The following is a 45,393-nucleotide window of genomic DNA, read 5'->3' as shown; positions in this document are numbered from 1 at the left end:
AGCAGATTCGGGCTGCCACCAATGGCGACTATGTACTTGGTGGTTCGCGATTTGCAGCCGAAATTGAAGCTATGATTGGGCGACGAGCTCGGCGGGGATGCCCGGGCAGACCGAAAAAGCATTCGATTTTTTAGATGGAAAACGTGGTCTGTCCCCGTTTCTCCCTAAAGCCTATCCCAGAGGTAAACTCTGGAAGCGCGGCTCTTTGGTTTGGAAAGCCTGGCATGGGGACTCAGTATCAATTACCTATGAGCATTGATGAGTTGGTGAAGGAAGGTTTCATCAGACCGATAAAATAACCTGAGGGTAGCAACAATGGATCTTGAGCAGTTAGCCGATTATTTTTTCAAATATGCGCGTGAGCAGGGAAATCCATATGAGAAATTTCCTTTAGGAACTGAAGTGGATGAGTTTGGTGCTCCCTATATTGAGATTTCTGAAGCTGGGAAGCTGTCCATTGTTGCGAAAGATCGCGGTGAAGAATGTCTAAGAAAAGAAACGACGTCACCGGAAGTGTTGGCCAAATGGGTGTATGAGATTTTCAATAGGGAATAATAAAGCGACTTAAAGGTAAGAAATGGGGGCGGATTTGAATGGCACTTACCTAACATGTTTAGCGTGCCCATTTTTCCTGACATCCACCCTTGCTGACCGACGTGATTTGGTCAGCAAGGGGTAGGCTTGAGGTCTTCGTTTTATGGCTCGCGGCTCGATACGACCGGGTTGGTTTCCAACGCGCCTTTGAGCGATCAGCGTCAATAAATTTGACAGGCCATCCTCTTCGTCAGAGCCGCCATATTGTCGCAGCGCCAGCCATAGCTGAAGGCTGTTTTTGAAGCTCAGTTCGCGAGGTAAGCAGTCAGCTAATAGAGCCGATTGAGAAAAACGGGGACAGACCCTGAGAAATCCCCGCTTTTTCCTACGAGAAATCAAGAAGTTGGGAATTGTAGAGACCTGCATGGGGCGGCAGCTTGTATTGCACCACACAAAAACAAGATCCGAACCCATGCAGGCCATCCGATTCTTACACAGCGCGCTCGCTCAAGCACTTCCCACTGTCCATTCTCGTCGTCTGAAAACATTGATGTGTTGTGTCAGCGCATTACTCCAAGGACGTCGGCTCACTCTGACGGGGCTTGGTCGATTCATGTCAGGCAAGGCTTACCCCAAACACGCCATCAAACGAGTAGATCGGTTGCTGGGTAATCGGCATCTGCAAACCGAGCGCTCGCTGTTTTACTGGGTCATGTTGCGAGCCTTGCTGGGGTCGCTGAGACATCCGTTGATCCTGGTCGATTGGTCGCCGATCGATGCGGCTGGAGAGTTCTTTTTGTTGCGCGCTGCCATTCCTTTGGCAGGACGTTCGTTCCCCATTTACGAGAGTGTTCATGAACGCGAGGGTTGTCCGAAATATCAAAAACGGTTGTTGCAAACCTTGGCCGAAATGCTCCCCAAAGACTGCGTTCCGATCCTTGTCGCTGATGCGGGTTTTCGCCGGCCATGGATCAAAGCCGTCGAGGCGAAAGGTTGGTATTACGTGGGGCGAGTGCGTAACCGGGACCTTTACCGCAACGACGCACACACTTGGCTGCCGGTTAAAAACCTCTACGCTCTGGCGTCGTCCTCACCGAAATCACTGGGTCAGATCGAGATGACCCAAAGGGATCCCTCAGGGACAGACCCCGTTTCTCCTGCCTCCGGAACGCATTCCTGTGACGAGCGTGCCTTCTGCGTAAAGACGCTCAGCTATTTGAATTCCCTATGTAAAACGGGCGACCCATAGGTCGCCCGTTTTACATTTACTCCGCAGCCTGCGCCCGCAATCGCCTGCCAATCACATCCATCAAATCACAACCATCCCGCAACGGTATGGCCAGCAGTTTTGAAAAGTCGGACAGCACCACCGTATCGCAACCAATCTCGGCGCGAAAGGCGATGTTTTCCAGCACCTGGGTGACGGTGCGAATGCGGTAGTCGGCCATGGCGTGCAGGACGTCGAGTGGGGCTTGGGTGTCGATGAGCAGGGAGGCCGGGATCAGGTCGATTCCGGTGAGGGGCATGTATCGATTCATTTGAAGATCTCTGTTTGATGGGCTAATGCCGTCACTCAGTCGTCGCCAAACGAGAGGGTGGCAGCTGTACGCAGGTTGGCGAACCGGTACAGAGAAACCGGCAGATCCGAAGATCTCCCGCGCACAGCCGCCATAAATAGCGGCTTTGCGGGTGCGTTGGCGCCTGCAATTAAGCTGATAGCCTTCGCATTCTCTATAATCAGGTCGCCAAACCTGAATCGCCATTTGGGCGACGGGCGGACTATAAGCTTCATCGTTCCAGCGGTGCAAGACGACTGTTTCCGAGGTTGTTGTAGGGCGTTTGCCTGGCGGCAGTTGGGCAACCGGACGCGGCCTACAGAACACTACGCAACTTTGTGGGAGCGAGCCTGCTCGCGATAGCGGTGTATCAATCAACATCAATGTTGAATGTTAGTCAGTCATCGCGAGCAGGCTCCCACAGTGGATTGGTGGTGTTCATACTCGGCCCATGCGGGTCTACCCCCCATGGCAGCAACTGGCCGGCGCCTTGTCCTCATACCGATCGTGATGTCTCACCCAATCCATGATTTCCTCTTCATTACGCCCCTTAGGCGTGAGGTCCAGATAGTTGTAGGCGCCGACCAGCAAATCCAGGCCACGGGCATACGTTGAATAGGTATGGAAAATCTCCCCCGCTTCATTGCGATAAAACACGCTGAGCCCTGGGAGTTCTTCCTCAACACCGTCAGTTTTTTCGTAGTTGTAAGTAGCTTTTCCAGCGGCGACGTCTTCGGCCCGGGCGCAGACACCGAAGTCGTAGTTGAAGTCGCAGCCTTCAGATGAGACCCAATCGAATTTCCAGCCCATGCGCTGTTTGAACGGTTGGAATTCGGCGAACGGTGCGTGGGAAACCGCGACCACGGCGACGTCGTGGTGGGCCAGGTGGTGGTTGGCGCCGTCGATGTGGTCGGAGAGGAACGAGCAGCCTGGGCAGCCTTCGTCCCAGCCGGCGGCGAACATGAAGTGGTAGACGATCAACTGGCTGCGGCCGCCGAACAGGTCGGTCAGGCTCAGTTCGCCGTTGGGGCCCTGAAAGCGGTAGGGTTTGTCGATTTTTACCCAGGGCAGGGCGCGGCGTTCGGCGCTGAGTTTGTCTCGTTCTTTGGTGAAGGCTTTTTCGTGGGCCAGGTGTTGTTTGCGGGCCGCGACCCATTCTTCCCGGGACACGACCGGATGATTCTGTATGTTCATGCTGATTTCTCCTGCTTGCTGTGGCGAAAGTCGATCCGCGCAGAGGGGTAAACCGTCTTACACAGCCTAGTCGTTTGGCCTGCGCTCAAATCGACAGGCCGCCGGTCGGTTGGGGGAGAGACCTCGGCTGAACGGCTGCACTCCCTGTCGGTCACAACCTATGAAGGCCATTTCACTCGTGGGCACTGGAGGTTGATCAGGATGACGACTTATAACTGGGATTTGATCGAGCATTTACTGCACGAAGTGCAGAACAGTGCTGGCCGCAGTTTCACTCCACGGCCTTATGCCGAGCAGTATGCGGCGGCGAAAGCCTCCGCGGGCGAGCCGTTCGAGAATCTGGATCGCCTGAAAACGGTGGCCGGTGAGTACGAAAAAATACTGCTGTTGCGGGGGTATATCGAGCCTCGGCCGGAGGATCAGGGTGGCAATGGCGAGAATTACATTTTGACACCCCGGGGCTCGAGTTTGTTGAGCCTGATCGACAGCAGCATCCCGGGAAATGAGCATCCGCGCCAGGTGCTGGATGAGCAGGACGATGCGCTGGATGAATTGACGTTTGATGAGGTGGCGTCGAAGGCGCAGATTGCGTGAAGCTTGCAGCTTTAGAACTTATCCTCGTTGCGCCGCTTTCAGGCATTTCAAATCAGTGAAGTCCTTGCGCATGTCTTCAATCTTTTGCAGCAACCGTTGACGCTGAAACGGCGTGCTTTCGGCCATCAAGTCCACCAACAACGCTCGAGCCTGGGCTTCGGTGTTGGCGTAGGCTTCACGGTAAGCGGGGGTCCATAAACTCTCGCGATCAACCAGAAGCGTCTCGATTTGCCGTGGGAATTGCGGACTCTGACGTTGCGCGACCGCCGCGCTGAATTGCTGTTGCCAATGGACGCGGTTGGCAATCCATTCTTTGTTCTGATCCCCCAGGGCGTTCGACCAGGCCATCACCCGTTGCTGTTGGGTTGGGCTGAGTGGTCCGAGCCAGGCATTCAGGCGTTTTTCCATGCGCTTGCTTCGCTCTTTGATCTGTTGCTCTAGAGGTGGCTTCAGATATTCCTCCTGGCGTTTGCGCAGGTCCTTGGCGAAAGCGTCGTTCATTTCCGCGACTTGCTTGTCATCCAGCCCTTGCAACAGTTCGATGGCCGATGGGGTGATTTCCCGGGCGGTTTCGGCGATGGCTTGTTTGGCTTCCTGGGTACGGGCTTGCAGCTCAGAGTCGGTGATCTGGTTGGTCTCGATCATGGTCTGTAAACGATTCAGCCAGTCGAGGTAACCGGGTAGTTGCGTGGTGCAGTGCCAGCGCAGGTGTTCCTTGAGACGCTCGTTCAACCAGTCTTTTTGCTGGCGGTTCATGTCCAGGTAGTCGCTGAGCGTCCAGGGAATGATCACGTCGAGGTTGCGGTAAGCCAGGCCCACGCGGGTGCAGGCGGCGATGGTGAGGCTGAGCGTGAGGATGACGGTGATCTGTTTCAACCAATGCGACATGGCAAGCCCTTGCGAAGACCTGGTTTTTTATTGGGTTCTCTTATGTGAACGCAGGACGAGCCTGTCAGTTCAGCCGATTAATAGAAGGCGCGTACAGCCTTGAGAGTGACCAGGCCGTCGCACTCGCTATTGTGGCCGGAATAGGCGGAGCAATCGCTGCCGCTCAGGCTTGAGTCACTGTAGATCAAGTCCAGGTCGATACCCATGAACGGCCGGGACAATTTCACCGACCAGTCGGTAAAACTGCCTACATATCCACCGTCAACGGACACCGGCGTATTGAGCTGGTGAGTGGTGTATTTCAGGCTGACCCCGATGCCGAACGGCTGATTGCCACTGAGGTCGGCGAACAGGGTGCTGTTCTGTTTGTCTGGGTCGTTGCTGAAGGCAGCGCCGAAGCGGCTGCCCAGCAGGGTCAGGCCGCCGAACAACTCCTGGCTGTCGAGGGTATCCACTTTGGGATAGCTGTAATGGATCATGCCCACTTCGTAGCCGAGGGAGTGATCGAAGGGCTGTTTAAAGCCCATGTAGGAATCGACTTCAAGGTTGCTCGAAGGACTAAGCCCCATGCTGGGGGACCATTGGCCCACGTAGAAGCCGCTGTCGTGGCTCAGGTCGAGGCCACCGTGGAACGAGCCGGTCGTCGAGGGTTTGACCAGCCCTTGGGCCATGCTGCGGCTGGGGGTGGTGGCGAGTTTGAGATCGAAATCGCCCAATTCGCGCTGGAAGACTTGCGCATGGGCGACGGAACACCACAACAGGCTGGCGAGCAGGAGAAAAGGGGGCTTGAGCATGCGTCACTCCATGAGCTGCGAGGAGCAGGTGGTGAAAACCTGCTGAAACGCTTGATCCAGACACGTGCAAGCATACCGGCGAATGTTCGGCATCGAGGGCCGTTCGTCGATTGTTGAAATATTGATTTGTTTTATGGGGTGTTGCTGGAGGGTTCCAGTCCAAGCGCTTCGAAGCTCAAAGCGCTTAGGGACCAGTTAAAGCGGGGGAATTACTTTTTGCCCAGCGTGATCTGCTTGGACGGGCCGAACGTCTGGCCGCTGACGCCTTTGGCAATTTGCTGGATCTCGCCACCGGACTTGAGGAACGCAGCGATCTGATTGTTGATCGATTCGCTGGTTTCAACGGCTGGAGCTGGCTTTGCTTTGCTGTTGGATGCTTTTACACGCATGGCGGCCATTAACCTGTAGAAATTAACTTGGCCAGGCATCGTACAGGAAATACTTGACAATTGCTTGGTAAATATCCTCCCGAAATACACACGGCAGGTGCGCGAATAATCGCAAGTTATTATTTGGAATAGTCCCCTAAGCTGCTGTTTTAACTAAAAACCTCAGTGGAGAAATAGTGCTTTTCGGATGGGCTGGCCACCGTCCAGACCACCCGAACGGCCTGACGAGCGGCCAAACACGCCCGCCAAACCCAGGGAAATTAGGGCCTTGCGCGGATTTTCTCGCGCCACCGAGCCGGCCCGCCGAACGCCGCCCGCAAAACCGGGTAGAATGCCGCCCACGCAATGAGGGTATTGGACATGGCTTTAGTCGGGCGTTACAACAGTTTGCAAGTGGTTAAACACACTAACTTCGGTTTATATCTGGACGGTGGCGCGGACGGCGAAATCCTTCTGCCTAATCGTTATATTCCCAAAGATATTCCCAGCGAAGATGAAGATTGGCTCAACGTTTTTATTTATCTGGACAGCGATGACAAACTTATCGCCACCACCGAAAAGCCGAAAGTTCAGGTCGGTGAATTCGCCAGTTTGAAAGTCGTTGAAGTCAACAGCATCGGCGTGTTCCTGGATTGGGGGTTGCCGAAGGATCTGCTGCTGCCGTATTCCGAAGAAAAGCGCCAGATGACGGCCGGCGAGTATGTCGTGGTGCACGTCTACCTCGACAAACACACCCGGCGCATCACCGCGACGGCACGTCTGGACCGTTACCTGGACAAGACCCCGGCCAACTACACCCCGGGCCAGGAAGTTGATTTGCTGGTAGCCGAAGCGACCGATATGGGCTTCAAGGCAATCATCAACAACAAGCACTGGGGCTTGATCCACAAGAACGAAATCTTCAAGTTCATGCGCGCCGGTAAAGAAGAGAAGGGCTTTATCAAAGAAGTCCGTGCCGACGGCAAGATTAGCTTGAGCCTGCAGCCGGTGGGCGAAGCCGCCGCCACCAGTCTGAACTCGAAGATTCTCGCCAAGTTGCGCGACAACAATGGCACCCTGCCAGTCAGCGACAAGAGCGACCCGACGCTGATCAGCAGTATGTTCGGCGTCAGCAAGGGCAACTTCAAAAAGGCCATCGGTGCGTTGTACAAGAACGGCCAGATCGTCATTCACGCTGATCGTATCGAACTCAGCTGACCTGCACCGGCCCCGGTAGGCGCTACCGCAGGTTGTGATCAAAAAAGGATCCAGCCTACGGTAGCCTTCTGCGCAGCAGTCACCCATCTCTTTGTATACATAACGTCCTGCACCGTTTGCAGGCGCGGACGCCCTGTTCATGGGCGTTATCACCCTCTCTACGACTTGAAGGCTGCGCTCTGAACAGGGCTGAAAGCCAGGTTTGTCACACCTTTTGATCGTATGGCACGCATTCTGCGTAGCAACTCGTATACAAACCATGCCGGCTCCCGTACGCAGTGTGCTCGCCACACCCATCTCGGGGGCCGCGCCTGTACTTTCGAGGAGCCCCGCGATGACCGAACAATTGCCCAATGGCTACAGCCCGCGCCTGTATAACCAGGACCTGGGGCCGCTGCCGCAGACATGGAATTGGTACAACATCTTTGCCTTCTGGATGAGCGACGTGCACAGCGTCGGCGGCTATGTGTTCGCCGCCAGCCTGTTTGCGCTGGGGTTGGCCAGTTGGCAGGTGTTGATTGCCTTGCTCGGCGGGATTTGCATCGTGCAGTTGATCGCCAACCTGGTGGCCAAGCCGAGTCAGCAAGCCGCGGTGCCTTACCCGGTGATCTGCCGACTGGCGTTTGGGGTGTTCGGGGCGAATATTCCTGCGGTCATCCGCGGTTTGATTGCGGTGGCTTGGTACGGGATTCAGACGTACCTGGCGTCCAGTGCACTCATCATCGTCGTGCTACGGTTTTTTCCTTCGATGGCGACCTACGCCGAACCGCACTTTGCCGGTTTGTCCTACCTCGGCTGGTTCGGTTTCCTCAGCCTGTGGTTCGTCCAGGCGCTGGTGTTCTGGACTGGCATGGAATCGATTCGCCGCTTCATCGACTGGGCCGGCCCCGTGGTGTACGGCGTGATGTTCCTGCTCGCCGGCTGGATCGTCTGGCAAGCCGGCTGGAGCAACATCAGTTTCACCCTGGCGGAAAAGTCCTTGTCTGGCTGGGAAGCCTTTGGCCAGGTAATCGTGGCAACGGCATTGGTGGTGTCGTATTTTTCCGGTCCGACCCTGAATTTCGGCGATTTCAGCCGCTACTGCCGCAGCATGAATGACGTGCGTCGCGGCAATTTCTGGGGGCTGCCGGTAAACTTTCTGGCGTTCTCGCTGGTGACCGTGGTGATCGTTTCCGGCACCTTGCCAGTGTTCGGTGAAATGCTTCACGACCCGATCGCCACCGTGGCGCGCATCGACAACAGCGTGGCGGTGCTGCTCGGCGCCTTTGCCTTCGTCACCGCGACCATCGGCATCAACATCGTCGCCAACTTTGTGTCCCCGGCGTTCGACTTCGCCAACGTCGCCCCGAGCAAAATCAGTTGGCGTGCGGGTGGCATGATTGCCGCCGTGGCATCGATCTTCATCACCCCGTGGAACCTGTTCAACAACCCAGAGGTGATTCACTACACCCTCGACGTGCTGGCGGCGTTCATCGGCCCGCTGTTCGGGATTCTGCTGGTGGATTACTACCTGATCAAAAAGCAGCAGATCGACGTCGATGCGCTGTTCAATGACGGCCCGAGCGGGCGTTATTACTACAGCGGCGGGATCAACTGGACGGCGGTCAAGGCGTTGATTCCTGCCACCCTGATGGGCGTTGCGATCACTTTCATCCCGGTGTTGCAGCCGATGGCCAACTTCGCCTGGTTCACCGGCTGCTTCCTCGGCGGCGTCCTGTACTTCGCGCTGGCCAGGCGTGAGCAGGCACAGCAATCGGCGGCGCTGGTCATCGCTGGATGACGTACGTGGCGATTTAAAGGTCTTTTGCAGACACCTTTTTCTGTCCATCTGGTTAATAATCGACAGCATAATTTTTCGCCCCGGCACCCTCTGTTCAGCAGGAAGGCCGGGGCTTTGCTTTTACTGTCGAGTCACTGCCATGGATTGTGTTGTCGAGGTGTTCCGGTGAGCGCCACCCGGCGTAGCGCCGATGGGTTTGCCCTGCAAGTGATGGTCGGGCTGTGCCTGATCTGGGGTGTGCAGCAGGTGATGATCAAATGGGCCGCGCCCGACATCGCACCGGTCATGCAGGCGGCGGGGCGCTCAGGTATTTCCGCGTTGCTTGTAGGATTGTTGATCTGCTGGAAGGGCGGTTGGGATCAGGTCGGGACTACCTGGCGCGGCGGCTTGCTTGCCGGCGCGTTGTTTGGCCTGGAGTTCTTCTTCATTGCCGAAGGTCTGCAACTGACCACGGCGGCGCACATGTCGGTGTTTCTCTACACCGCGCCGATCTTTACCGCGTTGGGCGTGCATTGGCTGCTGCCGAGTGAGCGTTTAAGACCGGTGCAGTGGCTGGGGATTTTTCTGGCGTTCATTGGCATTGCCATTGCGTTTGCCGGTGGGGTGTCCTGGGACAACCTTGACCACCGCATGTTGATGGGTGATGCCCTGGGTGTGCTGGCCGGCGCGTCGTGGGGCGCGACCACTGTAGTGGTGCGCGCCTCGCGTCTGTCGGAAGCGCCGGTGACCCTGACGCTGTTTTATCAACTGATCGTCGGCTTCGTCGGCCTGCTGCTGATCGCGATCCTCAGTGGTCAGGTCACCCATGTCAGCCTGACCACGGTGGCGGTGGCCAGCGTGCTGTTTCAGGGATTGGTGGTGTCGTTCTTCAGTTATCTGACGTGGTTCTGGCTACTGCGCCGTTACCTGGCGGCGAACCTCGCGGTGTTTTCGTTCATGACGCCGCTGTTCGGCGTCACGTTCGGCGTGGTGCTGCTGGGTGAAGAGCTGAGCCTGAACTTTGTGATCGGCGCGGTACTGGTTTTGCTCGGGATCACTTTTGTGAGCGCAGAGCAGTGGGTGCGCCGTCGTTTGCGCAAAGCACTTGGGCAACCCTGATCGGGCGCAGCAACAAGCCTGCGGCAATGATAAAACCGCCGCCGGCGATCACCAGCGCGGGTTGCAAGCCACCGCTGAAATGGCTGCTCAACGCGGCTAGCAACGGCCCGCTGAGCTGACCCACGGCGAAGCACGCGGTCAGCAGCCCGGCGTTGCGCTGGGTGGCGTGGGGCGCCAGTTCCCGGGAGCGCTGCATCACCAGTTGCATGCAGGCCAGGAATGGCCCGCCACACAGGATCACCCCCAGCGCCAGGCCGGCACCGCTGCCCAACAGGCAAGCAAACACCCCGGCGGCCTGTAGCCATAGCGTCGCCATCAGCCAATGACGAGTTGCGTTCGGGTTGTGCCGACGCAGGCTCACCAACACGACCCCGGTCGCCGCCGCCAGACCAAAGCACGGCCAGAACAGATCGGCTTGCCATTGCCCATGGAACTGCGCGCTGGCCATTTGTGAGAGGAAAGTGGCCGGGATGATGTAGCCCAAACCGTACAACCCATAGATCACCGGCAAACGTCCGACGCCTTGGTTGATCGACGTGGCGGCAAGCGGTGTCGCTGTAGAAGGGGCCGCCGGTTGCGGCAGGATCGGCAGAATCCCCAGTAGCATCACCAGCCCGACAGCGGCATACACCAACCATAAGGTCGCAGACGTCTGCCCCAGCAGGTTCGAGCCCAAGGCCAACAACCCTGTCAGAAAAATCCCCAACCCCGGACCGGCAAACACCAAGGCGCCGAGTCGCGGACGACCGGCCGCCGCTGCCAGCGGTTGGCTCAACGCGGTAATCATCACCAGCACCCAGGCACTGGCCACGCCCGTGCCGAAACGCAGCGCCAGATGCGCCCAGAACCCGTTGGCCCAGAACGAGGCCAGGGTCAGCAATACACACAACCACAAACCGCCGAGCAGGCGCCTGCGAACCTGATCGGGGCGACGGGCGAACATCGCATCCACCGCGCCGACGAAGTAGCCGAGGTAGTTGGCGGCGGCAATCAGACCGGCGGCAGTCAGGTCGATCTGACCCTCACTGAGCAAGTGCGGCAGTTGTGGGGTGAGGGCGAAACGCCCGATGCCCATGGCCATCATCAGGGCGACAAAGCTGGCGGTTAAGCGAATCAGCGGGGACATGGTCTGAGTTCCGTTTCGAGGATCAATGACCGTCAGGCTAGGACTGATTGACTTTCTTTAAAAATGAATAATAGTGAGAAACTTGTTCTTATTTGGAGAATGGCGTGGAATTCAGCCAATTGCGGATCTTCCAGGCAGTGGCGGAGGAGGGTTCCATTACCCGAGCCGCCGAACGCCTGCATCGCGTGCCCTCCAACCTGTCGACCCGGCTTAAACAGCTCGAAGAGCAACTCGGTGTCGAACTGTTCGTGCGTGAGCGTCAGCGTTTGCAGTTGTCGCCTGCGGGAAAAGTCCTGCTGGACTACACGGCCAAGCTGTTCGCCTTGCACGACGAAGCCCACGCGGCGGTGCAGGGCGGGCAACCGGCCGGGGATTTCGTACTGGGCACCATGTACAGCACCGCCGCAATTCACTTGCCAGAGCTGTTGGCGCGTTATCACCGCCGCTACCCGGCGGTGAACCTGCAAGTACAGTCGGGCCCCAGCGGTGAACTGCTCGAAGGGCTGCTCACCGGGCGCCTCGATGCGGCGCTGGTGGACGGCCCGCTGGAACTGGCCGGGCTCGACGGCGTGCCGTTGTGCGACGAACGGTTGGTGTTGATCAGCGAGGCCGATCATCCACCGGTGCGCAGTGCGCTGGATGTCGAAGGGCGTTCGGTGTTCACGTTTCGCCAGGGTTGCTCCTACCGGATGCGCCTGGAAGCCTGGTTTGCCCATGACCATGCGGCGATGGGCCGGGCCATGGAGATCGAGTCTTATCCAGGAATGCTGGCCTGCGTGATTGCCGGCTCTGGCGTGGCGCTGATGTCGGAGTCGATGCTCGCCAGTCTGCCGGGGCGTGAAAGCGTGGCGGTGCACCCGTTGGCCGAGCCGTTCGCCAGCGCGACCACTTGGTTGATGTGGCGCAAAGGCATGGTCGGGGCCAACCTGAATGCATGGATCGAGCAGCAACAGGCGGTGTATCCGTCGGCAACGGTCCAGGCCCAGGCAAATGTTTGAACGAACGTCCAAGGATTTGGATCAATTCAGTAACAGATCATTGCGATCTTGAGCGAGCATTGCGTAGGACTTCGGACTATTATCAGTGCGAAGGGGCTACAGAACTTCGGCCGCTCGGCACGACCCTGAAGGGGGGCATCATGAAAGAGAAAATCCAAAACTGGCTGCATGACCTGGGTGTCGCACTCGGTTTGATTGAACCGCCTCTGCAACCGGTGCCAATTCGCACTGATGACGAACAACGTCGCCGCCAGCAGCGCCGTCGGTAAGTCTGGAAAATCACCTGTGGCGAGGGAGCTTGCTCCCGCTGGGGTGCGCAGCGGCCCCATTCATCGCCACTCAGGTGGGTCAGGTTGAGCGCGAGTGCAGCTTGCGATTGCTGCGCAATCGAGCGGGAGCAAGCTCCCTCGCCACAGAGGTTCGTTCGGCCCATCGGATGTATTTAGCAATCCGTTTCAATACCGCCCAATCTCAATCAAAAACCGGGTCAAGTCATTCGCCGTCCTGGCAGTCTTGAGTATCCGGTCTTCTTCGGCGGTAAACGCCGTCAACCCCAACTGATCCTCCAGACGGAAGATCAGCTCTTCAATATCCTCTTTGTCCAATCCCAACTGCATCAGGTTGGTGTTGTCGTCGAAGTCATCCTGGTTTTCCAGCAGGCGGCGGATGCGACGATGCACGGCGGCACGAACGGCGGCTCTTGTCATGAGGTCCTTCTTCGAGAACGTTATGAGGTCCCTGACGCTGAGTACAGCAGGCTTCAGGCGTGTCGGCGCTGCCACTCGTCAATCATCGAGCGCAGATACCCCCCGGAAAAACTCCCGAAATGCCCGCCGTGCACCGTGCGGATCGGAATCGCGCGCAAGCGTTGCAGGCTGCGGGCGTAGTCGTCGAGGTTGGAGTGGTAGGCGTTTTCGATCAGCGGCCCGTCGTAGATGATGTCGCCACTGAACAGGGTTTCAGTCGCCGCTTCATACAGGCTGATGCCACCCGGTGAGTGACCCGGCGTGTGCAGCACTTGCAGGACCCGATTACCGAGATCGAGCACGTCGCCGTCTTCGATAAAACCGGTGGCCGGCGCAGCTTTGACCCGGTATTCGGCGTAGCACAATGGGCCGTCGGGGTGAGCCTCGAACATGTCGTCACCGACGAAAGCCTTGCTCAGGGTGTTGTCGCCATCGGGCTCGGCGAGGATCTGCGCTTCGGCCGGATGCACCAGCCGTTCGGGGAACTCGTGATGGCCGGCGATGTGGTCGAAATGGCAATGGCTGGCCACCGCTACCAGCGGTCGTTCGGTGAGCCACGGCAATTGCTCGCGCAGGCTGACCAGCCCGGAACCGCTGTCCAGCAGCAAGTCCTTGTCGCGGCCCTGAATGTGCCAGAGGTTGCAGCGGTAAAAAGGCCGAATGTACGGCTCGTGAATCAGGCGGATACCGTCGCTGAGTTGTTTGACCTCGAACCACTGATCGCGGCTGACGATCTTCATGGGCAAATTCCTTCAGGCGAAAAAAAACGGGTGTGGCAACCGACGCCACACCCGCCGAAGAAAGCATCAGGTCGTTATAGAAATCTTAGGCAGCGCTCGCCACTAGGGCCGGGCGACGGGACAGAAGGCTGACCACCACGAAACTCACCAGGCCCACGCCGAGGCTGTAGTAGATCGGAGTATTGGCGTCCATACCGTCCTTGATCATGAACAGCAGCGCAGTGGCAAAGCCCAGGCCCATGCTGGCGATGGCGCCGGCGGTGGTTGCACGTTTCCAGAAGATGGCGCCGATCAGCGGGATCAGCATGCCGCCCACCAACAGGTTGTAAGCCAGGGTCAGCGCGCTGATCACGTCATGTACGACCAGAGCGATGCCGAGTACGACGATGCCGGTCAACAGGGTGAACAGGCGGTTCATGCCCAGGCTCGACTGTTTGCCTCCACGCAGTTTCGGCAGCAGGTCTTCGGTCAGTGTGGTGGCAGCGGCGAGCAGGCCGGCGCTGGCGGTGGACATCATGGCCGCCAGGGCCGCGGCGATCACCAGACCACGGATACCGTCCGGCAGGGACAGTTTGACGATGGCGGCGAAAGCGTTGTTGACGTTGTCCAGGTCCGGGATCAGCACGTGAGCGGCCATGCCGATCAGGGCGCAGGCCAGGCCGTAAAGGATGCAGTAGAAGCCTGCGAAGGTACCGGCGACCTGAGCCACTTTGGCGCTCTTGACGGTGAACACACGCTGCCAGATGTCTTGGCCGATCAGGATCCCGAAGAAGTAGATCATGAAGTAGGTGATGATGGTGTCCCAGCCAATCGTGGTGAAGCTGAAGGCAGTGGCCGGCAGTTTCAACACCAATTCATCCCAGCCGCCAACGCGGTACAGGCAGATCGGCAACAGGATGAACATCAGGCCGACGGTCTTGATCACGAACTGGACGATGTCGGTCAAGGTCAGGGACCACATGCCGCCGATCGCAGAGTAGATCACAACCACGCCACCGCCGAGCAATACCGAGACCCAGAACGGCAGGCCGAACAGCACTTGCAGCACGGTGCCGATTGCCAGGATCGAAACTACGCCGATCATCAGCGCATACGCCAGCATGATCACCGCGCTCGCGGAGCGGGCCATCGGGTTGTAGCGTTTTTCCAGCACTTGGGTAACGGTGTAGATTTTCAGTTTCAGCAGCGGTTTGGCGAGGAACAGGTTCAGCGCCACGATCCCGCAGCCGAGTGCCGCGCACAGCCAGAAACCGGAGATGCCATGGACGTAGCCCAGGCGCACGGTGCCGACGGTGGACGCGCCGCCCAGAACGGTGGCGGCCATGGTGCCCATGTACATGCTCGGGCCGAGGTTGCGACCGGCGACCAAAAAGTCTTCGTTGGTCTTGGCCTTGCGCATGCCGTAATAGCCGAGCATCAGCATCGCGGCGGCGTAGATGAGTACGACGAATAAATCCAAAGCCATGATGGCGTGTCTCCGATTGTCTTTTTTATGGTGAGGCTGAATAGCAGTGATGCGATGGAACACTTAATTGTGGCGAGGGGGCTTGCCCCCGTTGGGTCGCGAAGCGGCCCCAAAACCTGATAGCGCGGTTCTTCAGTCAGAACCGGTTGTTTGTATTGCGACTGCTGCGCAGTCGAACGGGGCGATGCGGCGTTCCGACAAGCCCCCTCGCCACAAAAGCTCCTCGACACAATTTCTGCGAGTTGAATCAGGCGGCTTGTCGCATCGCCGGTTTACCGAGCGAATCCGTGCCCTTGCTGCGTGCATCGTTGGGGCCGAACACCGCAGCCGATTCCGGGAACAGGCTCAGCAGCGTCAGGTACACCAGCGAGGCCAGGCCGAGGGTTACCGGCAGGCTGATGTCGATCCCGCCGGCCAGATCTCCGAGCGGCCCGACAAACTGCCCCGGCAGGTTCACGAAGCACAAACCGACCGCGGCACTCGGGATCCAGGCGCCCAGGCCACGCCAGTTCCAGCCGTGGGTGAACCAGTAGCGGCCACCTTTTTCGCCACGGGTGAACACTTGCAGGTCATCCGGGCAGTAGAAGCCGCGACGCACCAGCAGGCCGATGATCATGATCACCATCCATGGAGTGGTGCAGGTGATGATCAGCACGGCGAAGGTCGACACGCTCTGCACCAGGTTCGCCGCAAAGCGCCCGATGAAGATGAAGGCAATCGACATCACACCGATCAGCAGCGTCGCTTTAACCCGCGACAGGACCCGTGGAAAGACGCTGGACATGTCCAGCCCGGTGCCATACAGCGACGTGGTGCCGGTGGACATGCCGCCAATCACCGCAATCAGGCACACCGGCAGGAAGAACCAGCTCGGTGACACCGCCAGCAGGCCGCCGACGTAGTTGTTGGCCGCGATGTAGTCCGGTGCCTTGATCGCCACGATGGTGGCGGTGGCCAGGCCGAACAGGAACGGGATGAAGGTCGCGATCTGCGAGATCACCACGGCAGCCATGATCCGGCGCTTGGAGGTGTCACGCGGGATGTAGCGCGACCAGTCACCGAGGAACGCCCCAAAGGAAATCGGGTTACTCATCGCCACCAGCGCAGCGCCGATGAAAGCCGCCCAGAAACCCGGTTGACCGAGGCTGACGCTGCCGGCGTAGTTCACATCGAAAGGACCGGCGAAGGCGAAGACGCCCAGCAGAAACAGCAGGCTGGCGCTCCACACGGCGATCTTGTTGACCCACAGCAGGAAGCGGAAGCCGTAGATGCACACTGTCAGCACCAGGATCGCGAACAGACCGTAGGCCAGGCCCAGGGTCAGGTCGGTTTCCGGCAGGCCGATCAGGCGTTTCGCACCACCGATCAACGCATCACCCGAACTCCATACCGAGAGCGAGAAGAAGGCGATAGCAGTCAGAAGCGACAGGAACGAACCGACGATCCGCCCGTGCACGCCGAAGTGCGCACCGGACGACACGGCGTTGTTGGTGCCATTGAGTGGACCGAACAGGCCCATCGGCGCGAGGATCAGCGAGCCCAGCAACACGCCCAGCACAATCGCCCAGACGCCCGCCTGAAAAGACAGGCCGAACAGTACCGGGAAACTGCCGAGCACGGCGGTGGCGAAGGTGTTGGAACCGCCGAAGATCATCCGGAACAAGTCCGTCGGGCCTGCGGTGCGTTCGTTGTCCGGGATCTGCTCGACCCCGTAGGTTTCAATTTGCGTAAGGCTTTGGTCTTTGTTGTTGTTATTCATGATCTGCTCCGATCATAAAGGCGCGCTCATCGTGCGTGAGCGTCACCTGTTTGGCTAAGGGGGTGGCAGCCCTTCCGGCATTGCGGACAAATGTTCATGGCAGGCCAGCCAAAGGCCTTGTTGTTCTTGGCCAGACGCCTGTTTCTTGAAAACAATCGTCTCGCGTTCCTGGCTGAAGTGTTGCTCCCCTTGCATGCGCAGCTCGGTGGCCACGTCATGGATGAAAATCGCCACGTCACCCTGCAGGCTGACGAAGGCGTTGCTCGAGGTGCACGACAGCACCTCGAAGCCGTCCTCGGCACGCCAGCTGTCCCACAACGCCTGGTAGGCATCGCGCGACAGCAGGGGCTGCTCGAGGGTGTAGAACACGAAGCTGGCGTCGATGCTGAATGCGCCGAAGTAGGCTTCGCGATCGTTTCGGGCAAAGGCCGACACCAGTTCGGCGGCGGCATTGAGTACCTGATCACGTTCGTTCATGACCGATCCTCAGCGATGGACCACGCCTGGCAGTACGCAGAGCATTTCGTACAACAGGTTAGCGCCCAGCAGCGAGGTGTTGCCGGTGGTGTCGTACGCTGGCGAGACTTCTACCAAATCGCAGCCGACCAGGTCGAGGCCTTGGCAGCCGCGCACGATTTCAATCGCCTGAATGGTCGTCAGACCGCCGATTTCCGGGGTGCCGGTGCCAGGTGCCCAGGCCGGATCGATGCCGTCGATATCGAAACTCAGGTACACCGGACCGTCGCCGACTTTCTCGCGAACTTCAGCCATCAGCGGCGCCAGGGATTTGTGCCAGCACTCTTCGGCCTGAACCACACGGAAGCCTTGATTGCGGCTCCAGTTGAAGTCATCAGCGGTGTAGCCCTGAGCCCGCAGGCCAATTTGCACTACGCGGTCGCAATCCAGAAGGCCTTCTTCTACTGCGCGACGGAAGGTGGTGCCGTGGGCGATTTTCTCGCCGAACATGTGATCGTTCACGTCGGCGTGAGCGTCGATGTGCACCAGGCCGACTTTGCCGTGCTTTTTATGAATGGCACGCAGGATTGGCAGGGTGATGGTGTGGTCGCCGCCCAGCGTCAGGGGGATCACATCGTGTTCGAGGATATTGTCGTAGGCCTCTTCGATGATCCGCACGGCGTCCAGCAGGTTGAAGGTGTTGATCGCCACGTCACCGATGTCGGCAACCGACAGCGAGTCGAACGGCGCAGCGCCGGTGGCCATGTTGTACGGACGGATCATCACCGATTCAGCGCGGATTTCACGCGGCCCGAAGCGGGTGCCGGGGCGCAGGGACGTGCCGATGTCCAGCGGGATGCCGATAAAGGCAGCGTCCAGGCCGGCAGCGGATGGCAAATGGGGGAGTCGCAGCATGGTGGCGATGCCGCCGAAGCGCGGCATTTCATTGCCGCCCAGTGGTTGGTGAAGAATCTTGTCCACGGGTAAGGCCTCATCGTCGTTGTTTTATTTATGCAGGTAAGCCGCTCGGGGAGAGACGGGCACCGCTGTGGGCCGATTCTGCGAAATGCAGTGGCCGGGAAGAATCGCTACGGGCAAATACTTAGTTCAGATTTTTCTAAACTAATGGCGGGCGGGAAGATAGACTCCCCACCATGCACCGAACCCTTGTGGCGAGGGAGATCACTGTGGCGAGGGGGCTTGCCCCCGTTCGGCTGCGCAGCAGTCGTAAACCTGCCAACTCGGTCTGTCTGATTGCACCGGGGTGAATGGTTTTGGGGCTGCTGCGCAACCCAACGGGGGCAAGCCCCCTCGCCACAAAAGCAACATGCACTACCTTGCAATGGAGCCCCCCATGGCCAACGCTTTACCCGACCTGAAACTATTGCGCATCTTCGTCAGCGTGGTCCGCCATCAGGGGTTCGCCAACGCCCAGCACGAGCTCAATCTCTCGACGTCGGCCATCAGCACTTATATGAGCCAGCTCGAAGCGGCGCTCGGCCTGGTGCTCTGCCATCGAGGTCGCGGTGGTTTCAGCCTGACCAGCAAGGGCGAGCTGTTCCATCAGGAAACCCTGCGTCTGTTGGCCGAACTCGAAGGTTTCGAACAATACGCCGCCGCCCTCAAAGGCGAACTGCGTGGCACGTTGAACCTGGGGGTGATCGACTCCACCGTCAGCGACAAGGCCTTGCCATTCGCCGAAGCTATCGGCGCCTACAGCCAGGAACACCCGGCGGTGCATTTGCACCTGTCGGTCATGAGCCCCTACGAACTGCAACTCGGCGTGCAGGACAACCGCCTCGACCTGGCCATCGGTGCCTTTTCCACGCGCATGAGCGGTCTGGTCTACATGCCGCTCTACCGCGAGCAACACTGGTTGTATTGCAGCAGTCGTCATCCGCTGTTCAACGAGCGGCGCATCCCGGAGCAGGTCATCACCCAGCAACGCATGGTCGGTCGAGGCTATTGGAGCCAGGCCGAACTGGCGCGTCATGGTTTCAAGCACAGCGCGGCGACCGTGGAAAGTATGGAGGCCCAATTGATTCTGGTGCTGTCTGGCGCCTACATCGGTTACCTGCCGGAGCACTACGCCCAGGCCTGGGCCGACAAGGGGGATTTGCGTGTGCTGTTGCCGGCGACGTTCGGTTATCAGGCGCCATTCTCGATGATCGTGCGCCGTGGCCGCAGCCGCGAGCCGCTGATCCAGACCTTCCGTGATTTGCTCAAAGCACAGCTCAATCAGGCTTAAGAAAATGTCCAGAATCCAGTGCCCGCGCTGCTTGCGTCCGCAAACTCACTGCCTGTGCCCGCTGATCCCAAGCCTGGATAGCCGCACGCGGGTGTTGCTGTTGCAGCATCCGAGTGAAGTGAACCATGCATTGAACACCGCACGATTGGCAGCGTTGGGACTCAAGAATGCCGAGTTGATCGTGGGCGAGGTGTTCGAGGATTTGCCGGCGTTGTTGAATCAGCCGGGTTATCAGGCGCGGCTGTTGTTTCCCGGTGAAGATGCTCAGCCGATGCGGACTTATACCGCCAATGATGAACCGTTGTTGCTGGTAGTCCCGGACGGCACGTGGCGCAAGGCGCGCAAGATGCTGCACCTCAATCCATTGCTGGCGGCGTTGCCCAGAGTGACCTTGGCCGAGGGCGGGGTGTCGCGTTATCGCTTGCGCAAGGCACCTGGGCCTGGGGCGTTGTCGACGGTAGAGGCGATTGTGCAGGCGTTGCAGACCCTCGAAGCACCGAGCAGTTTCGAGCTGTTATTAAAACCGTTCGAGGCGTTGATCGAGGGGCAGATTGCGGCGATGGGGGAGGAGACCTATCAGAAGAATCACGGGCAATGATTCCCTGTGGCGAGGGGGCTTGTCGGAACGCCGCATCGCCCCGTTCGGCTGCGAAGCAGTCGTAAAACCGACTAACGTGGTTTACCTGTTACAACCGGGTTGAATGGTTTTTGGGGCCGCTTCGCGACCCAACGGGGCGATGCGGCGTTCCGACAAGCCCCCTCGCCACAGGATTGAGTCAGACCTACCTTTCGCGCATCGCCTCGGTCCGTGCCTTCAACACCGGTTTAAGCAGGTAATCCAGCACGCTTTTCTCCCCGGTAATAATGTCCACCGTCGCCACCATCCCCGGAATGATCAGCAGCGGTTTCACATCCCCGCCCAAGTGATTCTTGTCGGTCCTGACCTGAATCAGATAAAAGCTGTTGCCCTTGTCATCGGTGATGGTGTCCGCCCCGATCAACTCAAGCCTGGCACTCAACCCACCATAAATCGTGTAGTCATAAGCGCTGAACTTGACCATGGCTTTTTGGCCCGGGTGCAGGAACGCCACGTCTTGAGGGCGGACCTTGGCTTCGATCAGCAGGTTGTCCTCCACGGGCACGATTTCCACCATGTCGCTGCCCGGCTGGACCACGCCGCCGATGGTATTAACCTTCAGCACTTTGATGATGCCGTGAACCGGTGACACCACGGTGGTGCGCGTTACACGGTCGTCGATGGCAATGCTCGTGGCGGTGATTTTCGACAGGTCGGTGCGTTTTTCATTCAGCTCCTTCGCCGCGTCCGAGCGGAAGGATTGTTCGGACTCGTCGATCTTGCTTTTGATCTCGTTGATCGCCGATTCCGCCCGGGGAATTGCCAGGGTCGTGGCGTTCAACGAGCCGCGGATTTCCACCGCGCTGCGTTTGAGCCGCAGGATTTCCACCGGCGACACCGCCCCGGTGCCCACCAGCGGCGCCGACATGTTCATCTCTTGTTGCAGCAGCGCCAGGCTGGAACTGAACTGCCCCTGTTTGGAACGGAACTCCGCCAGCTCCTGGGTTTTTTGCCGAAGTTGTTCGGTCAAGGTGCGCTGTTCGCTGGCCAGTCGGCGCTGGCGTTGTTCGTACAGCGAGCGTTCGTCCTCGGCCACTTGCGGCGCCTTGGCGATGACTTCCGGGGACAGCTTGAACGGCCGGCCTTCCGCTTCGGCAGACAATCGTTCGACCTGCGCGATCAAGGCATAGCGGTCCGCTTCGCTTTCGCCCTTGTTCGACAGGAATCGCGTGTCATCCAGGCGCAGCAAGGTGTCGCCCTTGTTCACCATTTGCCCTTCGCGCACGAAAATCTCGGTGACGATGCCGCCTTCCAGGTTCTGGATCACCTGAATCTTGCTCGACGGAATCGCCTTGCCTTCGCCCATGGTGACTTCCTGTAACACGGCGAATTTGGCCCAGACCAGCGCGCTGATCAGCAGCGCCGCCGCCAGCCACACGGTGATCCGCGACCAGCGCGGTGAATCCTGCAACGAGGCGCCGGCGGTTTCCGGTATGAACTCGCTCTCGGCACTTTTGCTGAAACTGCCGAAGTAGCTTCGGGCCGCTGAATCCGGTGTTTGAGCAGACATGAGGCGATACCCGTCAGTTAAGAGAAATAAGGCCGATCACAAACTTGTGGCGAGGGAGCTCCTGTGGCGAGGGGGCTTGCCCCCGTTCGGCTGCGAAGCAGTCGTAAACCTGCCAGCTCGATCTGTCTGATACAACGGGGTGAATGGCTTTGGGGCCGCTTCGCGACCCGACGGGGGCAAGCCCCCTCGCCACAGGTATCTATTGGCATCGAGTGGGCGCTCCTAAACCGTCGCAGAGCCGACACGGCCCTTGCGCAATGCATCGATCACCGCTTCTTTCGGGCCGTCGGCGACGATCCGCCCGTTGTCCAGCACCACCAACCGATCCACCAGGCTGAGCATCGAGGTACGGTGGGTGACCAGTAGCACGGTTTTGCCCTGGACCCAGCCGTGGAGTTTCTGCCGTAGAAGGTCTTCGCTGCTGTTGTCCATGGCGCTGGTGGGTTCGTCGAGCAGCATGATTGGCGGATCGAGCAACAAGGCCCGCGCCAGCAACACCGCTTGCCGTTGCCCACCCGACAGCAATTGACCGCGCTCGCCCACTGGCCGATCAAACCCTTGCGGATGCTGACGCGCCAGTTCAGTCACGCCGGTCAACTCAGCGACTTCAAGCATCCGGGCATCGCTGATGTAGCGTGCACCGAGGGTCAGGTTGTCGCGCAGGCTGCCGGCCAGCAGGGGCAGGTCGTGAGCGACGTAGCCGATCTGTTGACGCAGGTCGGCGACGTCCAGTTGCCGCAGGTCCAGGCCATCGAGCAGCAACTGGCCTTCTTCCGGTGCGTAGAAACCCATCACCAACCGCGCCAGCGTGCTTTTGCCCGAACCGCTGCGACCGATGATGCCGATCCGTTCGCCCGGCTTCATGCTGAAGCTGACGTTGGCCAGGGCCGGCGCGCTCTGGCCGTTGTAGTGGAACGTTACGCCGCTGACGTCCAGGGCGCCTTGCAGTTGCGTGCGCTCCAGCGGCCGCTGCCTGGCGTCGCGCTCTTGCGGCAACGACATCAGCGAATCGGTGCTTTTCATGGTCAGTTGCGCTTGCTGGTAACGGGTGATCAGCCCGGCGATCTGCCCCAGTGGCGCGAGCACGCGGCTGCCGAGCATGTAGCTTGCCACCAGCGCACCGACGCTGAGGTTGCCGGCGATGATGCTGTAGACCCCGGCGACGATGGTCGCCATGCCAGAGAACTGCTGAATGAACAGCGTGCCGTTGGTGGCCAGCGCGGAGAGGTTGCGCGCATGGCTGTCGAGGCGGGTGAGGGCGCCGTGGGTGCTTTCCCATTTGTGCTGGCGCTCGCTTTCAGCGCTGCAGGCCTTGAGGGTTTCCAGGCCGCCGAGGGTTTCGATCAGCAGGGCCTGGCGCTCGGCACCGAGGCTCAAACTCTTCTGCACGGTGTCGCGCAGGCGCGCCTGAATCACCATGGCGAAGATAATCGTGATGGGGAAGGCCAGCAGTGGAATCACCACCAGCCAGCCGCCGAGCAGGCCGATCACCACCAGCATCAGCACAGCGAAGGGCATGTCGATCAGGCTGGTCAGCGTGACGGCGGTGAGAAACTCCCGCAGGCCCTGAAAGTCATGAATGCTCTGGGCGAAACCACCGATGGTTGCGGGGCGCGCTTTCATCGCCATGCCGGTGATGCGTTCGAACAGGGTCGCCGAAAGAATCACGTCGGTTTTCTTCCCGGCAGTGTCCAGCAAGTGTGCACGAACCACCCGCAGCACCAGTTCAAAACCGGTGCCGATCAGCAAGCCGATCGACAGCACCCACAAGGTTGAAGTGGCCTGGTTCGGCACCACTCGGTCGTAGGTCTGCATCACGAACAGCGGCACCATCAGGCCCAGCAGGTTGATCAGGAAACTCGCCAGAATCGCATCGCTGTACAGCCATTTCGACAGCTTCAGCGTGTCGCGAAACCACGCCTCGACCCGCGGCACCAGCGGCGCGCGCAAGTCTTCGAGTTCATGCCGTGGGCGCGCGAACAAGGCCTGGCCGCTGTAGTTGGTGGCCAGCTCGTCCGTGCTGACCCATTGTTCTCCGCCGTCGGCTTCGCTGGGCAGAATCAGCGCCTGACCATCGTCGCCCCAACGGCGCAAGACCGCGCAGCGGCCATGGTTGAGGATCAGCATCACCGGCAGGTTGAGCGCGGAAATATCCTTCAGTTCACGGCGCAGCACCCGCGCCTGCAAACTGGCCCGGGCCGCTGCGCGGGGCAGCAGGTCCAGGCTCAAGCGTTGGTGTGCCATTGGCAGCCCGGCACTCAGGCTGGCGCGACTGACCGTCGCGCCATGAAGTTTGCAAAGAATCAAAAGGCCGTCCAGAAGCGGATCATCGAAGCTCAGACGCGGATCGACACCCGTGTTGCCGGTTTCCATGCTGGTCACATTGATCGCTCCTACACGGCGTTACTTCATTTGAGTTCAGGCAAGCGTGCTTCGTTTTTCACTTCGGTGGCGGCGATCGCATCGGCGGGCAGCACCACCCGTTGCTTGCTCAGCAACTGACCCATGTTCGCCAGCACCCGGTACATCGAGAACTCCTCGGTGTAGCGCACTTCGGTGTAGCGGCGGTTGGCGTTGTAGAGCTCGTTTTCACTGTCGAGCAAGTCGAGCAGAGTCCGTTGGCCGAGACCGAACTGATCCTGATACGCCGCCCGTACACGGGTGGTGGTTTCGGCATATTCACGGGCGGTCGGGGTTTGTTTCTTGGCGTTTTGCATGGCGTTCCAGGCCAGGTGGATGTTCTCGTTGAGCTGGCGCAATGCGTTGTTGCGGATGTCCATCGCCTGGTTGATCTGATGCGCATCGGAGGCCAGCCGGGCCTTGTCGCTGCCGCCACGGAACAGGTTGTAGTTCATCACCACGCCCACTCGCCATTCGTTGTCGTGGCCTTGATCGCCCTGCACATTGTTATTGGCGCCCACCGCTGCTTCGGCGTCGAAGCGTGGGTAGAACGGCGACTTGGCGACTTCGTACTGGCTTTCGGCCGATTGGATGTCAGCCTGGGCGGATTTCAGGTACGGGTTGTTTTCCACCATGCTCTGCTGGGCTTCAGGCAGGGTGGCGGGCAGTTCGCCGCGGGTCGACGGCGGTGTTTCGAGTTCATCGGGCATGCGCCCCACAACGCTGTAGAAATTCGCTTCGGCATCGGCCAGATCGACCTCGGCGGTGTCGAGGTTGTTTTGCGCCAGTGCCCGGCGAGCGGTGGACTGGTCGGCGTCGGCGTTGCTGCCGATCCCACGCTGGGTACGCAGGCCGATCTGATCGTTGACCCGCATGTGCGCTTGCAGATTGTTCTTGGCCAGGGTCACCAGTTCGCGGCGCTTGAGCACTTCGAGGTACACCTCGATGGTGCGCAGGGCCAGGTCCTGGGCGGTGCCTTGAGCGTAATAGGCCCGCGAGTTGGACACGCCTTTGGTGCGCGCGACCTCGTTGGCGGTGTTGAAACCATCAAACAGCATTTGCCGCAGGCGCAGTTCCGACTGGGTGTAGGTGAGGATTTCGGTGTTGTGATTGCCCCGCGACCGGGTGGTGGTGTTATCGCTGTAGCCGCGCCCGTAGGCGGCGTTCAAATCCACCGATGGATAAAAGCCCCCTTTAGCGACTTTAATCTGCTCGTCGGCCGAGAGCCGGGCATCGACCCGAGACGCCAGTTCCGGGTGGGTCGCAATGGTGCTCTGGATCGCCTCGGTCAATGACATCGCCTGAGCCTGAGAAGCGCAGGCCATGGCCAGCAGAATCGCACTGCAAAGGGGGGTTAAAACGCGCATGGGTGCATCTCCCTGATTCCTGATGGTGCTTAGCGGTCGCCATTTTTTTGACGATATTTTTAGATGAAACCGTTTCATGCCTGTAACAACAGAGCTAAGAACATCCTGAAGCGTAGCTAAGAAAAATTTTTCATAAGGGCTATGCCAAAAAAAACTTATGCGGCCTGAAAAATCCAGCACATTGTTCAATGCGAAAGCCTTTGTTTTATTGGCCTTCTGGAGCATCAACAGGGTTTTGGAAAGTTCCATTCACTTTTCGACATAGGGCGAAGAAGTGCTGGAGGGGAGGAGAGCGAGACGGTTTAGAGGCGACATTTTTTTGTCGCTCGAGTGATTCAAAACCGTTACGCATGCGTTTGCAGGCCGGTCGTTTTGGAAATGGGTCCCGATGCCATTGATTGCAGAGGGTTTTATCCCGATCCCAAGACACCCCCCTCGCAAGCGACACGCCTGGCGAGAGTGTCGGGAGGCAGCGGTTTACTTCAGGTAAACGCTTTCCGGTACACGGGTCTCGGGCAACCTGCTTGAACCATGAGCACGTTTCTTCGCGCAAACAGGATGCCGACAGCAGTTGGCAGCGGAGGAATGCACATGGCAACGCTCATCGGTATCGTCAGTAAGGTCATCGGTCAGGTGTATGCAGTGGCGGGTGATGGCACTCGACGGGCACTGATCGAGGGCGATCGGCTGTTTGCCGGCGAGCAGTTGGTCACCGGGGCCGAAGGGGCGGTGGCGGTGCATTTGCAAAATGGCCAGGAGCTGACCCTGGGGCGTGACAGCAGCCTGCAAATGAATGCCCAGTTGCTGGCGCACCAGGTGCCGCATGTGGAGACAGCCGATGCGGTGACGCCGAGCCAGGCGCAACTGACCGATGTCGAGCAACTGCAAAAAGCCATTGCCGCCGGTGCCGACCCGACCCAGACCGCTGAGGCCACCGCCGCCGGACCGGGTGCAACGGGCGCGCCCGGTGGTGCGCTGGGTGGTGGCCACAGTTTTGTGCTGTTGGAGGAAGTGGGCGGGCGGGTCGATCCCACGATTGGTTTCCCCACCGCGGGCTTCAACGGTATTCCCGAATTTCCCCTGGAACGCCGGGACGCTGCACCGGACAACGGCGATAAAGGCATCGTTACGCCGTTTGCCGCGAACGTGCCGAATCACCCGGTCTTCCTCACCGGCCTGTCGGTGGCGGGCGGTGAACTGACCCTCAATGAAGCCAACCTGGCGGACGGGTCGGCCAGCAACCCGGGGGCATTGACTCAGCACAGCACGTTCACGGTGTCTGCGCCCGACGGGCTGAGCAGCCTGAGCATCGGCGGGATCAGCGTGATCAGTGGCGGGGTGCCCATCGGTTTTCCTCAGTCGATCACCACTCAACTGGGCAACACCCTGACGATCACCGGCTACAACCCGGCCACCGGCGTGGTCAGTTACAGCTACACCCTGGTCGGCAACGAAACCCATTCCGCCGGTGACGGCACCAACAATCTCAGTGAACAATTCACTGTGGTTGCGAACGACAGCAACGGCGATACCGCGACTGGTTCGCTGGACGTCAATATCACCGACGATGTGCCCAAGGCCATCGACGACAGCAATGCCCATACCGCGTCGGAAACCCTGCTGACCCTGACCGGCAGCGTGCTGCCCAATGACGTCCAGGGCGCCGACCGCATTCCGACCGGCCCCGACAGCGGGCCGATCATCGGCGGTACTTTCACCGGGACGTTCGGCACCTTGGTACTCAATGCCAACGGCACCTACACCTACACCCTGAACACCAGTGATACCGATTTCAAAGCCTTGCACGGCGGTGGCAACGGCACCGAAAATTTCGTCTACACCCTTACCGATGCCGATGGCGATACCAGCACCGCGACGCTGGTGCTGAACATCCATAACAACGACGACCTGGTGACGCTCAATGGCCTGAATGCCGAAGGCGGCGAGCTGACCGTCAATGAGAAAAACCTCAGCGACGGCAGCAACCCTGATGCATCGGCGCTGACCCAGAGCGGCACCTTCACCATTACTGCGCTGGATGGCGTGCAAACCCTCAGCGTCGGCGGAATCAATGTGGTGGTTGGCGGTGTATCGGCGGGTTTCCCGCAATCAATCGTCACGCCGCTGGGCAGTACGCTAACCATTACTGGCTACGACAGCGCGACCGGCGTGGTCAGCTACAGCTACACCCTGGTGGATAACGAAACCCATCCGAATGCCAACGGCGCCAACAGTCTCTCCGAACAGTTTGCGGTCACCGTGGTGGACGACAACGGCACCACCGCCAATGGCAGCCTCGATGTGAACATCATCGATGACCTGCCTCATGCCGAGGACGACAGCAACGCCAATACGGCATCGGAAACCCTGCTGACCCTGACCGGCAGCGTGCTGCCCAACGACGTCCAGGGCGCCGACCGCATTGCCACCGGCCCCGACAGCGGGCCGATCATCGGCGGTACTCTCACCGGGACGTTCGGCACCTTGGTGTTGAACGCCAACGGCACGTACACCTACACCCTGAACACCAGTGATGCCGACTTCAAAGCCCTGCACGGCGGTGGCAACGGCACCGAAAATTTCGTCTACACCCTTACCGATTCCGATGGCGATACCAGCACCGCGACGCTGGTGCTGAACATCCATAACAACGACGACCTGGTGACGCTCGATGGCCTGAACGTCAACGGCGGCGAACTGACCGTCTACGAAAAAAACCTCAGCGATGGCAGCAGCCCCAACACACCGGCGCTGACCCAGAGCGGCACCTTCACCGTCACCGCGCTCGACGGTTTGCAAACCCTGACGGTGGGCGGCATCGCGGTGGTCACCGGTGGCGTGGCCGCAGGCTTCCCGCAGTCGATCGTCACTCCGCTTGGCAGCACGCTGACCGTCACCGGTTACGACAGTGCGACCGGCGTGGTCAGCTACAGCTACACCCTGGTGGATAACGAAACCCACCCGAACGCCAACGGCACCAACAGCATCACCGAGAACCTCAACGTTGTCGCCATTGACGTCGACGGCAGCACGGCGTTGGGCCAGATCAACGTCAACATCGTCGATGACTTGCCCACCGCCAATCCTGATCACGCCTCAGTGGCCGAAGGCGCGACGGTCTCGGGGAACGTGCTGGGCAACGATATCGGCGGCGCCGACGGGCCGGCACTCGGTGGCGCGGTGGTCGGCGTACGCGCCGGCAGCGACACCTCGACTTCAGCCATCGGTGGCTTGAACAGTCAAATCAACGGCACCTATGGCTACCTGACCCTGGATGCCAACGGCGATGCGGTCTATCACAGCAATCCAAATGCCGTGAACGGCCCTGGTGCTACCGACGTGTTCACTTACACCGTGCGCGATGCCGACGGCGATGAAAGCACCACCACCATTACCATCGATGTGGCCAACTGCACCCTCGTAGCTGCCACTGACACCGATGTGACGGTTAGTGAAAAAGCGCTGGACCTGACCAAGGACGGGCAGGACCTGGCGGCGGGCACGGTCATCGGCAGCGAACCTGGCAACACCGGCGAAACCGCCTCCGGCACGCTGGTGGGTTCAGTCACCGGCACCAGCGACACCATCACGTACAGCCTGGTCGGCAGCGCCAACGGAACCTACGGGCAAATCCTGCTCAACCCGGACGGCAGCTACACCTACACCCTGACCTCGCCTCCCGCGACTACACCTCACGCCAACGACGGGCCGAACACCCTGAGCGAAAGCTTCACCTATCAGGCCAACGATTCTCTGGGCAACAGCGTTACCGGCACCATCGTGATCAACATCGTCGATGACGTGCCAACCGCTCATGCCGATGTCGTCTCAGTGGCGGAAGGCGGCACGGTCAGCGGCAATGTGTTGGGCAATGATGTGCTCGGTGCTGACGGCCCGGCCTTGGGTGGCGCGGTGGTCGGCGTGCGCGCCGGCGGCGATACCTCGACTTCGGCTATCGGTGGCTTGAGCACGCACATCAACGGCACCTACGGCTACCTGACCCTGGATGCCAACGGCAACGCCGTGTACCACAGCAACCCGAACTCGGTCGGTGAACCGGGCGCCACGGACGTGTTCACCTACACCGTGCGCGATGGCGACGGCGATGAAAGCACCACGACCATTACCATCGACATCTCCAACTGTTCGCTCGTGGTGGCCCCCGATAACGACGTGACCGTCTACGAAAAGGCGTTGGATCTGACCAAGGACGGCCAGGACCTCGCGGCGGGCACTGTCATCGGCAGCGAGCCTGACAACACCGGTGAAACCGCCTCCGGCACATTAGTCGGTTCAATCACTGGCGCCACGGGTGCAATCACTTACGCCCTGGTCGGCAGCGCCACCGGCACCTATGGGCAAATCCTGCTCAACCCGGACGGCTCCTACACCTACACCCTGACCTCGGCACCCACCACCACGCCGCACGCCAACGACGGACCGAACACCCTGAGCGAGAGCTTCACCTACCAGGCCACCGACTCTGTGGGCAACAGCGTCACCAGCACCATCGTGATCAACATTGTCGATGACGTGCCGACGGCCCATTGCGATTCGGTTTCGGTGGTGGAGGGCGGCACGGTCAGCGGCAATGTGCTGGACAACGATGTGCTCGGTGCTGACGGCCCGGCCTTGGGTGGGGCAGTGGTCGGCGTGCGCGCCGGCAGCGACACCTCGACCTCGGCCATCGGTGGCTTGAACACGCAAATCAACGGCGCTTACGGCTACCTGATCCTGGATGCCAGTGGCAATGCGGTGTACCACAGCAACCCGAATTCGGTCGGCGAAGCCGGCGCCACCGACACCTTCACCTACACCGTGCGCGATGCCGACGGCGATGAAAGCACTGCCACGATCACTGTTGACGTCTCCAACAACTGCCTCGTAGCCGCCACCGATACCGATGTGACCGTCTACGAAAAAGCGTTGGATCTGACCAAGGACGGCCAGGACCTGGCGGCGGGCAGCGTCACCGGCAGCGAGCCCGGCAACACCGGTGAAACCGGCTCCGGTACGCTGGCAGGCTCGGTCACTGGCGGCACTGGCGCGATCACTTACACCCTGGTCGGCAGCGCCACCGGCACCTACGGGCAGATCCTGCTCAATCCCGACGGTTCCTACACCTATACGCTGACTTCGGCGCCGAAAACGTTGCCGAACGCCAACGATGGCGCGAACACCTTGAACGAAAGCTTCACCTACCAAGCCACCGATGCCATCGGCAATAGCACCACCGGCACCCTTGTGGTCAACATCGTCGATGACGTGCCTCACGCCGTCGCCTCGGACCGTTCTGTGCCAGCCGTGCAGATCGACTCCAACCTGATGCTGGTGATTGATGTGTCCGGCAGCATGGATGACCCTTCCGGCGTGTCGGGCTTGTCGCGGCTGGATCTGGCCAAGCAAGCGATTAGCGAGCTGCTCGACAAGTACGACAACCTGGGCGACGTGAAGGTGCAGATCGTTACCTTCAGCAGCAGCGCCACCGACCAGACGTCGATCTGGGTCGATGTGGCGACGGCCAAGTCGATCATCGCTACGCTGACGGCAGGTGGCGGCACCAACTACGACGCGGCCGTGGCGACCATGGAAAGCGCGTTCGACACTGCGGGCAAACTCACCGGGGCGCAGAACGTCGGCTACTTCTTCTCCGATGGCAAACCCAACGAAGGCGACATCGGCACTGCGGACGAGACTGCGCTCAAAGCCTTCCTCGACGCCAATGGCATCAAGAACTACGCCATCGGCCTGGGCAGCGGCGTCAATAACGCCAGCCTCGATCCCGTGGCCTATGACGGCAGCCCGCACACCGACACCAACGCCGTGGTGGTGACCGACCTCAATCAACTCAACTCGGTCCTCTCTGGCACCGTGCAAGGCGCGCCGGTCACCGGTTCGCTGCTGGGCGAGGGCGGTACATTCGGCGCCGATGGCGGTTTCATCAAAACCCTCACGGTCGACGGCACCACCTATACCTACGACCCGAAAGCCAACAGCAATCAGGGTTCGCTGAACTTCAGCGGCGGCGCCAACCACGGCACCTTCAACACCGTCGACAACACCCTGAGCATCGCCACCAACAACAGCGGCACGCTGCTGGTGAACCTCGACACCGGCGAGTACACCTACACCTCGCAGAAAACCACGGCCGTGCAGATCACCGAAAACATCGGCTTCACCGCCAGCGATAACGATGGCGATCTCACCAGTTCGACCCTGACAGTCAACGTGATTCCGAATTCGCCACCGGTGGCGGTCGATGATCACATCATCACCAACGTGCTGTCGGGCAGTATCGGGGTGCCGGCCGAGCTGCTATTGGCCAACGACACCGACCCCAACGGTGATGCGCTCACGGCATCGCCGACTACCTTCAACACGGGTTGGACGGCCAAGGGGGCGGACTTCACCGGCACCAACTCGAGCTTCAGTTTCACCGGCAATAATGTCCAGGCCGTGACCATCGCCCGCAGCGCATTCGTCGCCAACGCTGCCGCCATGACCGCCATGCTGGTGGTCAGCGGGGCATTGGGGGCGGTCAGCGCCAACAATACCAACGATGAGGACCGCATCACCGTCAACCTCAAACAGGGTGAAACCCTCAACCTGGACCACAACCTGGCGGTCGGCCACGTCACCATGGAATACTCGGTCAACGGCGGTGCTTACACGGCCCTCGCCGATGGCCAGACCATCACCGCCTCGGCGGATGGCACGTACCAGATCCACATCACCAACATCGACGACGGGGGACCTGGCAACAGCGGGAAGGGGGCGGAAAACTATCAACTGACCATGACGGTCAACTACGCCGGAGCCCAGGACTCCGCGCCAGACTTCCACGGCACCTACACCGCCAGCGACAACCACGGTGGCAACGACAGCGCGGCAGTCGACATCACCTATCAGGCCGGCCATACACTGACCGGCACCTCGGGCGATGACGTGTTGATCGCAGGCACCGGCAACAACATTATCAATGCGGGTGACGGCAACGACGTGCTCACCGCAGGCTCAGGCAATAACGAGATGCACGGCGGCGCCGGTAACGATCTGCTGTTCAGCGGACCGGGCAACGATTTGCTCGACGGCGGCACCGGTAACGACACCGCGAGCTACGCCCATGCCACCGCCGGCGTCACTGTCGACCTCAGCCTGCTCACCGCGCAAAACACCTCTGGCGCAGGCACCGACACCCTGACCGGCATCGAAAACCTCACGGGCTCGAACTTCAACGACAGCCTCACGGGCGACAACAACGGCAACATCATCAACGGCGGTCTGGGTAACGATGTGCTCAACGGCGGGGGCGGCGACGACTTCCTGATCGGCGGCCTGGGCGACAACACCCTCACCGGCGGCAGCGGCGCCGACACCTTCCAGTGGCTTAAAGGCAACAGCGGCCACGATGTCATCACCGACTTCACACCGGGAACCGACAAACTCGACCTGTCGCAACTGTTGCAAGGGGAAAACGGCACCGCGGCATCGCTGGATGACTACCTGCACTTCAAAGTCACCGGCAGCGGCGCCTCACTGGTCACCAGCATCGACGTCAGCACCATGGCCGGCGCCACGCCGAGCCAGACCATTGACTTGGCGGGGGTGAATTTGGCCAGCCATTACGGCGTCACCCCCGGAGCGAATGGTGTGATTGCCGGCGGTCACGATACCGCGACCATTATCAACGGCATGTTGAATGACCATTCGTTGAAAGTGGATACGGTGTGATCTGAAACGACAAAACCCGCCATTCCCGGTGAAAGGGGATGGCGGGTTTTTTGTTGTTTGAGGACTTATCTACCGGCCCTGTGCCCGGATACACCTCATGTGGCGAGGGGGCTTGCCCCCGTTCGGCTGCGCAGCAGTCGTAAAACCTGTACATGCAGTTTGCCAGACAGACAGTGATTGCAGGTTTTGGGGGCCGCTTCGCAGCCCAACGGGGGCAAGCCCCCTCGCCACAGGGATCAGGTCATAGGGCCGGGTCAGCCTTCAGTTCCAGACTATCCAGCGCCCGATTCACCGCCAGCTCCCCGAACATGATGAGCTGCGCGACGCCCAGTATCGTATTGCGCTGCGGCCCCTCCAGAAACCCGGCGCAGTCACTGGCGATCACCTTGGCCGAGGCAAAGGATTCGCAGGCGTTGGCCAGCAGTTCTTCGATGTTGATGTCCGGGGCGACGGTGTAAATCGTGCTCGGTTTGCGCGGGGGCTTATGGGCGGACGGTTTGAGGTAGTAATCGAGGGCGCGCTCGGCGGCTTCGTTGAGTTTTTTGGAGTCCGGGGTTTCGTAGGGGGAAACGTCGTCGGTTTCAGGGGGATTGGGTGTGGCTTTGAACATTGTGATGCTCCTTGATTAGTGGAGCCGCCACGGTTCGCTGCGAAACGAAGGGAGGTGGCAGCTGTACGCAGGTTCGCAGACCGGGAATCAAGGAACCCGGCAGACCCTAAGATCTCCCGCGCACAGCCGCCATAACGCCATCCAGTAGACGAAAAAAGCGCCAACTGAAAGGGAACGGTGGCGCTATGCGCCTTGATTGATCCAGGCTGCGAAACCCGACCACTGATGAGCAGTGGCAGGGAAACGATAGAGCCCGACCTCAAAGCGCACAAGCCGGCGGATTCTGGCGCAGTCGTAGGCAGCGGCGCAAGGATGTGTAGCCTGAGTGAGTGTCTTGAGATGTTTTTTAAACATCGCTGTTTATTTCTCATTCAGGCTTAAGAGAGGCAGGGCTGATAAATAATGGCGTGCCCAGATACGCCCCTTTTCGTCCGACAAACTGTTGGTTGGCGGTTGAACGTTGCCCAAATCGGCCGGGAAAGGCCGTTTTGTTGGAGTAATATTCCATCCTATAAATTATCTGTAAGTCATATTGAAATAATCAATAGAAACTAAATCCATTTCCGATGTTTGGACTTCTACACCCCAAATATCGATACTGGGATGCGAGTAACTAACAAGTTGTGCATCGAAATTAAGTGGGAGCGTGTGTTGATGGATCGTGTTGTTATTTATGTCTAAAAATCTGATCCATAGATTACGGGTTTGTGCGAACCTGACAAAAAAACTGACGCTGGAATAGCCCCAATTGAATCGAATACGCATATGTTGTGACGTGCCAAGGCCTTTCCAATGCATCTCCAGAGTCTGCCCATAACTTTTACCCGGTATCTGAGGATAGGGACCAGTGAATAAGTCAGCCAGTGGAGCTATCCCGATAAAGCCGGTGCCCCCTAAATGGTAAATAGTCATGCTGTTTAGTGGGATGTTTAGACCTGGCGAAACGTGTCTCGTTGAGTATTGATCGAAATTTTCAGACGTGGATGGCACTACTCTGGTGAAACTCCGTGAGTTGGAATTCAACCCGGTCGCTACTGCTGTGGCGTATACCCTGTTTAGGCCAGTGACGATGGGCAGGGGGGTAGTCCAGAAGCCACTTGCGTTGCTCTGCACGATATTCTTGGCACTGTTGTTGTGATGGATCTGCACGCTATAAAAAGGTGTCACCGATCCTTCCAGTGTGACAGAGGCACTGGCGGTACTCTGTCCCTCGCCCAGCTCTCCTCGCGAATGCTTGACCGACGTCAGGGTCACTGCCAGATGGGCTTTGCGTGTAAAGATGCGCGCGGGGGATTCCAGCTGATTGCCATAAACGGCTCTGGCGGTGAGGGAAAAAACCTTCTGCTCCAGAGCCGATAACTTCGTAGTCCCACTCCCTTTGCTATCAAGTGGAATAGGCGCCCCGATGGCCTTGGCTCCATCGTAGAGTTGGATACTCTGGTTCGGATCGGCAGCGACGGTCACCGTGACCTCGGTGTCGTAAGTCGTTCCGTTATGGGCGACCGGACCTTTGGAATCCGTCAGTGCGGTGATGCTTGGTTTGGTGGCCACCACCGTCAGGTTGCGCACGTTGGAGTAAGTCGCGGTGGGGTGATACAGCGATTTGGCGTACAAGCGGTGGCCACCCTGCGCGACGGTGATCGTGTGCTCCCAGATTCCCGTGGTCGCGTGGGCGGTCGCCGTGCCCTTGGACACTGCACTCGAGCCACTGCCGTCGAAGATTTCAACCTGCTGGCCGTTGCTCGCCTTGCCCTTGAGTTTCAATGTGGTTTTGATGGTGCTGGTGCCCTCCGGCACTTCGACGTTGTTGGCGTCCAGCACATTGACCAGCGTCGGCACAATCACAGCCACCACCGTCAGGTTGCGCACGTTGGAGTAAACGGGGGTGGGGTGATACCGCGACTGGGCATACAAGCGGCGACCGCCCTCCGGCACGGTAATCGTGTGTTCCCAGATCCCCGTTGTCGCGTTGGCGGTCGCCGTGCCCTTGGACACCGCGCTCGGGCCACTGCCGTCGAAGATCTCGACGGGCTGCCCCTTGCTGGCTGTGCCCTTGAGCTTCAGGGTGATACTGGCGGTCAGCCCACCCTCCGGAACTTCCTTGTTGCCGGCATCCGTTACGTTGCTCAAGGTCGGAACAACCAGCTCCACCGACTTAATGGTGTAGGTACGGTCCGGAAACACCACCGCCGTTGCCTCGACATTGCTCTTATCCAGAGACGCCTTGAACTTGATTGTCAATGTAGAACCGTGCCCGAGCAGCTTGAGGTAGCTGTTGGCCAATGTATATGGCCAGAAGCCCTGGCTGACCCACGTGGCGTTGACCTTTGAGGTTCCGCCACTCCAGACTTGCAGGTTGTGCGCCGTGCCGTCCGCTTTTTTCCCCTCCAGCCTCATCCGCACTTGCTGACCCGCTTCGATCAGCGTCCAGAGCAATCCGTGGAGGGTCGCGTCTTTGGTGCCCAGTGCCATCAGGTCAAGCACATTGTTGGCATCGACCTCGACAATCTTCGGCGGGATCAACGCCGTCTTCGGCAACGGCAGAATGTTCAGCGACAAGGGTAATGAGGTGGAGGTTATGCCGTTGCGTTCGATGACGTAAGTGACGGTCACGGTTTTGCCCAAGCTATAGGCCAGCACCGAGCGCGGTACGACAAACTCCCGCCCGGCGCTGACCAGGCGTTGCGGGCTGGTGAAGGAACCCGCAGCCGGCGTGCCGGTCGCGCCTTGCCAGCTCACGGTCACCTTGTCGGTGGGCAGCAGCGAGCCGAGCGGCACTACCGTCACAACGTCCTGCAGGGTCGGATTGAGGTTGTTGCCTGTCTGCCCCTTGACGGTCGGGGCCAGCAGATCGAGACGGTTGGCGTGGATGTCCAGATAGGTTGTCGCCGACTGGTTACCGTTGCCCAACTGGTCGGTCACTGTGCACTTGACCGGCATCTTGGCGTTGTCGCCGATCTGCTGGAAATCAGCGGCGGTCAGGGTCAGTGTGATCGCCTTGGCAGGGTCAGTGACTTTAATCGTGGTGCTCCAGGTGCCCACGTCCAGGCGAATCTCATCATATGGCCGCGCGAAGCTGATGATGAAGGTGGCCAATACCCCCGTCGCTGCATCTGCAGGACCGACGCCGTTGGCGACGATGTTGGGTGGAAAGACGATGGTGATACCGGCCGGCGCGGGGTTACCGGGTGCCGGGTCGTGATACAGCACATCCAGCACCGGGGTCGAGTCCTCAAAATTCCCGCTGGGCCGGGTGACCCGGTAAAACAGCTGATTGATGCCGTTCACCAGCCTCCCCAGCGGCAGGTACAGGAGAATGCGCAGTTGCTCTTCTCCCGGCAGGATGACCTTGCTCACGGAAGTGGCTTTGCCGTTGACCCACACCTCCACGGTGTCGAATGCATCCAGCGTAAAAGTTTTCAGCATCGTGGGGGGATCAATCACCAGTGCCAGGCCATTAGGCGCCTGATAAATGGACAAGGGTATGCCGCCGTGGGCGAGCCCCGCCGGTTGCACGGGTGTTCTCCACCCCGGGATGAACATGGGCACCAACAAAAGTCCGTCGCTGGCCTGTGCTGAATTGACGTTGATGCTCATCTTGTTCTCCTGGCGCGTTGTGCCCGAGCCATTTCGGGAGCGAGCCCCATCACACCGCGAAAGAAGAAAACCGGCTACTGTCAGATCTGACAGGTGACGGTGGGTTTGCGACGAACGGTCATGTGCGATGGCTTTTCAGGGTTTTCGCAAGGCGCAAAAAAACGGCCTTTGAAGGGCCGTTTTCGGTTGCAACTGAGTCAGAGGCCAGTCAGTGCGTTCACCTTTCCCGCAGGGCTGCGAAGTGGCCCCAAATAGCCGCAATCACGGTTGGTCTGGCAAACCGCATACACAGGTATTACGAGAATGCGTATCCTTAAGGAGTATCTGGAGGTGTCAGATTAAACATCTCCGTTTATTGATCACGCCGGATGCATCGACAAATTGATGCGTTCCCTTTTTTCCTCAGAGGCTCCAAGACAATGTGTGTCTGATTGCTGTGGCAAAGGGCAGGTGGGCGGTTCCCAGGATTTCTTCTTCAAGGAATAACTGCAGTTCCTCACTTGCCGGATCGTCCTGAAACATCTCATGAAGTGTTTCTGCGGTTTCCAGGTAACCACGAACGGCCTCGCGCCTTATTTCGCGAAGGGCACCGTTTTCTGCATCGAGATTGAAGATGCGAAGGGTTTCTATCGCTCGGTGACGGTGCTGATGATCCAAGTCTGCCCGTGGCGTGATGGTGCCATCGCTGACAAAGATGAAATAGTCGTCAGGGTTGTCCTCGTCGGGTTTGAGCAGAACAACAGGGTCATAGAGGCTGCACCTGTCCTTGAACTTACCGCAGGTGTCTTCTCGGTTGCATGATCCGAACAGATTATTCCAATCGAACGTACCTTGAGGAAATCTGTCTCGCTGTTGAAAGTGTTCGAGGTGCTTACGCCCGGATTGAATAATGTCTGCTTCGCAGTACGCACAACGGGTACCTTGGAACATATATGGCGCGGATTCTACTGTGAATGAAAACAGGTGAACACCATGGACATAAAGCGCTGCAAAACTACATCGGCTCCGGTGGCCCGATCAACCGCCCCATCACCCCAAACAACCCCAACTCCCGAATCACCTCCAGTTCCCCTTTGGTCTCGACCATCTCCGCAATCAATGGCAAATCGATGCTGTTGGTCGCCCGGTATATCGCATCGATAAACAACCGCTTGTCACTCTGCTCATCGATGCCCCGAATGTACGCCCCATCGATTTTCAAGTACGCCAACCCCAGCTGCGTCAGGTTGCCGATCTGGCTGAAGCTGCCGCCGAAATGCTGCAGACCGATGCGGTAACCGGTGTTGAGCAGGCTGTGGCTCAGGCGTTGCAGTTCTTCGGGGGGCGGCAGTTGGCGTTCGTCGATTTCCAGGGTCAGCAGAGGCGCCAGTTCCGGCAATGATTCGAGTATGTCGCAGATCAGTTTCAGCTGGGTCTGGTCGCGCAGGGTGCTGCCGGACAGGCTCAGCGCGAGCGGCCAGCGGTTGGCGGCGAGGTATTCGAGGGTGGTTTCGAGCATCGCCAGATCGAACCGCGCCGACCAGCCGAGGCGTTCGATCCACGGCAGGAAATGCCCGGCGGCAACGGCCTCGCCTTGCGGGTCGAGCAGGCGCGCGAGGACTTTGTGGTGCAGCACCTGACTGGTGTCGGCGCATTGCACCACCGGTTGGAAATACAACTGCATCTTGCCTTCGGTCAGCGCGTCGTCGATCCAGTTGCGCCAATCATGCTGAGAGTGATTCGGCGCAGTATCGACCTGGGCTTGGTATATCCACGGCCGCTCGGGATGTTGCCGAGCCTGGGTCAGCGCCTGATCCAGTCGCAGCAGCACATCATTTGCCGGTTCGCCGGGGTGGTAGGCGACGATGCCCAGGTGCGCCACCGGCATGCAGTCGCTGGCACCGGTCAGGCGCAGGTTTTCCAGGGTGGCGCTGATTTCGGAGGCCAGTCGCGCGGCATCCTTACTGTCCAGGCCCGGCGTCAGCAAGCTGAATTCGCCACCGCGATTGCGCGCCGCGAGCCAGGTGCGACGTTCCGCAGGTTGCGTCAGGCGTTTGAGCAACTCGCCGACGGCGCTGATCAGGGCATCGGTGCGTTGGCCACCCAGGCGTTGATTGAGACCGATCAGGTCGTTGATCCGCAGCATCAGCAAATGACCGTCGCGGCTTTGCTCGGAATCCAGTAATTGGTCGGCCAGTTGTTCATCCAGCAAACGCCGGTTGGCCAGGCCCGTGAGGTTGTCCTGATAGGATTCGGAGCGCAGTTTTTCGCTGCGCGCGGCCTCTTCGGCGAACAGCGCTTTGAGTTTTTCGACCATCTGGTTCATGGCCAGCACCACGCGTTTGAGCTCCGGCGTGCGCGGCAGTTTCGGCAAACTGCGGAACTCGCGTTTGCTGATGGCTTCCGCCTGTTTGACCATGTTGTCGAGCGGCCGCAGCTGCCGGCGCAACAGCCAGCCACCAAACACGGCGCTGAGCAGTCCGCAAATCAGCAGCCAGATCAGGCTGCCGAGGGAGCTGTCCCAGAGTTTGGCCAGGGCGAACTGTGGGTTGCTCAGCACTTCGACCCGGGCTGCCTGGTCCCAGCCACGCGTGACCAGCGCATCGCCGCCTTGTGGGCGCAGGTTCACCAGGCTGACGAACCAGCCCGGAACACCCTCGATTTGCGCTGGTACGCTGCGCTCCACCAGCACTTGTTCATTCTCGATGTTGATGACCCGGATGCTGCTGAAATAGCCACTGTCGAAAATCGAGCTGACCATCAATTCGATCATCGCCGGGTCGTCGATCTGCGCGGTCAACGACAGGCCCAGCGCCGTCGCAGCATCCTGGGCGTGGGAGCGCAACTGACTGAGCATCTGTTCACGGGAGCTTTCCAGGCTGACAAAAAAACTGCCGCTGAAGGCCACCAGCAAGAACAGGCAAATGGCGAGGAACAACTGTTTGCGCAGTGACATGAAAACACTCCTTGCAGTGGCGGCTAGCCTTCGCCCACGGCGAACCCTTCGATTTGCATCTTTTTCAATACGTCTTGCCAGCGCGACAGTTTTTTTGAGTCGCTGCTGCGTTTACCGCCATTGGCCCCCGGCAAGTACAGACCTTCGGCGTTGAAGGCGTACACCGGCAGCAAGTCTTTGCGTTGGGAGGCGGGGCGGATCTCGTCGATCAGGTTGTCCAGCACCAGCGGATCGGCCGTGGGGCTGCTGTAGAAGGTCAACACCATGTGCGCCTGGTTCTGGGTCAGGGCCTTGACGTAGGTGATGCGCAGTTTTTCGCTGGGAATCCCGAGGTGACGCAGGCTGAAGTATTTCGCCAGGGCGTAGTCTTCGCAGTCGCCTGCGGCTTTGATCAAGGATTCCACGGGCGTGGCCCAGTAATCGGTCTGATGCCAGATGCGCGTGTCATCCTGAAAACTCAGTTGCTGATTGAAGAAGTGATTGACCGCGTTCAGTTGTTCACGCTCAGGCTGGTTGCGTTCGCTTTGCAGCATTTGGCTCCAGGCCTCGATCCGTCCCTGTGCCGGGCCAAGGGGGCCGTAGCGTTTTTCGGCCGTTTGCAGAACCTGCGCAAAATCCCAGTCGGCCCAGACACTGCCCAACCCGGCCAGCAGAAAACTCGCCAGCAACAGCCATCCGCCGAACCGAAGTCGGAGCGTTGACCATCCTGGACTACGCGGACCGCGGGACATGTCTGGCTGCTCGGGTGCAGATGCCTGAAGTCTAGGTGGTGTTTACGGCGAGGGAGGGCAGGTCGTCGGACGAAAGGATGTCGGTGGGTTGTTTTCCGTGGCGAGGGGGCTTGCCCCCGTTGGGTTGCGAAGCAGCCCCAAAACCTGCAACCCAACCTTCTCCGACACGCCGCATTGACGACTGCTGCGCAGCCGAACGGGGGCAAGCCCCCTCGCCACAAAAGCCCTCGAGCCACAGAGGGGATCAGGGCTTATGCAGGGTTTTCTGTTTGAGGATATAAACCGTCACCAGCACCGCACTGGTCAGCATGAACCCGCGCGCCCACGGCAGGGGCACCAGGTAGCAGGAGAACAGGATGCTCGCCCACATCAACCCGATGGTGTAGACCTTGCCCTTGAGCGGAATGCCGTTGCCGTCCAGATAGTCGCGAATCCAGGGGCCAAGCCGTGGATGTTCAACCAGCCAGTGATAGAAACGCGGCGAACTGCGGGCGAAGCAGGCTGCCGCCAACAGCAGGAACGGTGTGGTGGGCAGCACCGGCAGGAAAATCCCGATCACCCCCAGCACTACGCTCAGCCAGCCGATGGCCAGCAGCACGTAGCGCAACATCAGGGGGCGGTTGCCTATGGGTTTGTCCATAGGCAAAACCTTAGTGGTGACGTGGCTTGAGGATCGCCGGTTTTTCGTCTGGCGCGTTGCACAGCAAGTACAGCGCGGTCAGGGCTTCCGGGATTTGCACGATCATGTCGTCCATCAGGTTGGCGTCGGCCGCGATGTCGGAGAACTCAGGCTGTTCGTCGAACAGACCCGAACCGACCATGATCGGCAGCAGCATTTCACTGACTTCGTCTTCGGCGGTTTCGAACCAGGCGGCTTCGCGCAGGAACACGCCTTCCATGAAGCCGATGCACCAGCCACGCAGGTCGGAATCGTCTGGGTCATCACCCAGGTCGAGGTCGCATGGCAGCTCGAACTCTTCGTCGGACGCCAGTTGGCGGGCGATGTGAGCCTTGAGCAGCACCAGGGTGGATTCGATCGCTTCACGCTCGGTGTCGTCGGCGTAATGCGGTTCTTCGGCGAACAGCGCATCGATCCATTCGCGGTCGGGAACGCTTTCGGAACAGATCGACAGCGCGGTGAGGTAGCCGTGGGCGGCCACGTAGTCCAGCGCCTCGTCATGCAGCTCGTCGGCGTCGAGGAAGACTTGCAGGCGGGTTAGTTGCTCAGCGAAGGACATTAAAGGGCTACCTTGGGGAATATACGATGCGGGAATTCTAGGCCTTCTTGAGCGCTCAGGCCAGCCGCGCGGCATATTTGCTCCCGCGGTTGGCTTGTGTGCGTCTTATCAGCGGCGCCCTTTGCAAGGGAGGGCTCGGGTATACTCGCGCGTTTTGTGATGCCCTGCTGGCGTCACGGCTGAAATATGCAGCGTCATGCAATGCGCACTTACGATTTGTTTGTGCAGCTTTCGTGGTTCTGAACCAGCCTTGCAGGGATGTTTCGGTGATTTTTGGAGTTTTTATGCTCGAACAGGCTCAACGCGTCCTCAAGGACATCTTCGGCTACGACAGTTTCCGTGGCCGTCAGGGTGCAATCATTGAGCGCGTGGCCAGTGGCGGCGACGCCCTGGTGCTGATGCCTACCGGGGGCGGCAAGTCCTTGTGCTTCCAGGTGCCGGCGCTGCTGCGCGAAGGCCTGGCGGTGGTGGTGTCGCCGCTGATCGCGCTGATGGACGATCAGGTCGCCACCCTCGAAGAGCTGGGCGTCGCCGCGGCGTCGTTGAACTCCACCCTCAGCGCCGAGCAGCAGCGTGATCTTGCTGCACGGATCAAGCGCGGCGAGGTGAAAATGCTCTATCTCGCGCCTGAACGCCTGGTGCAGCCACGGATGCTGGCCTTCCTGCAAAGCCTCGAAATCGCCCTGTTCGCCATCGACGAAGCGCATTGCGTGTCCCAGTGGGGCCACGACTTCCGTCGCGAATACCTGCAACTGGGCCAGTTGGCGGAATTGTTCCCCAACGTCCCGCGCATTGCCCTGACCGCCACCGCCGACAAGCGTACCCGGGAAGAAATCGTCGATCGCCTGCATTTGCAGGATGCCGAGCGTTTCCTGTCGAGTTTCGACCGTCCCAACATTTTTTATCGCATTGTGCCCAAGGAACAGCCGCGCAAGCAGTTGCTGGCGTTCCTCGCCGAACGGCGCAGCGATGCCGGCATCGTTTACTGCCTGTCGCGCAAAAAGGTCGACGAAGTGGCGGTGTTCCTCAGTGAACAAGGCTTCCCGGCGCTGCCGTACCACGCCGGTCTGGCCAACGAAACCCGGGCGCATCACCAGAAGCGCTTCCTCAACGAGGAAGGCCTGATCATGGTCGCCACCGTGGCGTTCGGCATGGGCATCGACAAGCCCAACGTGCGTTTTGTGGCTCACCTCGATTTGCCCAAATCCCTCGAGGCCTACTATCAGGAAACCGGTCGCGGCGGCCGTGACGGTCTGCCAGCGGATGCCTGGATGGCGTACGGCCTGCAAGACGTGGTGATGCTCAAGCAGATGTTGCAGAACTCCGAAGGCGACGAGCGCCACAAGCGTCTGGAGCAGCACAAGCTCGACGCCATGCTCTCGCTCTGTGAAGAAACCCGCTGCCGCCGCCAGACCCTGCTGGCGTACTTCGACGAAGACATGCCCGAGCCCTGCGGCCACTGCGACAACTGTGTCGACGGTGTGCAGACCTGGGACGCCACCGAGCCGGCCCGCCAGGCGCTGTCGGCGATCTACCGCACCGGTCAGCGCTATGGCGTCGGCCATCTGGTGGACGTGTTGCTGGGCAAGGACAACGAAAAGGTCCGCAGTTTTGGCCATCAGCATTTGTCGGTATACGGCGTAGGCAAAGCGCTGGGTGAAAGTGAATGGCGCTCCTTGTTCCGACAACTTGTTGCTCGCGGTCTGGCGGACATCGACCTCGAAGGCTACGGCGGGCTGCGCCTGAGCGATACCTGCCGGCCGCTGCTCAAGGGCGAAGTGACCCTGGAACTGCGCCGCGACCTCAAGCCGCAAACCACCGCCAAAAGCAGCAAGAGCCAGGCGAGCCAACTGGTCCGCTTCGAGGAGCGCGAACAGTGGGAAGCGCTGCGTGCCTTGCGCCGCAAACTGGCCGAAGAACATGGCGTGCCGCCGTATGTCATCTTCCCCGATTCGACGCTGCTGGAAATGCTCCGCAGCCAGCCAACCTCGCTGGCGGAAATGGCCACGGTCAGCGGTGTCGGCGCGCGCAAACTGGAACGTTACGGCGAGGCTTTCCTCGAAGTGCTCGGCGGTCAGGTCGAGGCACCGAAAGTGGTGGCCGATGTGCGCCACGAGCTGATCACGCTGGCCCGGGCCGGCATGACACCGCTGCAGATCGCCGGTCAGCTGCAATGCTCGGAAAAGAATGTCTACACGATGCTCGCCGAGGCCATCGGCAAGCAGCAGCTGTCACTGGAACAGGCGCTGGACCTGCCCGAAGAGTTGATGGGCGAAGTTCAGGACGCTTTCCTCGACGGCGAAGGCGAGTTGCCGCCGGTGGCGGAGATCGCCGCGTTGTTCGCAGGGCGGGTGCCGGAAGGCGTTTTGTATTGCGTACGTGCCGCGCTGCAGTCGGAATTCGAAATTTGAATGACCTGTCGCGCAGATGTAACGATTCAGTACAGAGCAAACCTTGCCTATAGCCAAAGGTCATGCTTAGCTGACTAATAATTAGTTTTTCTCTATTTCAGTCTAACCATGAGTGTTTTATGCCGTTAACCGATCAACACCGCTTTGGCATGCAACTGGCCCAGATGTCTCGCGGCTGGCGTGCCGAACTGGACCGCCGACTGGCTGGCCTGGGCCTGTCCCAGGCGCGCTGGCTGGTGCTGCTGCACCTGGCGCGTTTCGATGATGCTCCCACCCAACGTGAACTGGCGCAAAGCGTCGGCGTCGAAGGGCCTACCCTGGCTCGGCTGCTCGATAGCCTGGAAAGTCAGGGCCTGGTGCAACGCCAATCGGTGCTGGAAGACCGTCGGGCGAAAAAAATCGTCCTCTGTGCCCCGGCCCGGCCCTTGATCGAACAAATTGAAACCATTGCCACACAACTGCGCCACGAATTGTTCGAAGGCGTTGATGAGGCGGATTTGAAGGTCTGCATGCGTGTCCACGCGCACATCCTGGGCAACCTGGAAAAATCTTGAGGCACAACCACGCGTCGGACTTTTGAGATACCCCGTTGGGCAGACTATAAAGAACTACTAGGCAATATCGTGTTCGTACCGGATGTGCGAATGCATACAGGTTGGTTCTG

The 45,393-nt window shown here is 59.6% G+C and carries 35 protein-coding genes and 2 pseudogenes; 14 read left to right on the top strand and 23 right to left on the bottom strand.

Translation table 11 applies throughout. The annotated features are described in order from the left end of the window. Window positions 1–134: 134 nt before the first annotated feature. Both AF70_RS30115 and AF70_RS23965 read left to right on the top strand, forming a co-directional pair. Entirely contained in the window at window positions 135–299 is a 165-nt protein-coding gene (locus AF70_RS30115) for a glycohydrolase toxin TNT-related protein (RefSeq protein ID WP_081791055.1), read from the top strand. A 16-nt stretch (window positions 300–315) separates the two neighbouring features. After that, the gene (locus tag AF70_RS23965) at window positions 316–555 is read left to right on the top strand and encodes a hypothetical protein (protein WP_028939943.1); all 240 of its coding nucleotides are present in this window, start codon (window positions 316–318) and stop codon (window positions 553–555) included. A 45-nt stretch (window positions 556–600) separates the two neighbouring features. Here the strand turns inward: AF70_RS23965 and AF70_RS23960 are convergent. After that, window positions 601–882: pseudogene (locus tag AF70_RS23960) on the bottom strand (IS4 family transposase); the annotation flags it as partial. 124 nt (window positions 883–1,006) lie between these two features. On the opposite strand from AF70_RS23960, the pseudogene AF70_RS23955 reads away from it, so the two are divergent. Continuing rightward, window positions 1,007–1,678 (top strand): annotated as a pseudogene (locus tag AF70_RS23955) (IS4 family transposase); the annotation flags it as partial. 121 nt (window positions 1,679–1,799) lie between these two features. On the opposite strand, the gene AF70_RS23950 reads toward AF70_RS23955, so the two are convergent. Together AF70_RS23950 and AF70_RS23945 are read right to left on the bottom strand one after the other, a co-directional pair. Further along, window positions 1,800–2,072 (bottom strand): hypothetical protein, encoded by a 273-nt coding sequence (locus AF70_RS23950; protein WP_028939944.1) that lies wholly within the window; start codon window positions 2,070–2,072, stop codon window positions 1,800–1,802. 477 nt (window positions 2,073–2,549) lie between these two features. Continuing rightward, window positions 2,550–3,284: a thioredoxin family protein gene (locus AF70_RS23945; RefSeq protein ID WP_028939946.1), complete on the bottom strand. Its 735-nt coding sequence runs from the start codon at window positions 3,282–3,284 to the stop codon at window positions 2,550–2,552. A 201-nt stretch (window positions 3,285–3,485) separates the two neighbouring features. On the opposite strand from AF70_RS23945, the gene AF70_RS23940 reads away from it, so the two are divergent. Beyond that, window positions 3,486–3,878 carry a hypothetical protein gene (locus tag AF70_RS23940; protein WP_019580775.1) on the top strand — a complete coding sequence of 131 codons (393 nt, stop codon included), beginning with the start codon at window positions 3,486–3,488 and terminating at the stop codon, window positions 3,876–3,878. 18 nt (window positions 3,879–3,896) lie between these two features. Here AF70_RS23940 and AF70_RS23935 read toward each other — a convergent pair whose 3' ends face one another. The 3 genes from AF70_RS23935 to AF70_RS23925 all read right to left on the bottom strand — a co-directional run bounded on the left by AF70_RS23935 (window position 3,897) and on the right by AF70_RS23925 (window position 5,958). Further along, complete coding sequence (locus AF70_RS23935; RefSeq protein WP_028939947.1) at window positions 3,897–4,766, bottom strand: DUF6279 family lipoprotein; 870 nt, start codon at window positions 4,764–4,766, stop codon at window positions 3,897–3,899. Between the two features lie 77 nt (window positions 4,767–4,843). Next, entirely contained in the window at window positions 4,844–5,560 is a 717-nt protein-coding gene (locus AF70_RS23930; RefSeq protein ID WP_028939948.1) for a TorF family putative porin, read from the bottom strand. Window positions 5,561–5,769: 209 nt separating this feature from the next. Beyond that, on the bottom strand, window positions 5,770–5,958 hold the full coding sequence (locus AF70_RS23925; RefSeq protein WP_017337097.1) for a hypothetical protein: 189 nt from the start codon (window positions 5,956–5,958) through the stop codon (window positions 5,770–5,772). Window positions 5,959–6,309: 351 nt separating this feature from the next. Here AF70_RS23925 and AF70_RS23920 point away from each other — a divergent pair, with 351 nt between their 5' ends. The 3 genes from AF70_RS23920 (at window position 6,310) to AF70_RS23910 (ending at window position 10,024) form a co-directional block, all read left to right on the top strand. Continuing rightward, window positions 6,310–7,146, top strand: a complete 837-nt coding sequence (locus AF70_RS23920; protein ID WP_007942143.1) for a S1 RNA-binding domain-containing protein — start codon at window positions 6,310–6,312, stop codon at window positions 7,144–7,146. Window positions 7,147–7,480: 334 nt separating this feature from the next. Then, window positions 7,481–8,926 (top strand): NCS1 family nucleobase:cation symporter-1, encoded by a 1,446-nt coding sequence (locus AF70_RS23915; RefSeq protein ID WP_028939949.1) that lies wholly within the window; start codon window positions 7,481–7,483, stop codon window positions 8,924–8,926. A 165-nt stretch (window positions 8,927–9,091) separates the two neighbouring features. Further along, the gene (locus tag AF70_RS23910; RefSeq protein WP_028939950.1) at window positions 9,092–10,024 is read left to right on the top strand and encodes a DMT family transporter; all 933 of its coding nucleotides are present in this window, start codon (window positions 9,092–9,094) and stop codon (window positions 10,022–10,024) included. On the opposite strand, the gene AF70_RS23905 is transcribed toward AF70_RS23910, so the two are convergent. Beyond that, entirely contained in the window at window positions 9,960–11,150 is a 1,191-nt protein-coding gene (locus AF70_RS23905) for an MFS transporter (RefSeq protein WP_028939951.1), read from the bottom strand. The genes AF70_RS23910 and AF70_RS23905 overlap by 65 nt on opposite strands. A 104-nt stretch (window positions 11,151–11,254) precedes the next feature. Here AF70_RS23905 and AF70_RS23900 point away from each other — a divergent pair, with 104 nt between their 5' ends. After that, window positions 11,255–12,148 carry a LysR family transcriptional regulator gene (locus tag AF70_RS23900; protein ID WP_019648044.1) on the top strand — a complete coding sequence of 298 codons (894 nt, stop codon included), beginning with the start codon at window positions 11,255–11,257 and terminating at the stop codon, window positions 12,146–12,148. Between the two features lie 140 nt (window positions 12,149–12,288). Then, entirely contained in the window at window positions 12,289–12,417 is a 129-nt protein-coding gene (locus AF70_RS29915; protein ID WP_007914492.1) for a PA1414 family protein, read from the top strand. Window positions 12,418–12,603: 186 nt separating this feature from the next. On the opposite strand, the gene AF70_RS23895 is transcribed toward AF70_RS29915, so the two are convergent. The 6 genes from AF70_RS23895 to speB form a co-directional block, all read right to left on the bottom strand. Then, entirely contained in the window at window positions 12,604–12,855 is a 252-nt protein-coding gene (locus AF70_RS23895) for a phosphopantetheine-containing protein (protein WP_026345692.1), read from the bottom strand. Between the two features lie 53 nt (window positions 12,856–12,908). Beyond that, window positions 12,909–13,634 (bottom strand): MBL fold metallo-hydrolase, encoded by a 726-nt coding sequence (locus AF70_RS23890; RefSeq protein ID WP_028939952.1) that lies wholly within the window; start codon window positions 13,632–13,634, stop codon window positions 12,909–12,911. Window positions 13,635–13,719: 85 nt separating this feature from the next. Beyond that, complete coding sequence (locus tag AF70_RS23885; protein ID WP_019580767.1) at window positions 13,720–15,099, bottom strand: sodium:solute symporter; 1,380 nt, start codon at window positions 15,097–15,099, stop codon at window positions 13,720–13,722. A 247-nt stretch (window positions 15,100–15,346) separates the two neighbouring features. Further along, window positions 15,347–16,858 carry a cytosine permease gene (locus tag AF70_RS23880; protein WP_019648047.1) on the bottom strand — a complete coding sequence of 504 codons (1,512 nt, stop codon included), beginning with the start codon at window positions 16,856–16,858 and terminating at the stop codon, window positions 15,347–15,349. Between the two features lie 54 nt (window positions 16,859–16,912). Next, window positions 16,913–17,335: a nuclear transport factor 2 family protein gene (locus AF70_RS23875; RefSeq protein ID WP_018929906.1), complete on the bottom strand. Its 423-nt coding sequence runs from the start codon at window positions 17,333–17,335 to the stop codon at window positions 16,913–16,915. A gap of 9 nt (window positions 17,336–17,344) precedes the next feature. Beyond that, the gene (gene speB / locus AF70_RS23870) at window positions 17,345–18,295 is read right to left on the bottom strand and encodes an agmatinase (protein ID WP_007942156.1); all 951 of its coding nucleotides are present in this window, start codon (window positions 18,293–18,295) and stop codon (window positions 17,345–17,347) included. Between the two features lie 373 nt (window positions 18,296–18,668). On the opposite strand from speB, the gene AF70_RS23865 reads away from it, so the two are divergent. Both AF70_RS23865 and AF70_RS23860 read left to right on the top strand, forming a co-directional pair. Further along, on the top strand, window positions 18,669–19,562 hold the full coding sequence (locus AF70_RS23865; RefSeq protein ID WP_007938472.1) for a LysR family transcriptional regulator: 894 nt from the start codon (window positions 18,669–18,671) through the stop codon (window positions 19,560–19,562). Between the two features lie 4 nt (window positions 19,563–19,566). Next, the gene (locus AF70_RS23860) at window positions 19,567–20,160 is read left to right on the top strand and encodes a tRNA-uridine aminocarboxypropyltransferase (RefSeq protein ID WP_028939953.1); all 594 of its coding nucleotides are present in this window, start codon (window positions 19,567–19,569) and stop codon (window positions 20,158–20,160) included. Window positions 20,161–20,344: 184 nt separating this feature from the next. On the opposite strand, the gene AF70_RS23855 is transcribed toward AF70_RS23860, so the two are convergent. The 3 genes from AF70_RS23855 to AF70_RS23845 all read right to left on the bottom strand — a co-directional run bounded on the left by AF70_RS23855 (window position 20,345) and on the right by AF70_RS23845 (window position 25,476). Continuing rightward, window positions 20,345–21,709: an HlyD family type I secretion periplasmic adaptor subunit gene (locus AF70_RS23855; protein ID WP_028939954.1), complete on the bottom strand. Its 1,365-nt coding sequence runs from the start codon at window positions 21,707–21,709 to the stop codon at window positions 20,345–20,347. A 222-nt stretch (window positions 21,710–21,931) separates the two neighbouring features. Then, window positions 21,932–24,091 (bottom strand): type I secretion system permease/ATPase, encoded by a 2,160-nt coding sequence (locus tag AF70_RS23850; RefSeq protein WP_028939955.1) that lies wholly within the window; start codon window positions 24,089–24,091, stop codon window positions 21,932–21,934. Between the two features lie 26 nt (window positions 24,092–24,117). Beyond that, window positions 24,118–25,476, bottom strand: coding sequence for a TolC family outer membrane protein (locus AF70_RS23845; RefSeq protein ID WP_019580761.1), 1,359 nt, complete (start codon window positions 25,474–25,476; stop codon window positions 24,118–24,120). Window positions 25,477–26,067: 591 nt separating this feature from the next. Between AF70_RS23845 and AF70_RS23840 the strand changes: the two genes are divergently transcribed. Next, window positions 26,068–33,207: a retention module-containing protein gene (locus tag AF70_RS23840; RefSeq protein WP_028939956.1), complete on the top strand. Its 7,140-nt coding sequence runs from the start codon at window positions 26,068–26,070 to the stop codon at window positions 33,205–33,207. 241 nt (window positions 33,208–33,448) lie between these two features. On the opposite strand, the gene AF70_RS23835 is transcribed toward AF70_RS23840, so the two are convergent. From AF70_RS23835 to AF70_RS23805, 7 genes are all read right to left on the bottom strand, one after another. Continuing rightward, the gene (locus AF70_RS23835) at window positions 33,449–33,817 is read right to left on the bottom strand and encodes a DUF6124 family protein (protein WP_028939957.1); all 369 of its coding nucleotides are present in this window, start codon (window positions 33,815–33,817) and stop codon (window positions 33,449–33,451) included. Window positions 33,818–34,333: 516 nt separating this feature from the next. Next, entirely contained in the window at window positions 34,334–37,414 is a 3,081-nt protein-coding gene (locus AF70_RS29620) for a hypothetical protein (protein ID WP_050438302.1), read from the bottom strand. Window positions 37,415–37,816: 402 nt separating this feature from the next. Next, window positions 37,817–38,344: a retron system putative HNH endonuclease gene (locus AF70_RS23825; RefSeq protein WP_081791056.1), complete on the bottom strand. Its 528-nt coding sequence runs from the start codon at window positions 38,342–38,344 to the stop codon at window positions 37,817–37,819. Between the two features lie 64 nt (window positions 38,345–38,408). After that, entirely contained in the window at window positions 38,409–40,349 is a 1,941-nt protein-coding gene (gene lapD / locus AF70_RS23820) for a cyclic di-GMP receptor LapD (RefSeq protein ID WP_028939959.1), read from the bottom strand. Between the two features lie 23 nt (window positions 40,350–40,372). After that, entirely contained in the window at window positions 40,373–41,080 is a 708-nt protein-coding gene (lapG, locus tag AF70_RS23815) for a cysteine protease LapG (RefSeq protein WP_026331721.1), read from the bottom strand. A 244-nt stretch (window positions 41,081–41,324) separates the two neighbouring features. Next, entirely contained in the window at window positions 41,325–41,720 is a 396-nt protein-coding gene (locus tag AF70_RS23810; protein ID WP_019579522.1) for a YbaN family protein, read from the bottom strand. Between the two features lie 10 nt (window positions 41,721–41,730). After that, complete coding sequence (locus AF70_RS23805) at window positions 41,731–42,318, bottom strand: YecA family protein (RefSeq protein ID WP_007938492.1); 588 nt, start codon at window positions 42,316–42,318, stop codon at window positions 41,731–41,733. 284 nt (window positions 42,319–42,602) lie between these two features. On the opposite strand from AF70_RS23805, the gene recQ reads away from it, so the two are divergent. Both recQ and AF70_RS23795 read left to right on the top strand, forming a co-directional pair. Further along, on the top strand, window positions 42,603–44,729 hold the full coding sequence (gene recQ, locus AF70_RS23800) for a DNA helicase RecQ (RefSeq protein WP_028939960.1): 2,127 nt from the start codon (window positions 42,603–42,605) through the stop codon (window positions 44,727–44,729). A 119-nt stretch (window positions 44,730–44,848) separates the two neighbouring features. Beyond that, window positions 44,849–45,283 carry a MarR family transcriptional regulator gene (locus tag AF70_RS23795; protein ID WP_018929920.1) on the top strand — a complete coding sequence of 145 codons (435 nt, stop codon included), beginning with the start codon at window positions 44,849–44,851 and terminating at the stop codon, window positions 45,281–45,283. Window positions 45,284–45,393 lie beyond the last annotated feature (110 nt).

The sequence above is a fragment of the Pseudomonas sp. KD5 genome, from assembly GCF_012932895.1.
In the GTDB taxonomy this organism is placed as follows: Bacteria; Pseudomonadota; Gammaproteobacteria; order Pseudomonadales; family Pseudomonadaceae; genus Aquipseudomonas.
Note: the sequence above shows the minus strand (reverse complement) of the source record. Positions and strands in the feature narration are given on the sequence as shown.

Coding starts and splice junctions, on each gene's coding strand:
- AF70_RS30115 (WP_081791055.1), top strand. CDS start 135: ATGGAAAACGTGGTCTGTCCCCGTTTCTCCCTAAAGCCTATCCCAGAG.
- AF70_RS23965 (WP_028939943.1), top strand. CDS start 316: ATGGATCTTGAGCAGTTAGCCGATTATTTTTTCAAATATGCGCGTGAG.
- AF70_RS23950 (WP_028939944.1), bottom strand. CDS start 2,072: ATGAATCGATACATGCCCCTCACCGGAATCGACCTGATCCCGGCCTCC.
- AF70_RS23945 (WP_028939946.1), bottom strand. CDS start 3,284: ATGAACATACAGAATCATCCGGTCGTGTCCCGGGAAGAATGGGTCGCG.
- AF70_RS23940 (WP_019580775.1), top strand. CDS start 3,486: ATGACGACTTATAACTGGGATTTGATCGAGCATTTACTGCACGAAGTG.
- AF70_RS23935 (WP_028939947.1), bottom strand. CDS start 4,766: ATGTCGCATTGGTTGAAACAGATCACCGTCATCCTCACGCTCAGCCTC.
- AF70_RS23930 (WP_028939948.1), bottom strand. CDS start 5,560: ATGCTCAAGCCCCCTTTTCTCCTGCTCGCCAGCCTGTTGTGGTGTTCC.
- AF70_RS23925 (WP_017337097.1), bottom strand. CDS start 5,958: ATGGCCGCCATGCGTGTAAAAGCATCCAACAGCAAAGCAAAGCCAGCT.
- AF70_RS23920 (WP_007942143.1), top strand. CDS start 6,310: ATGGCTTTAGTCGGGCGTTACAACAGTTTGCAAGTGGTTAAACACACT.
- AF70_RS23915 (WP_028939949.1), top strand. CDS start 7,481: ATGACCGAACAATTGCCCAATGGCTACAGCCCGCGCCTGTATAACCAG.
- AF70_RS23905 (WP_028939951.1), bottom strand. CDS start 11,150: ATGTCCCCGCTGATTCGCTTAACCGCCAGCTTTGTCGCCCTGATGATG.
- AF70_RS29915 (WP_007914492.1), top strand. CDS start 12,289: ATGAAAGAGAAAATCCAAAACTGGCTGCATGACCTGGGTGTCGCACTC.
- AF70_RS23895 (WP_026345692.1), bottom strand. CDS start 12,855: ATGACAAGAGCCGCCGTTCGTGCCGCCGTGCATCGTCGCATCCGCCGC.
- AF70_RS23890 (WP_028939952.1), bottom strand. CDS start 13,634: ATGAAGATCGTCAGCCGCGATCAGTGGTTCGAGGTCAAACAACTCAGC.
- AF70_RS23885 (WP_019580767.1), bottom strand. CDS start 15,099: ATGGCTTTGGATTTATTCGTCGTACTCATCTACGCCGCCGCGATGCTG.
- AF70_RS23880 (WP_019648047.1), bottom strand. CDS start 16,858: ATGAATAACAACAACAAAGACCAAAGCCTTACGCAAATTGAAACCTAC.
- AF70_RS23875 (WP_018929906.1), bottom strand. CDS start 17,335: ATGAACGAACGTGATCAGGTACTCAATGCCGCCGCCGAACTGGTGTCG.
- AF70_RS23865 (WP_007938472.1), top strand. CDS start 18,669: ATGGCCAACGCTTTACCCGACCTGAAACTATTGCGCATCTTCGTCAGC.
- AF70_RS23860 (WP_028939953.1), top strand. CDS start 19,567: ATGTCCAGAATCCAGTGCCCGCGCTGCTTGCGTCCGCAAACTCACTGC.
- AF70_RS23855 (WP_028939954.1), bottom strand. CDS start 21,709: ATGTCTGCTCAAACACCGGATTCAGCGGCCCGAAGCTACTTCGGCAGT.
- AF70_RS23845 (WP_019580761.1), bottom strand. CDS start 25,476: ATGCGCGTTTTAACCCCCCTTTGCAGTGCGATTCTGCTGGCCATGGCC.
- AF70_RS23840 (WP_028939956.1), top strand. CDS start 26,068: ATGGCAACGCTCATCGGTATCGTCAGTAAGGTCATCGGTCAGGTGTAT.
- AF70_RS23835 (WP_028939957.1), bottom strand. CDS start 33,817: ATGTTCAAAGCCACACCCAATCCCCCTGAAACCGACGACGTTTCCCCC.
- AF70_RS29620 (WP_050438302.1), bottom strand. CDS start 37,414: ATGAGCATCAACGTCAATTCAGCACAGGCCAGCGACGGACTTTTGTTG.
- AF70_RS23825 (WP_081791056.1), bottom strand. CDS start 38,344: ATGTTCCAAGGTACCCGTTGTGCGTACTGCGAAGCAGACATTATTCAA.
- lapD (WP_028939959.1), bottom strand. CDS start 40,349: ATGTCACTGCGCAAACAGTTGTTCCTCGCCATTTGCCTGTTCTTGCTG.
- lapG (WP_026331721.1), bottom strand. CDS start 41,080: ATGTCCCGCGGTCCGCGTAGTCCAGGATGGTCAACGCTCCGACTTCGG.
- AF70_RS23810 (WP_019579522.1), bottom strand. CDS start 41,720: ATGGACAAACCCATAGGCAACCGCCCCCTGATGTTGCGCTACGTGCTG.
- AF70_RS23805 (WP_007938492.1), bottom strand. CDS start 42,318: ATGTCCTTCGCTGAGCAACTAACCCGCCTGCAAGTCTTCCTCGACGCC.
- recQ (WP_028939960.1), top strand. CDS start 42,603: ATGCTCGAACAGGCTCAACGCGTCCTCAAGGACATCTTCGGCTACGAC.
- AF70_RS23795 (WP_018929920.1), top strand. CDS start 44,849: ATGCCGTTAACCGATCAACACCGCTTTGGCATGCAACTGGCCCAGATG.